Origin of the sequence: Plantibacter sp. RU18, assembly GCF_050613355.1 — a bacterium.
Lineage (GTDB): Bacteria > Actinomycetota > Actinomycetes > Actinomycetales > Microbacteriaceae > Plantibacter.
Genome location: NZ_CP159618.1, coordinates 1,526,941 through 1,582,631 on the forward strand (window position 1 = coordinate 1,526,941; position 55,691 = coordinate 1,582,631).

At 67.0% G+C, this 55,691-nt stretch carries 55 protein-coding genes and 2 pseudogenes (2 of these 57 only partly in view); 31 read left to right on the forward strand and 26 right to left on the reverse strand.

The annotated features are described in order from the left end of the window. Positions 1-838 carry the 5' portion of a helix-turn-helix transcriptional regulator gene (locus ABMA10_RS07505; RefSeq protein WP_347867081.1) on the reverse strand. The gene continues 8 nt to the left of window position 1, outside the view, so the window shows 838 of its 846 coding nt (coding positions 1-838); its start codon is at positions 836-838; its stop codon lies beyond the left edge, outside the window. Positions 839-939: 101 nt separating this feature from the next. On the opposite strand from ABMA10_RS07505, the gene ABMA10_RS07510 reads away from it, so the two are divergent. After that, positions 940-1,638, forward strand: coding sequence for an SDR family NAD(P)-dependent oxidoreductase (locus ABMA10_RS07510; RefSeq protein ID WP_347867080.1), 699 nt, complete (start codon positions 940-942; stop codon positions 1,636-1,638). A 405-nt stretch (positions 1,639-2,043) separates the two neighbouring features. Here the strand turns inward: ABMA10_RS07510 and ABMA10_RS07515 are convergent, their stop codons facing one another. Then, positions 2,044-2,946: a hypothetical protein gene (locus tag ABMA10_RS07515; RefSeq protein ID WP_431031388.1), complete on the reverse strand. Its 903-nt coding sequence runs from the start codon at positions 2,944-2,946 to the stop codon at positions 2,044-2,046. 179 nt (positions 2,947-3,125) lie between these two features. Here ABMA10_RS07515 and ABMA10_RS07520 point away from each other — a divergent pair, with 179 nt between their 5' ends. Continuing rightward, the gene (locus tag ABMA10_RS07520; RefSeq protein WP_347867078.1) at positions 3,126-3,419 is read left to right on the forward strand and encodes a hypothetical protein; all 294 of its coding nucleotides are present in this window, start codon (positions 3,126-3,128) and stop codon (positions 3,417-3,419) included. Positions 3,420-3,489: 70 nt separating this feature from the next. Here ABMA10_RS07520 and ABMA10_RS07525 read toward each other — a convergent pair whose 3' ends face one another. Together ABMA10_RS07525 and ABMA10_RS07530 are read right to left on the reverse strand one after the other, a co-directional pair. Next, positions 3,490-3,981, reverse strand: coding sequence for an NUDIX domain-containing protein (locus ABMA10_RS07525; protein WP_431031389.1), 492 nt, complete (start codon positions 3,979-3,981; stop codon positions 3,490-3,492). A gap of 190 nt (positions 3,982-4,171) precedes the next feature. After that, positions 4,172-4,942 carry a dienelactone hydrolase family protein gene (locus tag ABMA10_RS07530; protein WP_347867076.1) on the reverse strand — a complete coding sequence of 257 codons (771 nt, stop codon included), beginning with the start codon at positions 4,940-4,942 and terminating at the stop codon, positions 4,172-4,174. 161 nt (positions 4,943-5,103) lie between these two features. Here ABMA10_RS07530 and ABMA10_RS07535 point away from each other — a divergent pair, with 161 nt between their 5' ends. The 3 genes from ABMA10_RS07535 (at position 5,104) to ABMA10_RS07545 (ending at position 7,299) form a co-directional block, all read left to right on the forward strand. Continuing rightward, positions 5,104-5,598, forward strand: coding sequence for an NUDIX domain-containing protein (locus tag ABMA10_RS07535; RefSeq protein WP_431031390.1), 495 nt, complete (start codon positions 5,104-5,106; stop codon positions 5,596-5,598). Between the two features lie 321 nt (positions 5,599-5,919). Next, on the forward strand, positions 5,920-6,567 hold the full coding sequence (locus ABMA10_RS07540; RefSeq protein ID WP_347867074.1) for a LysE family translocator: 648 nt from the start codon (positions 5,920-5,922) through the stop codon (positions 6,565-6,567). Between the two features lie 288 nt (positions 6,568-6,855). Further along, complete coding sequence (locus ABMA10_RS07545) at positions 6,856-7,299, forward strand: HIT family protein (protein ID WP_347867090.1); 444 nt, start codon at positions 6,856-6,858, stop codon at positions 7,297-7,299. A gap of 194 nt (positions 7,300-7,493) precedes the next feature. Here ABMA10_RS07545 and ABMA10_RS07550 read toward each other — a convergent pair whose 3' ends face one another. The 5 genes from ABMA10_RS07550 to ABMA10_RS07570 form a co-directional block, all read right to left on the reverse strand. Further along, the gene (locus tag ABMA10_RS07550; protein ID WP_431031391.1) at positions 7,494-8,132 is read right to left on the reverse strand and encodes an ABC-2 transporter permease; all 639 of its coding nucleotides are present in this window, start codon (positions 8,130-8,132) and stop codon (positions 7,494-7,496) included. Further along, a complete protein-coding gene (locus ABMA10_RS07555; protein ID WP_347867072.1) occupies positions 8,129-8,977 on the reverse strand; it encodes an ABC transporter ATP-binding protein in 849 nt (282 codons plus the stop codon). The genes ABMA10_RS07550 and ABMA10_RS07555 overlap by 4 nt, the downstream gene beginning before the upstream one ends. Next, positions 8,970-9,353, reverse strand: coding sequence for a GntR family transcriptional regulator (locus ABMA10_RS07560; protein ID WP_431031392.1), 384 nt, complete (start codon positions 9,351-9,353; stop codon positions 8,970-8,972). The genes ABMA10_RS07555 and ABMA10_RS07560 overlap by 8 nt, the downstream gene beginning before the upstream one ends. A 95-nt stretch (positions 9,354-9,448) precedes the next feature. Next, a complete protein-coding gene (locus ABMA10_RS07565; RefSeq protein WP_431031393.1) occupies positions 9,449-10,381 on the reverse strand; it encodes a lysostaphin resistance A-like protein in 933 nt (310 codons plus the stop codon). 20 nt (positions 10,382-10,401) lie between these two features. Then, positions 10,402-11,043 carry a hypothetical protein gene (locus ABMA10_RS07570; RefSeq protein ID WP_431031519.1) on the reverse strand — a complete coding sequence of 214 codons (642 nt, stop codon included), beginning with the start codon at positions 11,041-11,043 and terminating at the stop codon, positions 10,402-10,404. Positions 11,044-11,139: 96 nt separating this feature from the next. On the opposite strand from ABMA10_RS07570, the gene ABMA10_RS07575 reads away from it, so the two are divergent. Beyond that, positions 11,140-11,760 carry a TetR family transcriptional regulator gene (locus ABMA10_RS07575; protein ID WP_431031394.1) on the forward strand — a complete coding sequence of 207 codons (621 nt, stop codon included), beginning with the start codon at positions 11,140-11,142 and terminating at the stop codon, positions 11,758-11,760. Next, positions 11,757-12,065: a hypothetical protein gene (locus ABMA10_RS07580; protein WP_347867069.1), complete on the forward strand. Its 309-nt coding sequence runs from the start codon at positions 11,757-11,759 to the stop codon at positions 12,063-12,065. Before ABMA10_RS07575 ends, ABMA10_RS07580 begins: the two co-directional genes overlap by 4 nt. A 402-nt stretch (positions 12,066-12,467) precedes the next feature. Here ABMA10_RS07580 and ABMA10_RS07585 read toward each other — a convergent pair whose 3' ends face one another. Beyond that, on the reverse strand, positions 12,468-12,611 hold the full coding sequence (locus ABMA10_RS07585; protein WP_414693609.1) for a sigma factor-like helix-turn-helix DNA-binding protein: 144 nt from the start codon (positions 12,609-12,611) through the stop codon (positions 12,468-12,470). Positions 12,612-12,767: 156 nt separating this feature from the next. Between ABMA10_RS07585 and ABMA10_RS07590 the strand changes: the two genes are divergently transcribed. From ABMA10_RS07590 to ABMA10_RS07610, 5 genes are all read left to right on the forward strand, one after another. Continuing rightward, on the forward strand, positions 12,768-14,057 hold the full coding sequence (locus ABMA10_RS07590) for an MFS transporter (protein ID WP_431031395.1): 1,290 nt from the start codon (positions 12,768-12,770) through the stop codon (positions 14,055-14,057). Between the two features lie 128 nt (positions 14,058-14,185). Continuing rightward, positions 14,186-14,743 (forward strand): DUF1992 domain-containing protein, encoded by a 558-nt coding sequence (locus ABMA10_RS07595; protein ID WP_414693610.1) that lies wholly within the window; start codon positions 14,186-14,188, stop codon positions 14,741-14,743. Positions 14,744-15,096: 353 nt separating this feature from the next. After that, positions 15,097-15,444: a hypothetical protein gene (locus ABMA10_RS07600; protein WP_347867067.1), complete on the forward strand. Its 348-nt coding sequence runs from the start codon at positions 15,097-15,099 to the stop codon at positions 15,442-15,444. 162 nt (positions 15,445-15,606) lie between these two features. Beyond that, entirely contained in the window at positions 15,607-16,443 is an 837-nt protein-coding gene (locus tag ABMA10_RS07605) for an NAD(P)H-binding protein (protein WP_347867066.1), read from the forward strand. A gap of 78 nt (positions 16,444-16,521) precedes the next feature. Beyond that, the gene (locus ABMA10_RS07610; protein WP_347867065.1) at positions 16,522-17,484 is read left to right on the forward strand and encodes a squalene cyclase; all 963 of its coding nucleotides are present in this window, start codon (positions 16,522-16,524) and stop codon (positions 17,482-17,484) included. A 56-nt stretch (positions 17,485-17,540) separates the two neighbouring features. Here ABMA10_RS07610 and ABMA10_RS07615 read toward each other — a convergent pair whose 3' ends face one another. Beyond that, entirely contained in the window at positions 17,541-19,010 is a 1,470-nt protein-coding gene (locus tag ABMA10_RS07615; protein ID WP_431031396.1) for an MFS transporter, read from the reverse strand. A 362-nt stretch (positions 19,011-19,372) separates the two neighbouring features. Beyond that, on the reverse strand, positions 19,373-20,596 hold the full coding sequence (locus ABMA10_RS07620; RefSeq protein WP_431031397.1) for a trans-sulfuration enzyme family protein: 1,224 nt from the start codon (positions 20,594-20,596) through the stop codon (positions 19,373-19,375). 116 nt (positions 20,597-20,712) lie between these two features. Between ABMA10_RS07620 and ABMA10_RS07625 the strand changes: the two genes are divergently transcribed. Continuing rightward, on the forward strand, positions 20,713-21,156 hold the full coding sequence (locus ABMA10_RS07625) for an Lrp/AsnC family transcriptional regulator (RefSeq protein WP_347867062.1): 444 nt from the start codon (positions 20,713-20,715) through the stop codon (positions 21,154-21,156). Positions 21,157-21,186: 30 nt separating this feature from the next. Here ABMA10_RS07625 and ABMA10_RS07630 read toward each other — a convergent pair whose 3' ends face one another. Continuing rightward, positions 21,187-22,602 (reverse strand): aldehyde dehydrogenase family protein, encoded by a 1,416-nt coding sequence (locus ABMA10_RS07630; protein ID WP_431031398.1) that lies wholly within the window; start codon positions 22,600-22,602, stop codon positions 21,187-21,189. After that, a complete protein-coding gene (locus tag ABMA10_RS07635; RefSeq protein WP_347867060.1) occupies positions 22,599-23,654 on the reverse strand; it encodes a homoserine dehydrogenase in 1,056 nt (351 codons plus the stop codon). Before ABMA10_RS07635 ends, ABMA10_RS07630 begins: the two co-directional genes overlap by 4 nt. A gap of 273 nt (positions 23,655-23,927) precedes the next feature. On the opposite strand from ABMA10_RS07635, the gene ABMA10_RS07640 reads away from it, so the two are divergent. From ABMA10_RS07640 to ABMA10_RS07650, 3 genes are read left to right on the forward strand one after another with little or no spacing between them, the layout of a single operon-like run. Next, complete coding sequence (locus ABMA10_RS07640; protein ID WP_414693608.1) at positions 23,928-25,451, forward strand: amino acid permease; 1,524 nt, start codon at positions 23,928-23,930, stop codon at positions 25,449-25,451. After that, complete coding sequence (gene alr / locus ABMA10_RS07645) at positions 25,448-26,617, forward strand: alanine racemase (RefSeq protein WP_347867059.1); 1,170 nt, start codon at positions 25,448-25,450, stop codon at positions 26,615-26,617. The genes ABMA10_RS07640 and alr overlap by 4 nt, the downstream gene beginning before the upstream one ends. 36 nt (positions 26,618-26,653) lie before the next feature. Next, positions 26,654-27,412, forward strand: coding sequence for an IclR family transcriptional regulator domain-containing protein (locus tag ABMA10_RS07650; RefSeq protein WP_347867058.1), 759 nt, complete (start codon positions 26,654-26,656; stop codon positions 27,410-27,412). Here ABMA10_RS07650 and ABMA10_RS07655 read toward each other — a convergent pair. Beyond that, positions 27,401-28,279: an IclR family transcriptional regulator gene (locus ABMA10_RS07655; protein WP_347867057.1), complete on the reverse strand. Its 879-nt coding sequence runs from the start codon at positions 28,277-28,279 to the stop codon at positions 27,401-27,403. The two genes, ABMA10_RS07650 and ABMA10_RS07655, sit on opposite strands and share 12 nt — an antisense overlap. Before the next feature lie 67 nt (positions 28,280-28,346). Here ABMA10_RS07655 and mmuM point away from each other — a divergent pair, with 67 nt between their 5' ends. Continuing rightward, on the forward strand, positions 28,347-29,243 hold the full coding sequence (gene mmuM, locus ABMA10_RS07660) for a homocysteine S-methyltransferase (RefSeq protein WP_347867056.1): 897 nt from the start codon (positions 28,347-28,349) through the stop codon (positions 29,241-29,243). Positions 29,244-29,246: 3 nt separating this feature from the next. On the opposite strand, the gene ABMA10_RS07665 is transcribed toward mmuM, so the two are convergent. After that, positions 29,247-30,404 (reverse strand): ROK family transcriptional regulator, encoded by a 1,158-nt coding sequence (locus ABMA10_RS07665; protein WP_347867055.1) that lies wholly within the window; start codon positions 30,402-30,404, stop codon positions 29,247-29,249. 139 nt (positions 30,405-30,543) lie between these two features. Between ABMA10_RS07665 and ABMA10_RS07670 the strand changes: the two genes are divergently transcribed. Continuing rightward, positions 30,544-33,063 (forward strand): glycoside hydrolase family 2 protein, encoded by a 2,520-nt coding sequence (locus ABMA10_RS07670; protein WP_347867054.1) that lies wholly within the window; start codon positions 30,544-30,546, stop codon positions 33,061-33,063. 161 nt (positions 33,064-33,224) lie between these two features. Here ABMA10_RS07670 and ABMA10_RS07675 read toward each other — a convergent pair whose 3' ends face one another. Together ABMA10_RS07675 and ABMA10_RS07680 are read right to left on the reverse strand one after the other, a co-directional pair. Further along, positions 33,225-34,493: a DUF222 domain-containing protein gene (locus ABMA10_RS07675; RefSeq protein WP_431031399.1), complete on the reverse strand. Its 1,269-nt coding sequence runs from the start codon at positions 34,491-34,493 to the stop codon at positions 33,225-33,227. Positions 34,494-34,664: 171 nt separating this feature from the next. Continuing rightward, on the reverse strand, positions 34,665-36,899 hold the full coding sequence (locus tag ABMA10_RS07680) for an alpha-galactosidase (RefSeq protein WP_347870169.1): 2,235 nt from the start codon (positions 36,897-36,899) through the stop codon (positions 34,665-34,667). Positions 36,900-37,065: 166 nt separating this feature from the next. On the opposite strand from ABMA10_RS07680, the gene ABMA10_RS07685 reads away from it, so the two are divergent. The 7 genes from ABMA10_RS07685 (at position 37,066) to ABMA10_RS07715 (ending at position 45,918) form a co-directional block, all read left to right on the forward strand. After that, on the forward strand, positions 37,066-38,775 hold the full coding sequence (locus tag ABMA10_RS07685; protein WP_347870170.1) for an ABC transporter substrate-binding protein: 1,710 nt from the start codon (positions 37,066-37,068) through the stop codon (positions 38,773-38,775). Between the two features lie 52 nt (positions 38,776-38,827). Further along, on the forward strand, positions 38,828-39,817 hold the full coding sequence (locus ABMA10_RS07690) for an ABC transporter permease (protein ID WP_347870171.1): 990 nt from the start codon (positions 38,828-38,830) through the stop codon (positions 39,815-39,817). A gap of 82 nt (positions 39,818-39,899) precedes the next feature. Then, positions 39,900-40,934, forward strand: coding sequence for an ABC transporter permease (locus tag ABMA10_RS07695; RefSeq protein ID WP_347870172.1), 1,035 nt, complete (start codon positions 39,900-39,902; stop codon positions 40,932-40,934). Continuing rightward, entirely contained in the window at positions 40,931-41,824 is an 894-nt protein-coding gene (locus tag ABMA10_RS07700) for an ABC transporter ATP-binding protein (protein WP_347870173.1), read from the forward strand. The genes ABMA10_RS07695 and ABMA10_RS07700 overlap by 4 nt, the downstream gene beginning before the upstream one ends. Continuing rightward, positions 41,821-42,717 carry an ABC transporter ATP-binding protein gene (locus tag ABMA10_RS07705; RefSeq protein ID WP_347870174.1) on the forward strand — a complete coding sequence of 299 codons (897 nt, stop codon included), beginning with the start codon at positions 41,821-41,823 and terminating at the stop codon, positions 42,715-42,717. The genes ABMA10_RS07700 and ABMA10_RS07705 overlap by 4 nt, the downstream gene beginning before the upstream one ends. Next, positions 42,710-43,876, forward strand: coding sequence for a hypothetical protein (locus ABMA10_RS07710; RefSeq protein ID WP_347870175.1), 1,167 nt, complete (start codon positions 42,710-42,712; stop codon positions 43,874-43,876). The genes ABMA10_RS07705 and ABMA10_RS07710 overlap by 8 nt, the downstream gene beginning before the upstream one ends. Beyond that, complete coding sequence (locus tag ABMA10_RS07715) at positions 43,873-45,918, forward strand: beta-galactosidase (RefSeq protein WP_347870176.1); 2,046 nt, start codon at positions 43,873-43,875, stop codon at positions 45,916-45,918. The genes ABMA10_RS07710 and ABMA10_RS07715 overlap by 4 nt, the downstream gene beginning before the upstream one ends. A 35-nt stretch (positions 45,919-45,953) precedes the next feature. Here the strand turns inward: ABMA10_RS07715 and ABMA10_RS07720 are convergent, their stop codons facing one another. Continuing rightward, entirely contained in the window at positions 45,954-46,733 is a 780-nt protein-coding gene (locus ABMA10_RS07720) for an SDR family oxidoreductase (protein ID WP_347870177.1), read from the reverse strand. Positions 46,734-46,742: 9 nt separating this feature from the next. Further along, positions 46,743-47,327, reverse strand: coding sequence for a TetR/AcrR family transcriptional regulator (locus tag ABMA10_RS07725; RefSeq protein WP_347870178.1), 585 nt, complete (start codon positions 47,325-47,327; stop codon positions 46,743-46,745). A gap of 68 nt (positions 47,328-47,395) precedes the next feature. Between ABMA10_RS07725 and ABMA10_RS07730 the strand changes: the two genes are divergently transcribed. Then, complete coding sequence (locus ABMA10_RS07730; RefSeq protein ID WP_431031400.1) at positions 47,396-48,301, forward strand: DMT family transporter; 906 nt, start codon at positions 47,396-47,398, stop codon at positions 48,299-48,301. A 4-nt stretch (positions 48,302-48,305) separates the two neighbouring features. Here the strand turns inward: ABMA10_RS07730 and ABMA10_RS07735 are convergent, their stop codons facing one another. The 3 genes from ABMA10_RS07735 to ABMA10_RS07745 form a co-directional block, all read right to left on the reverse strand. Further along, a complete protein-coding gene (locus tag ABMA10_RS07735) occupies positions 48,306-49,049 on the reverse strand; it encodes a fumarylacetoacetate hydrolase family protein (RefSeq protein ID WP_347870180.1) in 744 nt (247 codons plus the stop codon). Positions 49,050-49,090: 41 nt separating this feature from the next. Beyond that, positions 49,091-50,527, reverse strand: a complete 1,437-nt coding sequence (locus ABMA10_RS07740; protein WP_347870181.1) for an MFS transporter — start codon at positions 50,525-50,527, stop codon at positions 49,091-49,093. Positions 50,528-50,599: 72 nt separating this feature from the next. Continuing rightward, positions 50,600-51,403, reverse strand: coding sequence for an IclR family transcriptional regulator (locus tag ABMA10_RS07745; RefSeq protein ID WP_431031401.1), 804 nt, complete (start codon positions 51,401-51,403; stop codon positions 50,600-50,602). Positions 51,404-51,504: 101 nt separating this feature from the next. On the opposite strand from ABMA10_RS07745, the gene ABMA10_RS07750 reads away from it, so the two are divergent. Then, a complete protein-coding gene (locus ABMA10_RS07750) occupies positions 51,505-52,404 on the forward strand; it encodes an NAD(P)-dependent oxidoreductase (protein WP_347870183.1) in 900 nt (299 codons plus the stop codon). A 42-nt stretch (positions 52,405-52,446) separates the two neighbouring features. On the opposite strand, the gene ABMA10_RS07755 is transcribed toward ABMA10_RS07750, so the two are convergent. Together ABMA10_RS07755 and ABMA10_RS07760 are read right to left on the reverse strand one after the other, a co-directional pair. Beyond that, complete coding sequence (locus ABMA10_RS07755; protein ID WP_347870184.1) at positions 52,447-53,046, reverse strand: FMN-binding negative transcriptional regulator; 600 nt, start codon at positions 53,044-53,046, stop codon at positions 52,447-52,449. A 111-nt stretch (positions 53,047-53,157) separates the two neighbouring features. Continuing rightward, positions 53,158-53,640 (reverse strand): pyridoxamine 5'-phosphate oxidase family protein, encoded by a 483-nt coding sequence (locus tag ABMA10_RS07760; RefSeq protein WP_347870185.1) that lies wholly within the window; start codon positions 53,638-53,640, stop codon positions 53,158-53,160. A 244-nt stretch (positions 53,641-53,884) separates the two neighbouring features. On the opposite strand from ABMA10_RS07760, the gene ABMA10_RS07765 reads away from it, so the two are divergent. The 4 genes and pseudogenes from ABMA10_RS07765 to ABMA10_RS07780 all read left to right on the forward strand — a co-directional run bounded on the left by ABMA10_RS07765 (position 53,885) and on the right by ABMA10_RS07780 (position 55,601). Then, complete coding sequence (locus tag ABMA10_RS07765) at positions 53,885-54,196, forward strand: hypothetical protein (RefSeq protein WP_347870186.1); 312 nt, start codon at positions 53,885-53,887, stop codon at positions 54,194-54,196. 107 nt (positions 54,197-54,303) lie between these two features. Further along, a pseudogene (locus tag ABMA10_RS07770) lies at positions 54,304-54,603 on the forward strand (biopolymer transporter Tol); the annotation flags it as partial. Between the two features lie 109 nt (positions 54,604-54,712). Next, on the forward strand, positions 54,713-55,363 hold the full coding sequence (locus tag ABMA10_RS07775) for a hypothetical protein (protein ID WP_347870187.1): 651 nt from the start codon (positions 54,713-54,715) through the stop codon (positions 55,361-55,363). Next, positions 55,363-55,601, forward strand: a pseudogene (locus tag ABMA10_RS07780) (helix-turn-helix domain-containing protein). Before ABMA10_RS07775 ends, ABMA10_RS07780 begins: the two are co-directional and overlap by 1 nt. A gap of 21 nt (positions 55,602-55,622) precedes the next feature. Here the strand turns inward: ABMA10_RS07780 and ABMA10_RS07785 are convergent. Continuing rightward, on the reverse strand, positions 55,623-55,691 hold the 3' portion of the coding sequence (locus ABMA10_RS07785) for a FecCD family ABC transporter permease (RefSeq protein ID WP_347870188.1). It continues 996 nt past the right edge of the window; the window shows 69 of its 1,065 coding nt (coding positions 997-1,065); its start codon lies off the right edge, out of view — the gene reads right to left on this strand; its stop codon occupies positions 55,623-55,625.

The following is a 55,691-nucleotide window of genomic DNA, read 5'->3' on the forward strand; positions in this document are numbered from 1 at the left end:
ACGCGGAGTGCGTGAGTGTCTGGAGCCCGGCGACGCGAAGGAGGTCGAGCTTGGCCTCGTCCGCGCTGCCGGGGGTCACCGTGTAGACGACGATACGCAGGTCGCTGCCGGGGGCGGTCAAGACGTCGCAGTCGATGGTGATGGGGCCGACCTCCGTGCGTGTGACCGTCTTGCGGCTCGACCGGTGTTCGGCGACTTTCGCCTCTGCCCACCGGCTCTCGAACTCCTGTGATGCCTCCCGGAGGCGTTCGACGAGCTGCATGAGCGCTCCGTCGCGCGGATACCGGCCGACGGCGGCGCGGAGGTCGGCTGCCAGATCGCTCGCGAACTCCTCCTCGTGTCGGGCGTCGAACTCGGTGCCGCCGTGTCCTGAGGTGAAGTAGCGCCACACGAGGTTGCGGTCCAACCCGGTGAGCAAGGATGGGTCGCCGTTCAACGCCGCCCACATCGGGTTCCAGAGGAGGATGTCGTGGGTCGCCGAGAACACGGCGATGGGCACGTCGCCGAGGCGGTCGACGATACGCTGCACGCCCGGGCCGACATGCCGCGGGACGACGCCTGGGGGAGGCGGAGCTGCACCGGCCACCCGGTACAGGTGGTCGCGCTCGCTGTCGGTCAGGCGCAGTGCGACGGCGAGCGACCGCAACAGCTGCGGGGACGGGTGCTGTGCCCGGCCCTGCTCGAGCCTGACGATGTAGTCGACGCTGATTCCGGCCAGCGCAGCAAGCTCCTCGCGCCGGAGCCCTGGGGAGCGTCGTCCAGCGCCGGCAGGGAGGCCGACCTCGGCCGGGGAGACGCGGTCGCGCCAGGACCGCAGCACCTGGGCGAATTCATTCATGGCTCCATCATGCGCCTGTTCCATGCCGACTCGGTGGTACTCGCAGTCCCACCGTCAGCGGGGGCCTGGGAATTCTGACGGCACGAGCGCAGGATCGATCCATGACAACGACACCGATCACCCGGACCACCCTCATCACTGGAGCCAACAAGAGCCTCGGGCTCGAGACCGCCCGCCGACTCATCGACGCAGGCCACACGGTGTATGCCGGGATGCGCGACCTGACCACGGGGGACGCCGCCCGAGCTCTCGGCGCGATTCCCGTCCAACTCGACGTCACCGACCAGGCCAGTGTCGATGCAGCGCTCGCCTCGCTGCCGGAGCTCGACGTCCTGATCAACAACGCCGGCATCCTCGGCACCTCGTTCGGGGTCGACGACCTCACCGCGGAAACGATGGACCACGTCCTCGCCACCAATGTGCTCGGTGTCGTGCGCGTCACGCAGGCTGCGCTACCGCTGTTGCGCCGGTCCGCCCACCCCGTCATCGTCAACGTCGCCTCCGGTGTGGGCTGGCCTCGGTTCCTCACGACCGAGGGCACCGACGAGTTCCCCGTGCCGGCGATCCCATACGCTGCCTCGAAAGCGGCAGTCATCGCGCTGACGGTGCAGTACGCGAAGAACCTCCCGACGTTCCGAATCAACGTGAGTGACCCGGGTTACACCGCGACGGACTTCAACCGGCACGGCGGGCACCAGACCGTCACCGAAGGTACCGACGCGACCGTCGCCCTCGCGCTCGTCGAGACCGACGGGCCGATGGGGGAGTTCCACAACCGCCACGGGCGGATCGACTACTGACCCTGGCGCGCCTGTTCGGCCGGCCACACCCGGATGGTCTGCGCTGAAGCATCAACCTCCGCTCATCACGCCGACCGCATCAACGTGCCCGAAGCGGAGGCGCCAGCACGGCGACGATCGTAGTCGCCATTGAGGGGTACGCCGAGCCGCGAAAGGCGGCCGTACGAGCATCCCGCACGGCCGCCTCGAACGCGACGTCAACTAGTCGACGCGCCTATCTGACCTTGTCTCCCGAGATCGGCGAGTTCCAGCCTGGATGACGATCCACAGGATGACTGCGGCGAACGCCACAGCAGTGACTGCGGGAGCGACTGTTCCCATGATTGCCAGTGGTGTCAGCGCGAGGCAGAGCGCCCCGAGGACGATCAACCCTGTGCGATATATTCGGGCGCTCATACTCTCTCCTTACGGGCAGTGACTTGAGCCCTGATTCTCGATGAACGGATTCCAGCCACCGTACGGCGTGCCCGGGAAGCCGTATCCGACGATACCGACGCAATTGCCATTCGCATCAGCGCCTAGCGCCACCGCGGCAATCGCTCCGCCCACAATGGCACATCCTGCGCCAACCACGGGATTCAGGAGCGCGCAGCCTGCGGTGAGCGCGCCTGCGCCTGTCGGTCCGCCCGCAGCGATGGCCTTCGTTTCGGCGTGGTCAAAGTACACCGAGCACCATCCGGTGCCGCAACCGGTGGTTGGGTCGGCGACCACCGGGAACACCGCTCCTGTCGTGTCCACGTGTTGTGTCACGACGTTGTCGGCCACGGTGTAATGCGTTGCCAGCTCGACGTTGTTGGCATCACGCGCCCACGGCGCCATCAGATAGTTGATGGCTTGCCCATGGGCATCGGTCACGATGACACTGCCATCCTCAGCCACAGCCAATGTGGTTCCTGGGTCACCGATCGCGAAGTCATGTGAAGTAGGCGCACTGGCATCTCTGATCACCACGAAACTCGCACTTGTATTCTCAGCCCCGGTGCCCGTCACGATTCCGTAGGACGCCTCAGAGATCACTGAAGCATCAGCAACTGTGTCGTATACCGCGGTCGTTTCAGAAATGGGTGAGATGGCGACGGCGGCAACCGGCGTCTGCTCGCTCGGGACGACTTCCCGAAGATCACCTTGCGCGGGACGTTGCTCGTTCGGTGCCTGGCTCACTGCGGCGAGTAACGCCCGGTCTTGCACTGCCGCGAGCGGATCGAATTTCTCCTGCTCGGCTGCTTGAGCAAAGCCCCCTGCGCCAAGCACCATAACCGCAGACATTGCCACTCCGAACAATGCGGCCCGTTTTCTATTCAATTTCATCGAATCTCACATTCATCAGTTTCGTATGTATATTCACGAAGCATGCTCGACGCCCCCCAAATGCGGGTATCCGCTTGCCAGTTGGTCACGCTACCAATATCCCGAGCGTTACGACAGATTGACTCGTCGGCGTGGGGCGCGTATAGCGCGCGCGTCTCATCGTCAACGTCGCGTCCGGTGTGGGCTGGCCGCGATTCCTCAGCACCGAGGGCACCGACGAGTTCTCCGTGCCGGCGATCCCGTACGCAGCGTCGAAGGCGGCCGTCATCGCGCTGACGGTGCAGTACGCGAAGAACCTTCCGACGTTCCGGATCAACGTGAGCGACCCGGGTTACACCGCGACGGACTTCAACCGGCACGGCGGGCACCAGACCGTCACCGAGGGCACCGACGCGACCGTCACCCTCGCGCTCGTCGAGACCGACGGACCGACGGGGGAGTTCCACAACCGCCACGGGCGGATCGACTACTGACCCGTCCAGGTCGCTGGAGTGGCGGGAAGCGTTCCGTCGGCGACTGCGCGGGGCTCCTATCCGCCTCGTCCTATGCGGCTTGGAAAGCGCCGGCCTTCTGGAACGCGCGGAACAGGCGAATCACTTCGACCGTCGGTCGATGCGTCGGGGACGGTGGTCTGTCCAGCGGGCTCCATACGAACTCCACGACCTCCTCGTCCTCCGCACGAAGCTCGCCGCTCCAACGGCGCACGACGAAGCACATCGCGAATGCGTGGACGCGATCGCCGTTCGGATACTCCAAGGTATGAACGCCGGGGTCGGAGAGGGATGCGAACGGTTCGAGATCGCTCTCGCGGACGATGAGGCTGGTCTCTTCGCGCAACTCGGCCACCGCAGTACTCCGGAAGGTGGACTCAGGCTCACAACTCCCCGCGGGAATCTCCCAGAGGCCGCTGTCCACACGACGCTGGAACAGCGCCCGCTCGCCATCGAGGACAAGGATCTGAGCTCTCGGAAGTGCCAGCATCCGGTGGCCGACCAGCTGCCGCAGTTGCCAAAGATCGCTCCCCACGTATCCCATGCCTGGGAGCATACGGGCGCGATCGCGAGAACGCGCAGTGTGTCCGGGTGTCCGTGCTCGGTTCCTGAGGATCGTTTGGTGACGGCTCCTGCTTCGGTCGGTGACGGCAATGCCGGACAAATCAAAGCCCATTGAGCATCAGTGGGAACAGCAAAACGCGACGCCCATCAAGGATGCCGCGATTTGCCACTCAGGACCTCCCCGACGGCGCTGGCAGGCGCTCTACGCTTCGTGTGACGAAATCAAGGACCGTGTGCCACAACCTTGGTGCATGAGTGGCGTGATAGCCCACGCCGGGGACGGTTCGTTCGGCGTGCGCATCCTCGGTTCCTGCGCCCTGTTTCGGGCGAGCCCAGAACGCGTGCTGGGCTCCGCCATAGATGTGCGCGCGCCAGTCAAGGCCTGCTTGTTGCATGGTGTTCCCCAATTCAAGCAACTGGAAAGGAGTGCAGAGCGGGTCGTCAGAACCGGTGGAGAGCAAGTACGTCGCATCCTTATCTGCCCAGTCGTCGGCGTGAGCCAGAGGAAGGCCAGGGTGGATGACAGCTACAGCTTTGAAGTCAGCTCCGGCTCGGGCGAGTTCCAGCACGATGCGGGCACCCGCGCCATAGCCGACTGCCGCGATCCGATTGGGGTCTGCACCGGGCTCGGCGAGCAGCACGTTCATCGCCGCCCGTCCAAGTGAGAGCATGCGATCTGTGTCGGCCATCATCGGCACGATCCGTTCCAGCATCGCTTCGGGCTGCCCGAAGAAGGTGCGACCTCCGTGGTAATCCAGAGCGAACGTCAGATATCCATGCTCGGCAAGATCATCTACTCGACGACGTTGGTAATCGTCAAGGCCAACCCCGTCGTGGCTGAGCAGCACCACGGGCCAGGGACCAACGCCTTGCGGTGTAGCCAGATACCCCACCATCCTCGCGTTGTCGACGTTGTAGGCAATGTCTCGTTTCACAATCACCCTTCCGACGGTAGCTGCCTCGTCGAATTGGCCCGCCTAATTTCGCTGTAAGCCAATGACGTGTAGATCGTTGCGATAAGTTCCGCATCAGCACCCAGCGCTACCGCGGCAATCGGTCCGCCGACAATGGCGCAGCCTGCGCCAATCCTGAGGATCGTTTGGTGACGGCTCCTGCTTCGGTCGGTGCTGATTACAGTGAACGGATGCCTACGTCACCCTACGTTCAGTCCCTCAGGAGCCAGGTCGGCCATGGTCTGATTCTGCTCCCTGGCGTGACGGCGGTCATCCGCCGGGACGAACGGTTTCTCCTCGCCCGACAGCGCGATACCGAGCTGTGGAGTCTCATCGGTGGTGGTATCGAGCCAGGTGAGGAACCCGCGCATGCAGTGCAGCGTGAAGTGGAGGAAGAGCTCGGCCTCACCCCGATCGTCGGCCCGATCGTCGGCGCCTACGGAGGGGCAGACCTTCGGAGCGTGTATCCGAATGGAGACGAGGTGAGCTACGTGACGATCGCCTATGCGTGTGAGCTGCCGCACGCTGCCTTCGAGCTGGAGCAGGCGGAGCTGATCGAGGTTGCCTGGTACGACCTGTCCGTGATCAGTGCGCTGCCTCGCCATGGATGGATCGACCGGGTTCTTCGCGACGCCGCCCGGTGAGGAACCGTATGTGCGCGTCACCCGGATGGTCTGCGCTGAAGCATCAACCTCCGCTGATCACGCCGGCCGCATCAACGTGCCAGTAGCGGCGGCACCCATCAAGGATGCCGCGATTTGCCACTCAGGACCTCCCCGACGGCGCTGGCAGGCGCTCTACGCTTCGTGTGACGAAATCGAGGACCGTGTGCCACAACCTTGGTGCATGAGTGGCGTAGGCAGTGCCTCGTCAGATTCGAGCATGGATGAGGTTCCGAGGAATGGGAGACTTGCTGCAGCATCGAGGGGGATGCTCGTTGAACCCACCTCATGAAAGAAGCGCGCATGATCTCGTTGTCCTCCGCTGCCGGTATCGCGCTCATCGAGCTTGGGCTCGCCCTCACCCCGGGGCCGAACATGATGTACCTGGTCTCTCGCAGTATCAGCCAAGGATGGCGTGCGGGGATGATGTCACTGTCCGGTACGGCAGTCGGCTTCGTGGTGTACATGGTCATGGCGAACCTCGGATTGGCGGCAGTCTTTCTCGTCGTCCCATGGCTGTTCATCGCGCTGAAGGTTGCGGGGGCCGTCTACCTCCTCTGGCTCGCCTACAAGACGCTTCGCCCGGGCGGGAAGTCGCTGTTCGAAACCAATGAACTTCCGCGTGACTCGTTCGGCAAACTCTTCCGCATGGGGCTCCTGACGAACCTCCTCAACCCGAAAGTCGCGATTCTCTACCTGGCGCTCATCCCGCAGTTCATCGACCCCGCCGCGGGCAGCGTCGTGGCACAAGGCTTCCAGCTCGGTGCGATTCAGATCCTCGTCGGCGTCGCGGTGAACGGCGCGATCATTGTCGCTGCAGGCTCAGTCGCCACCTTTCTGCAGCGCAAGCCAACATGGATGCGATGGCAGAAATGGATTACCGGAACACTTCTCGGCGCGATCGGTGTGAAGCTCGCAATCGACGCTCCCGCCCCCGCCGTCGCTCCGTAACCACGACACGATCCGGCGAGCCGAAGCGGTGCCAGTCGCGATGGTTACGCTCAAATGTCGTTCGACGATGAGGTTCCCCTCCAAGGACCGTGCGGAAGCCATGGTTTGCGGCTCTGGCCGCTCGTCTGTTCACTACCCTTCGGCCTAAGAACGCCGAAAGTAACCGCTGTGGTTGCGGTGATGGACCCGCGTGCGAACGTGCATTGAACAGCTGGCTGAGCCTACTGTTGCAGTGTGTGGTGGTCGGAAGATGAGTGGGCGGCGCTGACGTCGGCGGACACGTGCGGCATGTGCACCGATGCGCATTTGCCGATCAATGACCACAGTGCGCTTGTGGCAACGACGGAAACGAGTCACGTCAGACTAGCCAGAAACCAGGAACATCCCGGGTACTGTCTCGTGATCCTCAGAGCACACATCACGGACATGGCTGAGCTCACCCCGGCTGCCCTCTGGGCGTTCTGGAGCGATGTGCAGCATGCAGCACGCGCAATCGATGAGGTCTTTCAGCCCAAAAAACTCGACTACCTCGTCATGGGGCATCGCATGCCGCACCTCCATTGCCATCTGCTCCCGCAGCATGCCACCGACGATCCTCGCCGCAACGTCAACATCGCTGACGGGCCGACCTATCTGTCGACGGAGGCATTCGGCAGGTCTTTGGCAGCGCTCGCGTCGGCGTGGGAGCCCGGTGTCGACGCTGGAGAGTCGAGCATCTCCTCACCCGGTTGAGACGGCACCGTCTTCTCGGCGCCCGCTGAACGAAACTTCAGAGGAACCGTGGGTTCTCTGTCCTCAGAGCAGCGCCGCGTCGTCGAGGTTCAAGGAGTACCAGCCCGAGATCGCACCGACCGGGACGGTGGTGACTTCCTTGCGCTACGAGCGGGACCCTTCGTATGAAGGAGCGCTGGTGTTTCCGTGAGGCGTCAGCGGAGCTCGCGTGTTGTGTAGAGCCGGACGGCGAGGAGCGTCCCGGTGATGATGCCGAGCGTGCCGATGGCGACGCAGGCGCCGACGCCGACCTCGAGTGGGATCGTATTGATGATGTCGCCGTCGATAACACTCGTGGCCTGGTTGATCCAGGCTGCTCCGGCGATGAGGAGAACGGGCGCGTAGACCACGAGGCGTCCGCGGGAGTATCCGATACGGAAGAGCACCGGCAGCTGCACGCCGACCGGTAGGCCGATGATCGCGAACGAGGCTGCGTAGCCGGTCATCAGGAGCTCGGGTGCGATCGTGGTTCCGCGGATTGCTGCGACGCTCAGCGTCGTGACGGTCGCGATGGTCATCGCAACGACGCCGTAAAGCAGGATGGACAGAGCCCGGCCGACGACGATGGCGCGGCGAGAGATGGGTAGGACCCCATAGAGGGTGTCGAGGCGGTCGCGCTCGTCGCCGAGGAATGGCGTCGACAGCATCAGCGAGGTGACAAAGGCCGAGGCGGCGATCGCCATTCCGGGGACGGGGAGCGCGATTCCGACGATGACGATGAATGCCAGCGGCAGCAGCGTCTGTCTGCGGGGGAACCAGGACATCAGGTCGAATCGGGTGAATGCGAAGGTCATGCTGTTGCCTCCTCGTGTGCGGCGGCGAGGTGGATGATGATGTCATCGATGGTGGCCTCATCGATCACAACCTCGGGTCCGAACTTTGCGGAGTCGTCGGTGCGGATCAGAGCGGACCACTGCTCGCCGAGGTGTTGGACGCCGAGGGTGCCGTCCGGCACCTCGCCGGTGCTTCGCGCCATCGCGAAGTCCTCTTTCGCGTCGGGCAGGGGACCGTGGTGGGCGATCCGGCCACCGATGAGCACGATGAGCTCATCGGCCAGGTTGTCGAGGTCGGTCGTGATGTGTGTCGAGAACAACACCGCGTGATGTGGGTCGACCATGAACTGGCGGATCACGTCGCCGATCTCGCGTCGGGACGCGGGGTCGAGGCCGCTGGAGGGCTCGTCGAGGATCAGCAGCTCTGGTCGCTGCGCGAGGGCGGAGGCGAGAGAGAGCTTCACGCCCTGGCCGCGGGAGAGCTCGCCGACTCGCTGGCCTTGGGGCACGTCGAGGCGGTCGAGGAGATCGGTGAACAGCTCGACATCCCAGTCCGTGTAGAACGGAGCGAGGCGGCGGCCGAGCGAATGCACCCGCCACTCGGCGGCGGCGGTGGGCTGGTCGAGCACGACGCCCGTCTTCGATAGCGCCGTGCTGGAACCTGCGGGATGCCCGAGCACCTCGATCTGGCCGGCGTCCGGGGTCAGGAGTCCGAGGAGGGAGCGGATCACGGTGGTCTTGCCGGCGCCGTTCGGCCCGACCAGCCCCACGACGGCGCCGCGGGGGATCGTGAACGAGACGTCCCCGATCTCGAACGCCGGTCGGGTGATGCGCAGATTCGAGATCCGCACCATGTCGTCAGTCATCAGTTCCGCTCCTCCATGCCTCATCGAGGCGTTGGTGTATGTGGTCAATGTCGATGCGGGCGTGGCGTGCGGCAACCACGAGCTCGAGCAGTGCTGCATCGACGCGCTTCGCCAACCCCCCGGCCGCGACAGCCGGGTCTACCTCACGCACGACGAAGCCGCGTCCGTGCTCGTTGCGGACCAGACCCTCCGCCACGAGGTCGTTGTAGGCGCGGGTGACGGTGATGACGCTCACCCGCAGATCAGCTGCCAACTGCCGCAGCGACGGCAGCGTGCTGCCCGTCGGCACGTCGCCCGACAGGATCGCCGAGCGCACCTGCGTCTTGATCTGGTCGTAGATCGGCACTGACGCGCTCGTCGATATGACCACCCGCATGTACTCCTCCATCTGTATATAGACACCATAACACCAGAACAGCGCGCCGGTCTGACATGGGGTGCGGCATGCGGGCAGAGAGTGCCACTCTCCTGTCAGCGATTGAGGGTGCGTGCGGGGCCGGTCTCCCGGGTGATCCACCAGACGACGGCGGTGATGAGAGCCAGTGCGGCACTGGGGATGAGGTTGGCGATCGAGCCGGAGATTTCGCCGCGACTGTCGAGTGCGCCGCCGATGTCGACGTGCAGCGTGGTGCCGAGGACGAGGGCCGTGACGTTGTAGACGATGTGGAGGACGACGGCGGTCTCGAGTCCTCCGGTGCGCCAGGTGACGATCGCAAGCGACCCGAAGAGGACGAGGTAGGAGGTGAGGATGTAGGGGTCGAGTGAGCCGTGGAACAGCGAGAAGAGGACGGTGGGGATGATGATGCCGATCACGGCGCCGAATCCTGCAGTGCGGGTCCATCCGCCGATCACCCGGAACATGAATCCGCGGAAGGCGTACTCCTCTCCCGCCGCCGCCAGGGGGATCAGCAGCATGCCGATCACGAAGGAGGTGACCAGATCCACGGTCGTCCACGGAACCTGCTCGGCGGGTGCCAGCAGGAAGCCGGCTGCGACGACGATGAGGAGCGCGGGGCCGAAGGCGAGGAGCGATCGACCGAAGACGCCGTATCGGAAGCGTCCGGCCACGGAGTGCAGCGAACGGAAAGGGACTCCGTACAGCAGGCGTTGCAACAGCATGCAGTAGGGGATGAGTACCGCGAGCGAGAGCGCGCCGGCGGCTTGCTGGAGCGGGGTGAAGCCGGTTCGTCCGAGGAGTTCGGTGTCGATGAGGCGGGCGCCGATCAGGAACACCTGCGCGAATGCGACTAGCCCGACGAACACGAGCGCGATCGCGAGGATGCCGCGGAGTATTCTGCGCTTCTCGCCTGCGCAGACGCGGTGGTATTCGACGGCCGTGGGAGTGCGCGGAGTCGGCACTGGATCGTCGACCTGGAGGAGCCAGTCGGACGTGGTGTTCGACATGGTTGTTGCCTTTCGTGGGGCTAGCTGGCGAGTTCGTCGATCCAGCTCGATCGCATCCGCAGGGCCCGCTCCATGCTGCCGATGACGGCCGCGAGCCCGATGAGCAGATTGACCTGGAGTGAGAGCTGCACAGGCGAGGTGAAGGTTCCGATCGAGTCTGCGATGGGCGGGATCTGGGAGATCGATTCGATGATCTGCGGCACTGTGACGCACAGGCCGGCGAGGACCAGCGCGGCCGAAACGATGCCGATGAGCCGGCTCAGGCTTGGATGCCTGCGGTGCAGTCGGGCGCGGCGCCCTTCGGCCGAGGTGGGATCGGGTGTCAGTTGGACCTCGCTGCCGTCTGTGCGGACGTAGTGGCAGCGTTTGAGGCCGAGGCCATTGATGGTGACGTCGATGCGCCCGCCCGGTACTGCGAAGCGCGCCGGCATCGTTGAATACGAATGAAGCGATTCGTCCACGTAGAGACGCGCCCGTATCGCCCCGTCCGTCATGTCGCCGGCGTGACGAACGTCAATCGTATAGGTGGACGTTGTCCCGTCGAGAGACGTGAGCGTGATCGAACGGAGGGACCTGCCGAGCATCTGCCACCAGCGGAAACGCCGCAGCGGCTCACCGGACCCGGAACGTACGCGCCGCCGTCGCCAGCTTGTATGCCGCATCTTTTCCACTCCTCATCCACAAACTAGTACAGCGTGATAGTGATTGAGAAGCTAAGCTAGCACACTGTGACAAAACTTCGTGACGAGGAGCATGCCATGAATGGTCAGTTGGCCACATCGAAGGAATCGGGCACGCGGGACAAGATCCTGATCGCGGCAGCGACGATGCTCGGCGAGAACCCGACCGCGCGATTGAGTGTTCGGGCCGTCGCTTCTCGCGCCCAGGTGAGCACGGGCTCGCTGCGACATTTCTTTCCCACGCAGCGCGCCCTCATCGACACCGTCGTCGCCGGGATATACGACGTCGACATTCCCCACGACCCGATCAACGATCACAGCCTGACGCCGATCGCGCGCCTCACGGAATGTCTACGGCTGATCCTCGCGCAGGTGGGTGTCGGTGATCGCGCCCGCACCCAGTGGGGTGCTCTCTATGAGGCGTACGTGGCCTCCGTGCCCTCCGATGACGAGGCGGCCACCTACCTCGCGCTCGAGCGGATGGGGCGCCATCGTATCGAGCGATGGTTGGCCACGCTCATCGAGGAGGGCGCAATTCCCGCGGGCGAGATCGAGCAGCGGGCACGATTCCTCGCAACCGTGATCAGCGGCCTCATGACCGAGCGTGCTCTGCCCGCCGAGGCGGTGCGGGTTGAGGGCGAAACGGAAACGCTCCGCCTCGCCGTACACGCCGTCACGACAGCGTGGAGCGCGGCGTGAGTACTCTCCTCTACGAAGCTGCACTGCAGGTGGTTCCACTGTTGCTCATCGCCCTGTTTCTTGATCGACGAATTGCGAATGATGAGACAACAGCGCGCGCCCAACGGTGGAACCGCTGGTCCAACAAATTCTCAGTACTGCTGAACGGGATCGCGTTCGTGTTGTCACTGTTCATCGTCGCGGGAGTGATGTCGGCAAGCTCGCTCACCATGGCCATCGTCATCTCTGCCGTCGCAGGGTCTATCGGGCTGCTCTGCGGACAGATCTGGCGGCGAATCGATGAAGGTGCGCAGCCTTCACCGTGATGACCCGAGACCGACGTGCGACGGGCTACCGGGGTGCACGGGTTCTGAAGCCGATGAGGATTGCTGAGACGACATGGCGCTAGCTGGCCGACCACGGAATGTAGCCTTCGAGGTCATCGATCACGATGGACGGCGACGGCGATTGAGCACGACTGTTCAGGACGATCTTCCAGTCGCCCTCGATTTATTGCAGTGCGATCGGCGTGCTCACCAGGGCGGCGTTCCGCCATAAGCCCGACGAACACGAGCACGATCGCGAGGATGCCGCGGAGAATTCTGCGCTTCTCGGCTGCGTAGACGCGGTGGTATTCGACGGCGGTAGGAGCGCGCGGCTGCGCCTCATCCGAGTTTGCGCTTTCGCGGCATGCATGTAGCAGCGCCAGGGCCTACCGCCAGACGACGCTACCGAATCGATGCGGCAAGTGATGCATGGAGTTCATGCAGTACCTTCGCCAATCGGGATCGGGCCGTGGACGGGTTCAATCCAAGAATCTCTGCCGCTTCGGATGACTTGAACCCGTCCCAATACTGTCCAAAACGCGGCAAAAGAAACGCAGTAGCTCAATGCAACTCGCTCGAATCGGCACTCGACTGTCACCACGAAGACCACGAGAGGTGTCACCAGGACATCGGTGACAGTCCGGGCATTCTTGCTGGTGACACTCCGTCCGCACAATTGAGGCACCTCAGTACACTGAGCGCATGAGCGACGGTGCGGAACGACCCGGCGTGTTGCCCGAGGTGCTTCGCCTTCCGTCTTTCGCGCTGTTCTGGAGCGCTACTACTATCCGTGCCTTCGGGAGTGCGATCGCCGGGGTCGCCTTCCAGGTTCTGATCGTCAGCGTGCTGAACGCCAGCCCAGTCGAGATCAGCATTCTGAGTGCGCTCGGGGTCGTCCCTTATCTGTTCTTCGGTCTGATCATCGGCGCGCTCATGGACCGATGGCGGCGCCAGCGGACGCTCGTGATCACCAGCGTCGGACGCGTAGTCGTCCTCGGGGCGATTCCCGCGCTGCTTTTGACCGGTACGCTCAGCTTCTCGTCGTTCGCGGTCGTCATCCTTTTGCTCGGCGTGTTGACCCTGTTCGCGGACTCCGCGGCCCAGCCGTTTCTCCCCCATATCGTTCCGCGAAGTTCGCTCGTGATGGCTAACTCTCGGCTGGCACAGAGCGAGACCGTCGCCGGCACGGCCGGACCGGCGCTCGGCGGAGTACTGCTCAGCCTGCTCGGTGCGCCGATCCTCTTCGCCTTCGAGGCGGTAGTCAACGCGGTGGCCGCAATTCTGCAGTCCCGTATTGTCGTTCAGGAAGCACGACCGCAGCGACGCCCCGAAGGACGCCACATCGGACACGACATTGTCGAAGGCATGCGGTACACGTATGGGCACCGCACGCTTCGCCCGCTCGCGCTCTCCGTGCACATCTGGTTCCTCGGGAACAGCATCGCAGCGACCGTGTTCGCCGTGTTCGTCCTGCGAGATCTCGCTCTCCCTCCCTGGGCGTTCGGCCTTACGCTGGCTTTCGGTGGCGTAGGCGGTTTCCTCGGTGCCATGCTGGCCCCCCGTATCGGTGCCAAGCTCGGCGCGGGACGGGCGATCCTCCTCGGCCGGACCCTCGTCATCGTGCCGTGGCTCGTGCTTTCGGTGATGCCTCTCGACGCGTCAAGCAGTCTCCCCGTGCTCGTCTCCGTGATCTCCGTTGCTCAGTTCCTTTACGGACTGTCGATGGGTATTGAGGACGCGAACGACACCGGCTACCGACAGGCCGTCGCGCCCGACCATATGCAGGGCCGGATGAACTCGACCATCCGCACAGTGAACCGAGTCGTGTTCTTCTTCGGGGCGCTGCTAACAGGATTTCTTGCAACGGTTCTTGGCTACCAGCCGACCATCGGAGTCGCCACGATCGCGTTTGCCGCCGCGGCCCTCGTCGTCGCGCTGTCTCCGCTCCTCAACGCTCGTCACGAGGACGTCGCAGATGTCTCCATCGAATGACTCGGCGGTCGGCGATGAACGGCTAACGGCCAGAATCACGTAGAGCTCCGTCGGTCCGGGTGATGCGTGCAGTGGCCCGTAACCCGCATATCCACTCGATGTATCCTGAGTCGACGGAGGTCAACTCGATGTCGGATTCGATGGACGATGCTGCTCTATCCGCAGCCAAGCGCGCAATGGACGACTACCGTTCGCAAGGAGCCAACGACGAGCACCACTCGTCAACCGGCCTGACCGCTGAGAACAAGGACGCTTTCATTGAAACGGCGATCCAGCTCGCGATTCGACGGGGCGAATTCGACAATCTCCCTGGCGCAGGGAAACCGTTGGAAGGACTGGGCACTCACCACGACCCAGACTGGTGGATACGTCGGAAGATTGAAACCGAAAATCTCACTGGACTCGGCCCACCTGCGATCATGCTCCGTGTCGAAGACGATGAGCTGGATGATCAACTCGATCGTTTGAACCGCGAAGTAGATGTGCGAGGAAAACTCGCCGATTTCAATAGACGCGTGATTGAGGCTCGACGTCAACTACACGGTGGCCCTCCTGTGGTCACCCCGCTGCGCGACATCGACGCCGACGTCGCTGCCTGGTCCGAGCGACGCACGAGCAAGAGAACGCCCTCTCGAGTCGACCTACTGAGCCCAATCAGGTCTAAGCGCCGCTGGTTCCATCGCTGAACCCAGCCGGCAGTGCCCCCTTTCTGCGAGGTCCGGACGGTATGTGACTGAGATCGCTCCGCACCATCGGGGACCGTTCGATGTGTGGGGTCGCGGGCCAGGACCCAGCGGGTGGCCAGGAGCGCACGACGAGGAAGTATGTCGTCCAGAACCCGGCGAGAACCAGGACCGTGATGATCCATCGCGCTAGCGAAGGCCGCTTGCCTGCCGAGTTGGTGAGCTGAGAGGTCAGTCACCGATGTCCTGATACAGAACTGTCACCGATGTCCTGATGCAGAACTGTCACCGATGTCCTGCGACATGACACCTCGGGTGGACTTGCTTGGATCAACATTCGAACGTATGTTCGACACATGACGCGTCCGCGACCGATCCGACTCGACCACGACACGTGGCTCGTGATGCGGAACGACCCGGTCATCCCGAAGGCCGTCATCGAACGACGACGGGACAAGGGTGGCGCCGACGTGTACTTCGTGATCGCCTGGGACATCGATCCTCTGAAACGGGTGCTGATGAGTGTGCAGCCGAGCCTCGAACGCGCCGACGCACTCGTCCGCTACGACGTGCCCCGCACGTCCGACCGCGACGGTCCACCCAACGGGATCAACGCCGACGGCTCGCACATCGTGCGGACGCCGCGCGGCCAGCAGTCACAGGTGCCTGAGATCCATGACTCGACCGCGCCCGGTCTAGAGTGAACTGAATGCTCATTCGTCGTGTTGCCTAACCAGCATCCTCTGTCGCAGCAGTAGTCCGCTACGTCGTCCAGGGATGGCGATTCTGTGCGCCTTCGAACGGGAACCCACCTTCGGGTTCCCGCTCGATTCGACCCGCACAAAATCTCTCACCTGGAGTACGTAATGACTGTTTTTCTTGTAACCGGAGTCACCGGCAACCTCGGAAGCGCTGCGCTCCGCAGCCTGCTGGGCCGCGTGCCCACCCCAGACGTACGCGTCCTCGTGCGCACTGACCGAGCCGCATCGCAATTCGCGGCCCAAGGCCTGACCGCCTTCGTTGCGGACTATTCGGATTCAGCTTCCTTGGACGCTGCCTTCACCGGAGCGGAACGTGTGATCTTCGTTTCGAGCCCGGTTCTCGACCCTTCGGTACGGTCCGAGCAGCATCGCACCGTTGTCGAGTCGGCCGTGACCGCCGGAGTGCGTCACGTGGTCTACACGAGCGGCATGGGAGCGCGGCACGATCCCGGCCACTCCGCGGCCGAGGACGCGCTCGCGGAAAGCGGTATGAATCATGCGATCCTGCGGAACGCGCTCTACACGGACGCTTTCGTCGACCGTGCAATCACCCAGGCCAGGGCTGGCGCAACGATCACGTCGGCGAGCAGCGGACAGAGCCTGACAACCGCATCGATCGCCGACCTGGGCGAAGCTGCCGCAACTGCCTCTTTCACCATGCCGAAGAAGACACTGTGGGAGCTTCGCGGCCCCCGGTGGGACTTCAGTGACATGGCAGCGGCACTGGCAGTGGTTCTCGGAAGGCCGATCAGCCATGAGGAAGTCAGCGATGCGGACACCGGACCGTTCGCTGTCCTCTTTCCGCTCATTCGGCGCGGCGTATTCGCCTCCGAGAGCCCAGATCTCGCTGAGCTCCTCAGCCGCGCACCCGCGAACATCGGAGATGTTGCGAACGAGATGGCGGGTCTGCGCGACCACGAAGCCGAGGTCGCCCAGCGCTGAGCGCGTGACGGATCCGAGGGCGCCGTCCGAACAGATCCGGGTATACCGGTGAGGAGTCTGCAGGTGTAGCGTTCCGGCATGGCGATCGACGCGAACCTGCTCGACTGGTTGCTCGAGTCCGACCCGGCACTCCGATGGCAGGTCGAGCGCGACCTCGTCCGCGCGCCGGCCGAGGTGTGGGAGGCGACGCGTGCGCGGGTCGCGACCGAGGGGTTCGGCGCGGCACTCCTCGCGCGTCAGGACGCCGACGGACAGTGGGCGGGCGGTGCCTTCTTCCCGGCGGGTTTCTTCGGCAGCGCTGAGGCGGAAGAGCCCGGTCAACCCTGGGTCGCGACGACCTGGGTGCTCAAGGACCTGCGCGAGTGGGGCGTCGACGCGTCGACGCTCGATGGGACGGCAGAACTCCTCGCCGCGAACAGTCGCTGGGAGTACGAGGACCTGCCGTACTGGGGCGGCGAGGTCGACGTCTGCATCAACTCCTACACACTCGCGAGCGGCGCCTGGCTCGGCGTCGACGTGACGGCGCTCGCCGACTGGTTCGTCACCCACCGTCTGGCGGACGGCGGCTGGAACTGCGAGGCCGAGGAGGGTGATTCGGTCCGGTCCTCGTTCCACTCCACGCTCAACGCAGTCCGTGGCCTCCTCGCCTACGAGCAGATCACCGGCGACACGAGCACCCGCGATGCGCGGCACGGCGGGGAGGAGTACCTGCTGTCACGGCACTTGCTGCATCGACTGACGACGGGCCGACCGGTCGGCCCGTTCGTCGGGCAGTTCGTCTACCCCAACCGCCACCGCTACAGTGCGCTCGCCGCGCTCGACCACTTCCGCGACGCCTCGCTGCACGAGGGGACGCCTCCCGATCCGCGTCTCGCGGATGCCATCGAGCTCGTCCGCGCAGCCCGCCGAACGGACGGCACCTGGCAGCAGGGCGCTCGCATGCCCGGCCGCGTCTGGTTCGACGTCGATGCAGCCGAGGGCGAGCCGTCACGGTGGCTGACGCTCATCGGCACACGCGTGCTGGACTGGTCCGGACGCTGAGATGCCCGGGACCGCACGACGATCGTCGAACGGTCCCGGGCACGTCGTCGAGCAGGCTAGCCGACCGGCGTCGGTGACTCCGGCGCCGGGAGCTTGCCCGGCAGGATGTCGAGCGGCATCGTCCGCGTGTCGATCAGCGGGTTCTCGTCCTGCCCCTCGACGAGCTTGACAGCCTCGGCCTTCGTCTCCACCGTCGGCACGGAACCGAGGAGCGGGCGACGGGCGGATTCCTTCATCGTGATCACGGCGACACCGGCGACCGCTGCGAAGAACATGATGTAGAACGCCGGCATGTACGTGTTGCCGGTGAGCTGGATGAGGAACTCACTGAACAGCGGGGTCGTGCCGCCGAAGAGCGACACCGCCAGGTTGAACGCGATCGCCATGGCCCCGAAACGCGAGGCGGTGGGGAAGAACGCGGGCAGCGATGCGGCGGACGGACCGGCCCACAGCGCGACCGGACCCGCGATCATGACGAGCGCGATCATGATCGACCAGACCTGACCGATCTGCATCACCGCGAATGCCGGCACCATGAGGACGAGAGTGGCGACGACAGCCGTCAGGTAGACGGGTTTCCGGCCGACCTTGTCGGAGAGGTGGCCGACGAGGGGCAGGCACGCGGACATCACGAGCAGCACTGGGATGGTCGAGACGGCGGCGGTGAGGTTGGAGACGCCCACGTCCTTCTCCAGATAGGTCGGCAGATAACTCGTGAGGGCGTAGCCAGCGGTTTGGGTCGCCGCGACGATCGCCATCGCGATGAGGACCTGGCGCCAGTAGTGACGGAAGATGCCGATGATGCCCTGGCGGGCCATCGGGTCGTCGCTCACCGAGGCGGTCTCGCCGGCGTTCTCGGTGACCTCGTATGCCGGGGTCTCCGGGATCTTCAGCCGGAACCACACGGCGACCGCACCGAGGGGGAGCGCGATGAGGAACGGGATGCGCCAGCCGAACTCGACCATGGCGTCCGAGCCGGCGAGCGACTCGACGATGAGCGTCGTGATCGCGACGGTACCGGCACCCGCGGCGAAGCCGACATAGGAGCCGACGTCAAGCCAGGACGCCCAGAAGCCACGGCGACGGTCCGGCGAGAACTCGGCCACGTAGGTCGCCGCGCCGGCGTACTCACCACCGGTCGAGAAGCCCTGGATCATCTTGAGCAGGTACAGCGGGGCGATGGCCCAGAGCCCGATCTGCGCAGCTGTCGGCAGCACACCGATGAGCGCGGTGGTTGCGGCCATCATCGACATCGTCAGGAACAGGATCTTCTTGCGGCCGATCTTGTCACCGAGCGGGCCGAGGATCGCGCCTCCCAGCGGGCGCACGAGGAAGGACACCGCGAAGCCGAACAGGGTCACGAGGATACCGGCCTCAGGCGGGAGCCCCTTCGTGAAGACGACCGTCATTGTGACGGCGAGGTAGCCGTAGATGCCGAAGTCGAACCACTCCATGAAGTTGCCGACGACGGTTCCGGAGATCGCGGTGCGGATCTTCGAGCGCTTGACGACCAGGACGTCGTCCACGCGGAGCCTTCTGGTCTTGCGCTGCGTCTTCTTGGCGGGCTTGGTGCGGGGTGAGGCGGGGGAGGAGGATGACGCAATGTTGTCGCTGGAGTTCACAAGTACTACTCGTTTCCTGACAGTCGGGTTGAATCATTCGGCACTCGCGTGATCGCTCAGTGCCCGAGAAATACCGGAGGTTCGCCATGCTGCACTGGCACGGAGCTCGGGGGAGCTTCACGTCGGGTGGCGGCCCGTTCCTGATGGTTCGGGACCTCGTCGGCTTGGGACGGGGATAGACGATACCAGGTGTTCAGAGGGCCGACCCCCCAAGCAGTCCTGCGTGAAATGTGTTATGAGTGGGTGTTGGAGTCCTGGTCGTGGGCTCATTCCGTCTGTGACTGAATTGGTCCGAAGGTCTCGTCGAGGGCTGCTGCGAGGTCTCGGATGAGGTCGTCCGTGTCTTCGATGCCGACCGACAACCGCAGGTGTCCGAGGGTGCGGAACTGCTCGGGATAGCTCGCGACCCGTCCGCCCTCGACACCCGTGTGGACGATGAGGGAGTCGTCGTGCCCGAGGGAGAAGCCGGACGTGATCAGGGCCAGGTTCGCGACGAAACGGTTCTGGATGTCCGGATCGCCGTCGACCGCGAAGGCGATCATCGCGCCGAACCCGCGTCCACCGAACTGGCGTGTCGCGAGGGCGTGGTCCGGGTGCGACGGGAGACCCGGATAGGCGACGAACGCGACTCGGGGATCCTGATCGAGGTACTCCGCGATTCGTTGCGCGGAGGCCAGGTGCTGTCGGAGGCGGAGCGGCAGAGTGACCGAACCGCGCTGGATCTGCCAGGCGTTGAACGGCGAGATGACGCCTCCGACGTCGACCATCGCATCAGCCTTGATGGGCTCGATGAGCGCGTGGCTGCCGATCACCGCGCCACCCATCGCATCGCCATGCCCGTTGATGTACTTCGTCAACGAGTGCACGACGAGGTCCGCGCCGTCGTCGAGCGGCCGATAGAAGGGCGGCGGCGTGTAGGTGGAGTCCACCATGAGGATGGCTCCGGCGGCGTGCGCGATCGCGGCGATCGCCGCCACGTCGGCGACCTTGTTCGTCGGGTTCGCGATCGCCTCGATGCAGACGAGTGCGGTCTCGGGTCGCATCGCGGCTCGCACGGCGGCGTGGTCGGTGATGTCGACGAAGGTTGCCTCGATGCCGTATCGACGTGGCAGGAGTTCGGTCCAGAGACGCCAGGTGGCCTCGTACGTGACGTCGCTGACGACGACGTGGTCGCCGACGCGCACGTGGGTGAAGAACACCGCGTGCAGAGCCGCGACTCCGCTGGCAAGGGCGACGGCGTCCTCGCCGTTGTCGAGTGCGGCGAGTTTGTCCTGCAGCGCAGACTGGTTCACGCCGGTGTTCCGGGTGTACAGCCCGCCGGTGGTGGCCGACCAGCTGATGTCGCTCGGGTCGGCGGGGAGTTCGTAGGAGTTCGCCATCACGAGTGGGGTGCGCAGGGCTTTGGTGCTGTCGAGCTGGTTGCCCCCGTGGACGGCGAGGCTCAACTCGGAGAGGGTTCTGGGGTCGTGTCTGTCGGGCCGATTGGTCATCGGGTGTCCTTCCGCGGTTCGATGCTGTTCGGGCGGTTCCCACATCAACGGTGATGGCCTACGCTAACGTGCATCAGAAGCATTTACAATTGTCTTTTATGCACAAGGCGGTCGCTATGGCTGGGGTTCATCTGGACGAGATCGACCGCGAGATCCTTGCGGCACTCACGAGCGACGCCCGCGTGCCGCTCGTGACGCTGGCGGCACGCGTGCACCTGTCGAGGAACGCGGTGAAGCAGCGCATCGATCGCATGGAGCGCGACCAGGTGATCGCCGGGTACACGCTCGTCCGAGGGATGCCGACCGGAACCACGGTCACGGCCATCGTCCTGGTCTACCGCGCCGATCGCATGCGGGGGGCCGGCGTCGTCGCCGAGCTGTCCCGGATCGCCGAGGTCGTCCGCTGCGACATCCTCTCGGGCGAGTTCGACCTGATCGTGACCGTCACCGCCGCGTCGATGGGGCGCCTCGGTGAGATCTGGGAGCAGATCGCGGCGCTTCCCGGCGTGGACAACACGGTCACCTCCGTCTCGCTCGCCCGGGTGATCGACCGGCACTGAGCCTGATCGCCGCTGGCGTGGTTCCGAGGGTCAACCGTTCACGCAAACCACCTTCGGCTGCGTCATCTCCTCGTAGGCGAACCGCACGCCCTCGCGGCCCATGCTCCCGTACTTCGCCCCGCCGAACGGCATGCTGTCGATCCGGTAGTCCGACGAGTCGTTGATCATCACACCACCGCATTCGAGGCGCTCCGAGACCCGCATGGCCCTCGCGAGGTCCGCGGTGAACGTCGCCGTGTGCAGTGCGTACTCGGTCTCGTTCGCCTGCTCCACGGCTTCGTCCTCCGTGTCGAACGGAGCCAGGACGACCACCGGCGCGAAGGCCTCGTCCGACCAGGGCTCGCATGAACGCGCGACTGACTCGAGGACCGTCGGCCAGTACAGGGAGCCCTCGCGGCGGTGACCGGTGAGTGCCCGCCCGCCGGCTGCGATGGCGTCGTCGACGAGTGCCTCGACGCGTTCGGCGGCCTCCGCACTGATCATCGGCCCGACGTCCGTCGACTCCTCGAACGGGTCTCCGGCGACGAGGAGTGCCGTCCGGGCCGCGAAACGATCGCGGAACCGCTCGTACGCGTTCCGCTCGATGAGGATCCGCTGCGTGCCGACGCAGTTCTGCCCGGCAGCCCAGAACGCTCCAGAGACGCACGCCTCGACCGCCGCGTCGATGTCCGCGTCGGCGAAGACGATCACGGGTGAGTTCCCGCCGAGCTCCATCGCGAGCCGCTTCACCCCGGCGGCGCGCGCGATCGCCTCGCCCGTCGTGAACCCGCCCGTGAAGGACACCATGCGGATCTCCCGCACCTCGACGAGCGCACGGGCGAGATCACGATCGCCGTGCACGACGGTGACGATCTCCTCTGGCAGGCCGGCGTCGATCAGCAAGTCGATCAGGAACCGTGCCGTGAGCGGCGTCAACTGGGACGGTTTCAGCACGACGGCGTTGCCGGCGGCGAGCGCCGGGCCGATCTTGTGCGCGACGAGGTTCAGCGCGTCGTTGTAGGGCGTGATCGCCAGGATGATCCCGAGCGGCTCGCGGGTGAACCAGCCGCGGCGGTTCTCCGAGCCTTCGAAGGCGTCGAACGCGATCATCTCTCCCGGGGTCGAACGTGCTGCCTCGGCGGACAGCGACAAGGTCATCGTCGCCCGGCGGACCTCCTTCCGTGCCTGGCCGATGGTCTTGCCGGCTTCACGGACGATGAGTCGGGCCGCCTGTTCGGAGCGCTCGTCCAGGAGTCGCGACGCGCGGTCGAGGATCTCGTGTCGGGAGAAGCGGGACAGCGCCCTGGAGGAGCTGAACCCCGAGCGCGCGCGTGCCATGATCCGCTCGACGTCGCTCGCGGTGCTCTGCTCGACGGTGCCGATCCTGGACTGGTCGTAGGGGTTCCGGACGACGAGCGGGGGCGCCGGCGGGGCCGCCAGGGGCAGTGAGATCACCGTGGCGCTCACCGTGCGACCTCGGTCCGGGTACGTGCGTCGGCGTCGATCGCGATGATGTCGCTGAGGAGGGCGTAGGCGGTCTCCATCCGACCGGCGCCTGGGCCGCTCACGGTCACGGTGCCGAGGAGGTCGGTGTCGAAGGCCACAGCGTTCGTCGCCCCCGAGACGCTCGCGAGCGGGTGGTCGGCGGGAAGGGCCATTGGAGCGACGGTCGCCGTGATGCGCCCCGTCTCGTCAGTGCTCGCCGAACCGACGAGCTTCCAGCGTTCGCCGTTCGCTGCCGCCGTCTCGATGTCCTTCGCGGTGATGGCGGAGATGCCGGTCCGCTGCACGTCAGCGGTGGTGATGTCGCCGTCGAGGACCTCGTTCGCCAGGATGGCGACCTTGAGCTGCACGTCCCAGCCCTCGATGTCCGCGGTCGGGTCCGCCTCCGCGTACCCGAGCTGCTGCGCTTCGGCGACCGCTGCGGCGAGGCTCGACCCGGCCTCCATCCGGCCGAGCACGAAGTTGCTCGTGCCGTTGAGCACTCCCTGCACGCCGGTGATGCGCAGTCCGCGCATGGTCTCCTTCGCCAGGCGCAGGACCGGCGTGCCGCTCATCACCGAGCCCTCGAACTCGAAGCGGACTCCGTTCGCGCCCGCCAGCTCGACCAGTCCGGCGCCGGCCAGCGCGACGGGGCCCTTGTTCGTCGTGGTGACGTGCTTCCCCGACTCGAGCGCGGCCCGGACGTGTGAGATCGCCGGCTCGCCATCGACCGGGTTCGTGAATGTGGCTTCGACCACGATGTCCGCTGTCGTGTTGCGGATCACGTAGTCGTTGTGCAGGCTCGCGTACCCGCCGTCCCAGTCGGCGAAAGTGCTGTCGTCGGTCATGGACAGGACAGCGGCGATGTCGATGCCGTCGGCCTGCATGAGCGATCCGAGGCGGAGGTCGGTGATGGCGACGACGCGCAGGGTGAAGCCGAGCTCGTCGGCCAGGGTGTCCGCGCGGTCCGCGATGATCTCGGCGAGCGCGCGATTGACGCCGCCGAATCCGATCAGGGCCAGGTCGTAGTGGTTCATGGGGCTCCTCGGTGGTGAGTGGATTGCGAACAGCTTGCGGCGCTGGTACTGCCGTCGTCGTCTGCCGGATCGTCCGTCGAGTTGGGCATTCCGTCCGTCGTGATGTCGATGCGGCGGTTCGACGCTCCTGTCGTGGATGTGCGCGATTGTCGCTTGTGCTGTCGGTGTGGCCCGAGTACTCTCCGGAATCAGCAACGTGCCCGATACACACATCGGAGTGGTTATCACGCACGATCATCGTCATCTCATCCTGAGCAAGAATGCGAGACCCCCATGCGCCGTTCCTCCGAGCAGACCGATCTGCCAAACGTCCTCCCGCACACCACGTCGACCCAGGTGCCGCTGCGCAAGCTGCAACGCTCGATGGACGCCCGCCACCTCGTGATGATCGCCCTCGGCGGCGTCATCGGCTCCGGCCTGTTCCTGAGCTCCGGCTATACGATCAGTCAGGCCGGCCCCCTCGGAGCGATCATCGCCTACCTGGTCGGTGCGCTCGTCGTCTACCTCGTCATGACCTGCCTGGGCGAACTCGCCATCGCCTACCCCGTGTCCGGCGCCTTCCACATCTACGCCTCGCGCTCGATCAATCCGGCGACCGGCTTCACGACCGCGTGGTTGTACTGGCTCTGCTGGGTCGTCGCCCTCGGCTCGGAGTTCACCGCGGCCGGCATCCTGATGCAACGCTGGTTCCCCGACGTCCAGGTCTGGATCTGGTGCCTCGTCTTCGCCGGCATCCTGTTCCTCATGAACGCGATCTCGGCGCGCGTCTTCGGCGAGACGGAGTTCTGGTTCTCGATCATCAAGGTGGTCGCGATCATCGCGCTGATCGTCCTCGGCGCTGCGGCGATCTTCGGCTTCACGCCGCTCTCCAGCGAGCACCCCGGCGCAGTCCTGTTCAGCAACTTCACCACCCCGGACGGGCTCTTCCCAGGAGGGGTGAGCGGCGTGCTCGTGACCTCGCTTGCGGTCTTCTACGCGTTCAGCGGGTCGGAACTCATCGGTGTCGCCGCGGGGGAGACGAAGGACCCCGCGAAGAACATCCCGAAGGCCCTCCGTTCGACCGTCATCCGTCTCCTCATCCTGTTCGTCGGCTCGATCGCCGTGATCGCCGCGATCCTGCCCTACGACCAGGCCGGCCTGACCACGAGCCCGTTCGTGGACGTGTTCCAGTACGTCGGTGTTCCGTACGCCGCCGACATCATGAACTTCGTCATCATCACCGCGCTCCTCTCCGCGGGCAACAGCGGCCTGTTCTCCTGTGCGCGCATGCTCTTCTCGCTCGCCGAGGAGGGTCACGCCCCTCGCGCGTTCATGCGGCTGACCCGACGCGGCATCCCGATCGTCGCGCTGAGCGTGAGCATGCTCATCGGTCTCGTGTCGCTGCTGTCGAGTGTCATCGCCGCGGAGACGGTGTATCTGGCGCTGGTGTCGGTCGCCGGGTTCGCCGTCGTCGCGGTCTGGATGTCGATCGTCGCATCGCAGTTCTTCCACCGTCGTGCCTTCGTGCGGGCGGGCGGCGACATCAGGACCTTGGCCTACAGGACCCCCTGGTACCCCTTCGTCCCGATCCTCGCGTTCGTGCTCCTGCTCGCGTCGGTCGTCGCCATCGCGTTCGACCCGAACCAGATCGCTGCGCTGTACTTCGGTGTCCCGTTCGTGATCGCGTGCTATGTGTTCTTCTGGTGGCGCTACGGGCGTCGCGGTGCAGCGCCGCACACGCCGCCGTCCTCGGAGGAGGCGCCTGTCGACGAGACCGATCCGCGTGATCCGCGATCCGCAACGGTCTCAGGGCGGTGACCGCGGCGCCAGCCTGGATCGAGATCGACGCGGCTGCGATCGCACACAACCTGGGCCTCGTGCGGCAGCAGCTGGCGCCTTCCACCGAGCTGTGTGCAGTGGTGAAGGCCGACGCCTACGGGCACGGCATCGACCTCGTCCTCCCCGCGATCCGCGACGATCTGCTCACCTGCATCGCCATCACCTCGAACGCCGAAGCGCACGCGGCTCGAGCTCAGGGCTATACCGGGCGCATCATGCGTCTTCGTCCGGCCCTCGCGGACGAGATCGAGGACGGCGTCTCCGCGGCGATCGAGGAGTGGGTCGGCGGGCTCGGCCACGCTCGGCTGGTCGATCGAATCGCCCGTGAGCGCCGGCGGGCCATCCTCGTCCACGTCTCGATCAACTCCACCGGGCTGAGCCGCGACGGCATCGACTGGGGCGGAGGGGAGGCCGTCGCCGAGCTCCGCGGGATCGCCGGACTCGACGGTCTGCGCACCGTGGGTGTCTGCTCGCACTTCCCCTGCGACGACCCGCTCGACGTCGAGCGCGGGATCGCCGCGTTCGCGCAGCAGTCGCGGATCGCCGTCGACGTGCTCGGTGGGGTCGGCCCGATCCAACGGCACTGCGCGACGACCCACGTCGCCCTCAGCGACACACGGAGCCACTTCGACCTCGTGCGGATCGGTGCTGCGCTCTACGGCGACACGGATCTGCTCGACGGGACGCTGCGGCCGGCGATGCGGCTCCTTTCGCGGGTCGCCGCGATCAACCGGTACCCGGCAGGGAACACGGCCGGGTACGACCGGCGTCATCGGATGACCAGCGCATCCACCCTCGCGGTCGTCCCGGTCGGGTACGCCGACGGATACCACCGGGTCCTCGGCGGACAGGCAGAGGTCCTCATCTGCGGACGGCGGGCGCCAGTGGTCGACCTCCTGGCCATGAACACGTGCCTCGTCGATGTCACCCACCTCCCGGAGGTCCGACTCGGAGACGAAGTGGTCCTCTACGGGGACCAGGGCGATGAGCGCATCTCCTCGCAGGAGATCGAGCGGGTGAGCGGCCAGATCGCCGCAGACCTCTACACCGCATGGGGCCGACTCGTCCCGCGGACCGTGAGAGATGACGGCGGGCGCGGACGTGAGCGCGTCGCGGCACCTGTGCTGGCCTCGACAGTAGGCTGACGGTGCCGGAGACGCCGGGCTTGAAGGGAGTCGTCCATGAGCGCACCCTCGTCCCTCTCCCAGGGCCTGGCATTGCTGCGGGCCGCGGTCGATCGGGAGCGGTCGGGCCGGATCGGCCACAACGCCGCGCGGCTGGCGGACGTCACGGGGATCGAACGCAGCCGCGTTTCCCGGCTGACCCAGGAGCTGCGGAGCATCGACTACCTGCAGCGCGACGACACCGCTGAGCTGACCGCCGGACCCGCCTACTTCGGTCCTGCACGAGCGCTGGACGTGCCGTGGCTGCAGGCGGCTCGACGTGAGCTCCGAGCGTTGGCGACGAGTCTGGGGGTCACGGCGGCGGTGAGCGTGGCCGATGGTCCTCGGGCGCTCCTGCTCAGGTTCGAGTCGGGGACGAACGCTGTCGACGCTTCGATGCGTCCCGGCATGGTCACGCCGATCTGGTGCACAGGCGCAGGACGAGCGCTGCTCTGGGATCACGACGCGGCCCAGCTCCAGGACCTCCTCGAGACGGTGCAGTTCATCGGTGTCGGCGGGCCGACTGCCGCGAGAACGGTCGTCGAGCTCGAAGGGTTGCTCGGTCGCGATCGGGCGGTCGGAGTGATCCGTGCCGCCGACGAATACGTCGCCGGGTTGGTCGAATACGCGCTGCCGATCCGGCGCGGTGGATCGCTGATCGCGTCGGTCTCCGTGGCAGGGTCCACTGCGGACTCGGAGCTTCGTCGGCACGCCGACGGCCGACTGCGTGCGGTCGCAGAGCGTCTCAGTGGGTTGGCCGAGACCTCACCCGCCTGAGCGCGATGCCTCGCCTGAGCGCGGCCCCGGAGTCGCGGGGGTTGGTGCAGCGGCACGATACCGCGCGGTGACGCCTGGTGCGCCGAGCGCGGCGGACAGCCCGGTGGATGCGGCCATGCAGGCCGCTGCGAGGTCGAGGGTGCGTGCTTCGAGCGCCTGTCGGGTCCCCACGACCTGCAGCCCAGCGACGACCTCGCCGCGGAAGTCGAAGACCGGCGTGGCCACCGCGAACAGTCCGGGTTCGGCCTCCTCGCTGATGACGGCGTAGCCGCGCAGGCGTGCCGCCTCGAGTCGATCGACGAACTCGTCCACCGAGCGTGGAGCGTTCGGCCCGGTACTCTCGAACCTCGTCCGCGCGAAGACGTCGCGGATCTCATCGGTCCCCGCGTCCCACAGGACGGCCTGGCCGGCGTCGCTGCAGAACGCGGGGTAGCTTCGGTCGATCCAGGATCCGATCAGTCCCGACCCGGCTGGCACGCTCTCGGCGATGGTCCTCGTGCTGTCACCCTGGAGTACTCCGAGGAAGCAGGCTTCGCCCACCTCGGCGGACAGCGCTTCGAGGACACCGAGGCCGATCGATCTGAGTCGTCGCTCGGTCAGCTCCTGGGCGGCCGCGTACCACCCCCAGGTGAGCGAGTACCGGCGATCGGGGCCTCGAACCACCAGCTGTTGGTCCGCCAGTGCGGCCAGGATGCGTGACACCTGGGAACGGTCGCGTCCGAGCGCACGGGCGACATCACCGACGGATGCACCAGGACCAGATACCCGGCCGTCGGCCTGCGCCGAGAGCGTCGCGAGGCACGTGATCACCTCGAAACCACGGCCCATGCTGCTGAGGCCGTCACCACCGTCATCCGCAGTCGACATACGGAGACACTATCGTCCGCTCCGGCACTGCTCCAGGTGCGTGCCTGGCGCAAGGGACAATGGGGGCATGGATCTCACACGCGACGTCTGGACGCTCGACGGTGGGCTGGGAACCCTGCTCGAAGCGCGTGGACACGACCTGTCGGATGCGCTGTGGAGCGCGCGTCTGCTCGTCAGCGACCCTGGCGCGATCCAAGCCGCCCACGAGGAGTTCTTCGCGGCCGGTGCGCAGATCGCCATCAGTGCCTCGTATCAGGTGGGGTTCGAGGCGTTCCAGCGGATCGGAATCCCCTCGTCCGAGACGGAGCGGATGCTGAGGTCGAGCATCGATCTGGTCAGGGCCGCGAGCGGGGCGCCGGCGGGGACCGCTGATCGCCTCACCGACACACGGCTCGTCGCAGCCTCGATCGGTCCGTACGGAGCGACCCTCGGCGACGGGTCGGAGTACCACGGCTCGTCGGGTCTCAGCCCTGCCGAACTCCGACGCTGGCACGAGCGACGCCTCTCCGTGCTGGTCGACGCTGCCCCCGACCTCCTGGCGCTGGAGACCATCCCGACGTTCGATGAAGCGACCGCCCTGGTCGACCTGGTCCGCGGCTCCGGTGTTCCGGCGTGGTTGTCGTTCACCGTCGACTCCGGTCGTCTGCGGTCGGGGGAACCGATGGAGGACGGCTTCCGGCTGGTGAACGACGCTGACGAGTTCCAGGCCGTCGGCATCAACTGCTCGCACCCGCGGGAGGTGCTGCCGGCGATCGCCGCCGCTCGTGCGGTGACCGATCGTGCGATCGTCGTCTATCCGAACTCCGGTGAGGTCTGGGATGCCGCGGCTCGCGTGTGGCGCGGAACCTCCGGGACGAGTGCAGTGGACGCGTGGCTTGAGGCCGGGGCGACGCTCGTCGGCGGATGCTGTCGGGTCACGCCGGCGGACACAGCCATCATCCGATACGCCGTCGACGCTGCGTGATCCTCAGAAATGCAGCACGGAGCGGATCGCGACGACCGCCCCGGCGCGCGCCCATTCGGTGAATTCGAACGGTTGGACGTCGAGTGGGACGGGCTGCTCGCTCGGCATCCGGACGGTCTCGATGGAGCGGTCGATGCTCTCCCGGGAGAGCTCCACGACGGCGAGCCCTTCGCCCGTGAGGACGATCTTTTCCGGGTCGAGACCGTTGAGGATCGTCCCGATGATGACGCCGAGTGCTCGCCCGGCGTCGTCGAAGGCGCGCTGGGCTCCGGCGTCTCCTGACCGGGCCAGCTCCACGGCGCCGGTGTAGTCGAGACCCGGCCGCCCGATCGCGTCCAGGATCGAGTCGCTCGGCAGGTAGGCGCTTGCACAACCGTGATGGCCGAGGCCGCAGGAGGGGCCGTTCGAGTCGACGATGAGGTGGTCGAGGCGGCCCGCGCGACCGTTGTGGCCGGTGACGACGACGCCGTCCACGACGAGTCCTGAACCGATGCCGGCGCCGACCGTCACCACGGCGAGGGAGTCGCAACCAGCTCCGGCGCCGAACCAGTGCTCCGCCGCAGTCAGCGCACGCACGTCGTTGTCGGCCGTCACTGGGATGCCCAGTCGCTCGCTCAGGAGGTCGGCGAGCGGGACGTCGTGCCACTGCAGGAAGAACGAGACGACGACGATCTGGCGCCCGTCGATTCGTGCGAGATCACCCGCGAGACAGACTCCTGCGGCGTGGATGTCGTCGTACTGCTCCGAGAACCGAGCGTGGATCGCGACGATCTGGTCGACGGTGTCCGCGACGGAGCGGGACACGAGCGGTTCCTCGACCGAGGCGACGATCTGCGCGCCGAGGTCCGTCACCACGGCGAAGACCGCGTCGCCGGTGAGCTTGATGCCGAGGAAGTGGTGCGCGTCGCGGCGGACGACGAGCAACTCGCTCGGCCTGCCCATCGCGGCGCGGAGCGCGACCTCGCCCTCCGCGATCATGGAGTGCTCCATGAGGACCCGGGTCGCGCGGGTCAGGCTCGCGCGGGAGACGTTCAGGCGCCGGGCGATCTCGGCGCGGGGGAGCGGGCCGTGGATGAGGAGTTCACGCAGGGCGCCGCGTTCGGCGTCGGCGAGGTACGGCCAGGCCTGGGAGCCTGTCGCGATGACGCGCGTGTCGTACACGGGGCCTCGCTTTCTCAACGCTGTCGACATCGGGAGCCTATCGCTCTGGCCGCACTTGACGGACTTTGTAAACTTAGGTAATAAAGTAGCAGACGACCGCAGGGCCGTCGCCCGTTCGCCACTCGACGCAAGGACGCTCATGGCACTCACCCCACTGCACTCCGACTGGACCCTCACCGCGGTGGCAGGCCCGATCCCGGACTCGATCGTCGGGCAGGTGGTCGCGGCGACCGTGCCGGGCTGTGCACACCTCGACCTCCTCGCCGCCGGCCTCATCGCCGAACCGTTCGACGGGGACAACGAGGCGACGCAGCAGTGGATCGGCAACACGGTCTGGCGCTACGAGACCACCTTCGACTGGCGGGACGACGGCTCGGACCGACACGACCTCGTCGCTCTCGGACTCGACACGGTCGCGACCATCGAGCTGAACGGATCACTCGTCGCCCGCACCGAGAACCAGCACCGCAGCTACCGGTTCGACATCGCCCCGCTCCTCCGGGTCGGCCGGAACGCGCTGGTGATCACTTTCGCCGCTCCGGTCGACGAGGCGGAAGCCCGTTCCGAGCAGCATGGGCCGCGACCGCACGTGAACCACCACCCCTACAACTCGCTGCGGAAGGCCGCATTCAACTTCGGCTGGGACTGGGGCATCGACGTCGCGACCAGTGGCATCTGGAAGTCGATCGGCATCGAGAGCTGGTCGGGTGCGCGCATCGACTCCGTGCGGCCGCTCGTCGACCTCAGGGCGTCGGCCGACGGCGCAGGAAGCGCCGACAGCACCGGAAGCCCCGACGGCCGGAGCGGCTACGACGGGCTGCTCGACGCCCGGATCGCGGTCGAATGGGCGGGCGCTGCGGCAGTGGCTCCCGTACACGCTCGGGTGACCGTCGGCGAGGTCGCACAGACCGTCTCGCTGGAGCCGGGCATCGGCGAGGTGCGCGTCGCGCTGTCCGTCCCGCAGGTGCAGCTGTGGTGGCCGACCGGACACGGCGAGCAACCGCTCTACGACATCGAGGTCGTGCTGCAGAGCGAGGAGGTGACGCCCGAGCCGTGGCGCTCCCGCATCGGGTTCCGGACCGTGACGGTGAACAGCGAGCCGGACGCCGTGGGAGCACCGTTCGACGTCGTCGTCAACGGTGAGCTCATCCAGATCCGCGGAGCGAACTGGATCCCGGACCACGCATTCGTGACCGAGGTCGACCGAGACCGATATCGCCGCCGCGTCCGGGATGCGGTGGACGCGAACATGAACCTGCTGCGCGTCTGGGGCGGCGGCATCTACGAATCGGACGACTTCTACGACGCCTGCGACGAGGCGGGCATCCTCGTCTGGCAGGACTTCCTGTTCGCCTGCGCCGCCTACGCGGAGGAGGACTGGCTCAGCGTCGAGGTCGAAGCCGAGGCGCGCGAGGCGATCACGCGGCTCAGTCCCCACCCCTCCCTCGTCATCTGGAACGGCAACAACGAGAACATCTGGGGGTTCGTCGAGTGGGGCTGGCGGCAGGATCTCGCCGGGCGAACCTGGGGCAACGGGTACTACCGCGAACTCTTCCCGGCGCTCGTGGCAGAGCTCGATCCGAGCCGCTGCTACTCGCCGGCCAGCCCGTACTCCTTCACCGAGTACCTGCATCCGAACGACCCGGCGAACGGCACGATGCACATCTGGGATGTGTGGAACAGCCTCGACTACAGCGAGTACCGCAGGCATGAGCCACGCTTCGCCTCGGAGTTCGGCTTCCAGGGTCCGCCAGCCTGGTCGACACTCGTCGGTGCCGTCCACGATGAACCGCTCGACGCCTATGGTCACCAGATGCTCGTGCACCAGAAGGCGGACGAAGGCAACCTCAAGCTCGAGCGCGGGATGTTCGGGCACCTGCCGGAGCCGCGGACGATCGAGGAGTGGCACTGGTCGACGCAGCTGAACCAGGCCGCGGCGATCCGCTTCGGAATCGAGCACTTCCGTTCGCTCGTTCCGCGCAACACGGGCGTGATCGTGTGGCAGTTGAACGACAGTTGGCCGGTCGTCTCGTGGGCCGCCGTCGACTTCGCCGAGCATCGGAAGCCCCTGTGGTTCGCCCTGCGGGCGGTGTACGAGCCCCGCCTCGCGACGTTCCAGCCGCGGCCGGAGGGATTGGCGCTCGTCGTGCTCAACGACACGGCCGAGGCCTGGTCCGGAGAGGTGCTGTTTCGGCGGACGACGTTCGACGGCACGGTGCTCGCCACCGCCGCCGTGCAGGCATTGATCGAGCCGCGGGGCGGGACGACCATCATCGTGCCGGTGGGCGTCGCCGCCGTCGTCGACGCGGCTCGCGAGATCCTCACCGCCACACTCGCCGGCTTCGCGACCGCGATCCACGACCCCACGGAGGTCGTCGAGCAGGCACTCGACCCGCAGCCGCTCACCGCCGTTGCCGAGGCGACGGACGACGAACCGACGACGTACCGCGTGAGAGTGACAGCGACGGCGTACGTGCGGGACATCACGCTGCTGGTCGACCGGGTCGACGACGCGGCGAGCGTCGACCGGGGTCTCGTGACGCTGCTCGCGGGCGAGCGTGCGACGTTCCTGGTGCGCGCGCGGCCGGGCCTCGATCCGTCGGCCTTCCTCGCCAGCGACGTCCTCCGCCACGCGAACGGCCTCCACGCCGGGCGCTGAGCCCCTCGACAAGCTCGGGGAGCGGGGTCGGGTCGGCGGGCGAGGTCGGGTCGGTCCGCTCGTGTTCGCGCTCCGTTCCCTGAGCCTGTCGAAGGGCGCCCGGGCAGCCTCCCGTGCGGCCCCTCGACAAGCTCGGTGAGCGGGGTCGGTCCGGGGGTGGTTCAGAAGGGGGCGGGTTCTGGTGTGGTGCGGTGGTGTTTGCCGTCGGGTGTGGTCCAGTCCAGGACACCGCTACCGTGGTGGTCAAGTCTCCAGCCGGGGAGGTGTTTCATCCGGTGGTGATGTCGACACAGACACGCAAGGTTCCCGACAGCTGTTGTCCCGCCGTGCTCCCACGCGATCGAGTGGTCGAGGTCACACGCTCGGGCCCGGCGCCCACAGCCCGGTGCCCGACAGGTGGCGTCTCGCAAGCGCACCGCGCGTTGCAGATCCGCCGGCACCCGATACTGCTCCCGCCCGACGGACAGCACCGCACCAGTTTCCGGGTGGGTGAGCACCCGGGTCATCGACGGTGCGCTGACCGCGAGCCGTGCTGCAGTGGCCGGGTCGATCGGCCCATACCCGTCAAGAGTCGCCGGGGCGTCGGTGACACCCAGGATCGACAGCGCCGGCACCGTGATCTGCACCGTCGCACGAATGCGCTCCGACACTTCCACCGGATGCGGGAGCACCGCCGTGGGGGTCTGCTCTGCTGGGGTGACACCGCTGATGGCCAGGGACGCGAGCGCATCCGCCCGCAACTGCGCACAACTGCGGGCATCGCCGCCCGAACGTGCCTCGGCCACGAGTGCGTCGAGTCGTTCCGCGATGCCATGCGCAACCGGTGCGGTGGTGAACAGGTGCACCCACGCCATGCCGTCCGGCGCCGCTTCGATCTCCACCCGACGATCCTGCTCCGACCGCAGAGCACGCACGGTGATAGATTCCGGGTGCAAGCGCTCACGCAGCACCCGGGCATGCTGCTTCACCCGCGCCGCGGTTGAGCGTTCCGCGACGGGCAACACTGTGCTCAGGAACACGGCCCGGCCGGGCGCCGGGACCTCACGCAACTGATCCGTGATCGCGTGCGCATGCCGCACCGAGATCCGCCCCTGCTCAAGCGCCACCAACACCTGCGGGGCCTCATTCACGAGGCGTTCCGCGTCGCCTGTCGCACGCTGCACCGTCTGCTCCGACATCCGGACCGCCATCGCGAGCGTCGCGCACGTCGAACGCCGCACCAACGCCTGCCGCTCCGACGACGTCCGCCCATGCACCGCGACCGTGTCGGCCATCGCGTCCGCGAACGCCGCCGACCGCGCCAACAACCGGGCCTCCCGAGCATCCAATGCCGCCCGCTCCCGCGCGATCACGACGAACTCGTCCGAGAACCCCGCCAACTCCGCAGCGAACACCTCGCTCGGATGCGGGAGGAAGAGCTGCTCGGTCATGACACCAGTCCATCATGGACCACTGACATTCAAGATGCTCACCCGTGGGCACCTCGACAAGCTCGACGAACGGCATGGACGCGGCAATTGAACGTGAGCACCTCGACACGCTCGGCGAAGGGATCCTCCGGCAGGGGTCGAGGTGCCCTTCGACAGGCTCAGGGGCCAGGGTCAGGCGCGCGTCACGTGGAGCACGAGTGCCTGTGCCGGCCACAGCGGCGGGATCTGCAGGCCGATCGTGTCGAGGACGCTCGCCGGGAGGACCACCTCGCCTGCCGAGATCCAGCCGGGCGTGGCGAAGCCGTGCCGAGACGCACCGATCTCATCACGGACGCGTACGCGGTAGGTGGCGTCCGGGTCGAGACCGTGGAGTCGGACGCGCTCCGGCAGCGAGTCCTCGAGCGTCGCCACACTCGCGATCGTGAAGACGGCCTCCGAGCGGTCCTGTGCGACTGCCCCGACGACGCGCAGCGCCGGATCGTGCACGTCCGCGTGCACCGCGGTCCCCGTGTGGATCACGTGCCGCAGCTCCTTGTAGAGCGCGGCCCAGCGTGTGATGACGGCGCGCTCATCGGGTGTGCACTCCGCGATGTTCCACTCGAAGCCCGCCGATCCCATGAGACTCGTCGCCAGGCGGTACGACAGCGCGGTGGTCCGACCCGATGAGTGCGCCGTGGTCGGCCCGACGTGTCCGCCGACGACTTCGGGTGCGAGCAGAAGCTGCGTCCAGCGCTGGATGTCCTGCCGCTCGACCGGGTCGTTCGAGTCGCTCGCCCACACCCGGTCGGCGACGGCGAGGATCCCGAGGTCGCTCCGGGCGCCGCCGGAGGAGCACGACTCGATCTCGAGGCCGGGGTGTCTGCCCTTCAGTTCGGCCATCAAGCGGTACAGGGCCCGTGTCTGCAGATGTGTGCCCGGCCGGCCGTCGTGCAGCGATTCGATGAGGTCGCGGTTGTGGTCCCATTTGATGAAGTCGATGCCGATCTCGGACACCAGGGCGTCCAGCCTGCCGAGGATGTACGTGTAGGTGTCCGCTCGGGCGATGTCGAGGACGTGCTGGCTCCGCCAGGACAGGTGGTCCGGCGTCGGAACGTGGCCCGGCGCGTGCAGCAGCCAGTCGGGATGGCGGCGAGCGAGCTCGGAGTCGAGGTTGACCATCTCCGGTTCGAACCAGAGCCCGAACTGCATTCCGAGTCCATGCACCCGATCGGCCAGTGGGGCGAGGCCGTCGGGCCAGACCGTCCGGTCGACGGTCCAGTCGCCGAGTCCTCGCGTGTCGTCGCGTCGGCCGAGGAACCAACCGTCGTCGAGCACGAACCGCTCGACGCCGACCTGTGCCGCGAGCGCGGCGAGCTCGTGCAGGAACGCTGGGTCGTGGTTGAAGTACACCGCCTCCCAGGTGTTCAGCACGAGGGGACGAGGAGTCCGCGGGTGCTGCGGTCGCGCCCGTTCGAAGCGGTGGAAGCGCTCCGAGAGCCCGTCGAGCCCCCTGTTGGACCAGGCGAAGTACGCTGTCGGGGTCGTATATGCCTCACCGGGCATGAGGGTGATCTCGCCGGCCCGGAGCAATTCTCCAGCGCCGATCAGGTCGACGGAGTCGGGCAGCCGATCGTTGCGGTACGTGCAGTCTGCGCTCCATCCGAGGTGCACGGCCCAGAGCTCACCGGCGCGATCGCGGGGTGCGTCGATCGATGCGATGTAGGCCATCGGGGCATCGTGGCCACCGCGCCCTCGACGGGTCTGCCGAGCCGTCGAACCACGCGGCATGAGCGTGGTGCTCGGCACCTTCTCCCGGGTCCACCGCCCGGCGAACGTCGTCAGGTGGTCGACGGCCTTCGGCGTCGGGAGTGTGGCCTCCAACCAGTCGACGGAGACCTCGCCGCCTGCATCGCCTCGGCCGGTGTCGGTCCGCTCGACTGTGTGGACGACGGTGACGAGGCCGCCGGCCTCGATGGCGATGACCGAGGTGAGTCTGAGTCCGTTCGACGCGTCTTCGGCGACGACCGACAGCGCTGATGCGTCAGCCGAGGGGGTGCACCGGACACTCGACCAGCGCAGGTGGATCGGGACGCCGTCGCGCCGGAGTGAGAGGCCGGGACGGCCGGCCCACATGTCGCCTTCGGCGGGGAGGATCGACACCTGCCAGGCGGCGTCGAGCGTCCCAGGTCGGGTCTGTCGGCTGAGCGCCGCGGCGAGGTCGCGCAGACCGTCGGCATCGACCGGCCCGAGGTCAGCGCCCCAGTGCAGGACGGTCGGCAGCACGGTGTCCGGCGGCTCGGTCGACGCTTCGGCGGCGGTCTCGATCACGAGCGAGACACCGTCCCGGCTGAGGTGGATGAGCGGTGTTGTTGGGAGGCGGGCTGCGGCGTCGTCGCCGCGGAGCTGCGTGTCCACGAGGTCGGTCATGGGGCCCTTTCGAAACGGGATCAGATCGGAACGAGTTCCTTCGATGTGCTTGACGCACATAATTTACCTAAGTAACAATGGGGCCGTCGGGTGGAAAAATCCACCCCCATTCACGAAGTCGGCGTCGACTGTCCACAGCGGTCCGCGCTCTGGGAAAGGATCAACGATGTTCCTCAGCACCACGGGCTCCCGGCCCCGCCGTCGCACCTGGGCGGTGGGCGCCGCAGCGGCCGCCGCCGCAACAGCACTCCTGCTCTCCGGCTGCTCGCCATCGAGCGGTTCCAGTGGATCGTCCGCCTCCGCGGCCGACACCCTCGTCGCCTACACCGGCCAGTCCGGCGACTACCAGATCAACTTCAACCCCTACTCGCCGTCCAGCATCGGCGGCATCGGCACGATCTACGAGTCGCTCTTCTTCGTCACCAACGTCAACACCGAGGCGTACAAGCCGTTGCTCGGCACCGAGTACTCCTGGAGCGACGACGGCACGCAGCTCTCCGTCACCCTGCGTGACGACGTGAAGTGGTCGGACGGCGAGGCCTTCTCCGCGAAGGACGTCGCATTCACCTTCAACCAGCTGCTCGACACCCCGTCGATCAACAACGGCGGCTTCGACGGCGCCGTCGAAGCGACCGATGACACGCACATCGTCTTCACCTGGGACTACGCGGCCTTCGTGAGCGGCCCGACGCTGCTCGGCCGCACGCCGATCGTCCCCGAGCACATCTGGAAGGACGTCGACCCGACGACCAACGTCATGGAGAAGCCCGTCGGAACCGGCCCGTACACGCTCGGCAACTTCAAGGCGCAGGCGTTCACGCTCGTCTCGAACCCCGACTACTGGGATGGCGAACCCGCGGTGAAGGCCGTCCGCTACCTGTCGCTCTCCGGCAACACGGCAGGCGCGGACGCACTGGCCGCGGGGTCGATCGACTGGCAGACCGGCCCGGTCCCGGACCTCGAGAACGTCTCGACCACCTACCCCGGCTACGACGCGATCACGATCCCGCAGAACCAGATGGCGTTGCTCACCTGCTCCAGCGCGGCGCTCGGCTGCGTCGGACCGCAGACGGACCCGGCCGTCCGCCAGGCGATCTACTACGCGCTCAACCGTGACCAGGTGAACTCCCTCGCGTTCCAGAACACCGCGAGCGAGATGTCGCCGACCTTCGCGCTGACGACCACCCAGAAGGACCTCATCTCGCCGGCCGTCGCCGAGCCGATCGCCCCGAGCACCCCCGACGAGGCCAAGGCCTCAGCGCTCCTCGAGGGTGCCGGATGGGCGAAGGACTCCGACGGCGTCTACGCGAAGGACGGCGAGAAGCTGTCGCTGACCGTCGAGGTCGTCACCGGCTGGACCGACTACATCACCGCGATCGACACGATGGCCCAGCAGCTGAAGGCCGTCGGCATCGACCTGAAGGTCTCGCAATCCTCATGGAACGAGTGGACGGACAAGAAGGGCAAGGGCAACTACCAGCTCGCGATCGACTCGCTCGGTCAGGGTGCGGCGTCCGACCCGTTCTACCTCTACGACAAGTACTTCAACACGGCGTTCACCGCTGCGGTCGGCGAGGTGGCTCCGCAGAACGTGGCCCGCTTCAGCGACCCGGAGGTCGACGCGGCGCTCGCAGTGCTGAAGTCCACGAACCCCACCGACACCGCTGCACGCCAGGCGCAGTTCGACATCATCCAGGCGAAGATCGTCGCCGACATGCCGTACATCCCGATCATGACGGGTGGTACGACGAGCGAGTTCCACAGTGAGAAGTTCACCGGCTGGCCGACCCTCGACGACCTGTACGCGTTCCCCGCGATCTGGGCGTCTCCCGACAACGCGGAGATCTTCAAGTCGCTGAAGCCGACGGGGAAGTAGCGATGACCGTCACCGAGAAGGAGCGAACCGGTCTGCGTAGGGGAGGGACGTCGTGAACTACTTCGTCCGCAAGCTGGGGTTCTACGCCATCGCCCTGTGGGCGGCGTTGACCATCAACTTCCTGATCCCGAGGTTGTTGCCGGGGAACCCCGTCGACATCCTGCTGGCCAAACTGCAGCAGCGGGGTGGCATCGTCACCCCCGACACACGCAAGGCCTACGAGCTCCTTCTCGGTGGCAATTCCTCGGAACCGCTGCCACTGCAGTACTGGAACTACCTCGTCAACGTGTTCCGCGGTGACCTCGGGGTGTCGGTCAGCTACTTCCCGACGCCCGTGACGGAGGTCATCAGCACCTCGATGCCGTGGACGATCGCGCTCATCGGCATCGCCACCATCCTGGCGACGATCATCGGCGTCTCCCTCGGTGCGATCGTCGGCTGGAAGCCGGGCACCTGGCTGGACTCGCTCGTGCCGGCGACGACGCTGCTCGCCGCCGTGCCGTACTTCTGGCTCGCGCTCATCCTCGTCTACATCTTCGCGACGACTCTGAAGCTGTTCCCCTCGCAGGGCGGCTACGACGTGATCCTCGATCCGGGCCTCTCATGGGAGTTCATCTCCTCGGCCATCCAGTACGGCTTCCTCCCGGCGTTGACGATCGTGATCGCCTCGCTCGGTGGCTGGCTCCTCGGCATGCGCAACATGATGGTCTCGACGCTCTCCGAGGACTACATCCTCACCGCCCAGGCGAAGGGCCTCAGCCAGGGTCGGATCCTCCGGAACTACGCGGCGCGGAACGCGGTCCTGCCGTCGGTCGCCGGGTTCGCGATCGCCTTGGGGTTCGTGGTCTCGGGGTCGATCGTCACCGAGCAGGTGTTCTCCTACCCGGGCATCGGCTCGAAGCTGCTCTCCGCGGTGACGAACAACGACTACGCGCTGATGCAGGGCATCTTCCTCTACATCACGCTCGCCGTCCTCGGTGCGAACCTCATCGTCGACCTCTTCTACGGGATCATCGACCCCCGCACCCGGGTGAACGCCTGATGGGCCGGGCAGGCACGATGCGCGTGGCAGTAGTGACATCACCAGGCAGTGTGCAGCAGCCGTTCACGGAAGGACTCCGACGATGACGAACCTCGCACCCCGTACCGAGCCGAACGTCGCCGACGCGACGATGGCGCTCGCCACCGCAGCGGCGGAGAAGGGCAAGAAGCCGCGCTCCGCCTGGCGGATGATGCTCCCGACCATGACACCGTGGCTCGCGGTCGGTCTCTTCCTCGTCGGCGGCATCACGCTCTTCGGTCTGATCGGCCCCCTGCTCGTGCAGGATCCGACCACCATCCGCGACATCGGTCTCCAGCCGCCGAGCGCCGGCCACATCATGGGCACGACGCAGACGGGTCAGGACGTGTTCGCGCAACTCGCGTACGCAACGGCCGGCTCGCTGCAGATCGGTCTCATCGTCGGGGTGCTCGCGACGATCCTGTCGGCGTTCTTCGGCATCCTCGGTGCCTACATCGGCGGCTTCGCGGACGAGGCGTTCTCGCTCTTCTCGAACGTGTTCCTCGTGATCCCGGGCCTGCCGCTCGTGATCGTCATCTCGGGGTTCGTGCCACAGGAGCAGCGCGGGTTGTGGACCATCGCGGTCGTCCTGGCGATCACGGGGTGGGCCGCGTCCAGCCGGGTGCTCCGAGCGCAGACGCTGTCGATCCGCAACCGCGACTACGTCGCGGCGTCCCGGGTCGCCGGCGAACGGGCGGGGCGGGTCATCGCGGTCGAGATCCTCCCGAACCTGCTGCCCGTGCTCGCCTCGCAGTTCGTGTTCGCCGTGATCGCAGCGATCCTCGGTGAAGCCGGCCTGTCGTTCCTGGGCCTCGGCGCTTCGAACTCGTCGACGCTCGGAACGATGTTGTTCTATGCGCAGAACGGATTCGCCCTGCCGCTCGGCGCCTGGTGGTGGTTCGGTCCGCCCGGCCTCATCATCGCCCTGTTCGGCATGGGGCTGTCGCTCATCAACTTCTCCATCGACGAGATCATCAACCCGAAGCTGAAGAACGTCCGGCTGCACCGCAAGCGGGCGAACGCCGCCGCGAAGCTCGAGCGGGCGACGGCGAAGCGAGAACGCGCCGCTGGTGAGCGCGGAAGGAAGGTATCGGCATGACGCTCCTGGAAGCACCCTCATCTCGGCGGTCCACCCGCCCTGCCGTCGTCACGATCGCGGACCTCTCGGTCGTCTACGAGGTCGAACACCCGGTGACCGCGGTCAAGCACGCGAGTCTCTCGCTCGCCCCTGGGGAGATCCTCGGGCTCGCTGGTGAGTCGGGTTGCGGCAAGACCACGCTCGCCTACGCCATCAACCGGCTGCACAAGCCGCCGGCCCGCATCTCCTCCGGGAGCATCACGTTCCACGACCGCGACGGCAGCGACGTCGACCTCCTCGCACTCGAGGACGAGGAGCTGCGCGCGTTCCGCTGGACGAAGCTGTCGATGGTGTTCCAGGGTGCGATGAACGCGTTGAACCCCGTCACGAACGTGCGCGCGCAGCTGTGTGACGTGCTGCTGACGCACCGTCCCGAACTGACGCGGAAGGAACGTGTCAGGCGGGCGGGTGATGTCCTCGAACGGGTCGGCGTCGATCGCGCCAGGCTGAGCTCGTATCCGCACGAGCTGTCCGGTGGCATGCGTCAACGCGTCATGATCGCCATGGCCATGTTGCTGGAACCGCAGGTGATGATCATGGACGAGCCGACCACGGCCCTCGACGTCGTCGTGCAGCGCGACATCCTGCGCGAGATCGTCCGTCTGCGCGACGAACTCGATTTCGCCGTCGTGTTCATCACCCATGACCTGCCGCTCCTCCTGGAGATCAGCGACCGTATCGCGATCATGCTCGAGGGCGAGATCGTCGAACTCGGCACCGCCGATCAGATCTACCGGGAACCTGAGCACCCATACACCCGCCGGCTGCTCCAGTCGTTCCCGAGCCTCAGCGGCTCGCGCGGCGCGTTCATCCGGACCGGCATCGACGAAGCGCAGGAGGACGCGTCATGACGACGATCCGCGTCACCGACCTCACCAAGGACTTCACCATCAAGAAGGGGCTGAAGCGGACGGCGTTCCGCGCGGTGGACCGGGTGTCCTTCGACCTCGTCCCCGGTCGCACCGTCGCCCTGGTGGGGGAGTCGGGCTCTGGGAAGTCGACCATCGCGCGCATGCTCGCGCGCCTGGAACGTCCGTCGTCCGGGCAGATCGAGGTGACCCTCGACAACGGTGCGAGAGTGCCGCGCTCGCTCTACCGCCGTCACGTGCAGATGGTGTTCCAGGACCCGTTCGCCTCGCTGAACCCGTTCCACACGATCGAGCACCACATCGCGCGACCCATCCGGATCCATCGCCGGGCGTCCGGTGCGGCAGCCGTGCATGAGCAGGTGCTGACGATGCTCGAGCGTGTGAACCTGACGCCTGCCGAGGACATGGCGGCGCGTCGTCCGCACGAACTCTCCGGCGGTCAGCGTCAGCGTGTCGCCATCGCGCGCGCGCTCGCTCCGGGCGCGCAAGTACTCATCGCGGATGAGCCGGTGTCGATGCTCGACGTGTCGATCCGGCTCGGCGTGCTGAACCTGATGGGCCGTCTGCAGCGCGAGGACGACCTGGCCGTCCTGTACATCACGCACGACCTCGCGACAGCGCGGCACTTCTCCGACGAGATCCTGGTGCTGTACCACGGCCGTGTCGTCGAGCGCGGCCCGGCGGATGACGTCATCCTGAACCCGCAGCACGACTACACGAAGCTGCTGGCGCTCGCCGCACCCGACCCGGAGAAGATCGGCAAGGTCGTCTCCTCCGAAGCGGCACCCGACCGGGCTTCGCTCGACAACTCCGTCTGCTACAACCACCACACGCAGTCGTGGGAGTCCGCGGATCGTGAGCCGGCACGTGTCTGAGCGCGCCGGCAGCGGCACTGGAGCCCTGCTGCGCTGGGGGAACGACGCGATCGGATTGGTGTTCGCAACCGGGGAGGGGGAGCCCGTTGCGCTCGTCGGCATCGGATCGGGCGGCGAAGGGCACGACGTGCCGGTCCTCGCTCCCGAACTGCGACAACCGCTCGTGGAGCTGTCGGGCTTCGGTCACGGCCGCTTCCCGGGAAGCTTCCGATACGTCGACACCGTCATCGGCGCCCGACTCCGGTACCGCGCGCACACCGTCGAGGGCGGGACGCTTCGGATCGACCAGCATGACGAGGAGACGGGCCTCGCGGTGACGAGTGTCTTCGAGCTGCGCGACGGTGTCAGCGCCTTCCGTACGTGGACCGAGGTGACCGCCGACGAGGGGACGATCGTGCTCGACGCCGTCTCGACGTTCGCGACCGGGGCCTTCCTGACGGCGGCCCCCGACGTCGATGGGTTCGAGTTGGCCTCGGCCGCCAACGACTGGGTGGCCGAGAGCCGCTGGACGACCCGGCCGCTGCGGGAGCTGGGTCTCGCGCGGATCGACCGCGACGTCCAGCACCAACCACCGCGCAGCCGTCTGCACGTCGCGAACCGCGGCTCGTGGTCGACAGCTGCCGCTCCCGCCTCGATGCTGCCGGAGCAGGCGGGGAACTGGGCGTACCCCCTCTCGGGTTCCGGACGCGAGGCGATGGTGTTCGCGCTCGTCAACGGGGTGCTCGGCCGGATGTACCTCTCGGGCTACCTCAACCGCATGACGCCCGACGAGGTCTCCATCGTCCGCGAGGCCGTCGCCGCGCAGAGGGCCGTCGTCGCCGACATCGAGGCGTCGCTCCCGTTCTGGCCACTCGGTCTACCAGGCTGGGAGGACCGCTGGGTCTCCCTCGGCCTTCGGCACGCTGGTGGAGCCCGGATCAGTCTCTGGCGGAGGCCCGGCGCTCCGAGCGTGGTCGTGCTTCCCCTTCCGGCCTACCGTGGCCGAGAGCTGACCGTCCAGCCGTTCTTCCCAGCGGACTCCGACGGCTGGTCGTGGCAGTGGGACGCGCCGACGGGTGAGCTCACCGTGACCGTCGCGGTCCAAGCGCCGACGGCCCGAGTGCTCAGCCTCACCCCTGGACCCGATGCATCGTCGACAGCGAAGGACACCCCTGCATGACCAGGAATACCGAACCGACCGGGACCAGCGTGCGGACGACCGCTCCGTGGCCGACCGAGGCGTTGTCGTTCGGCGGCGACTACAGCCCGGAGCAGTGGCCGTGGGAGACCGTGCTCGAGGACATGGAACTGATGCGGGAGGCGGCGGTGAACCTCGTGACGCTCGGCGTCTTCTCGTGGAGCGTCCACGAGCCACGCGAGGGCGTGTTCGACTTCAGTTGGCTCGACCGGATCCTCGATCTGCTCCACGAACACGGCATCGCGGTGGACCTCGCGACACCCACGGCCGCGGTCCCCATGTGGCTGCACCGCCTCCACCCCGAGATCCTGCCGCAGGACGAACACGGCCATCCGCTCGCTCCCGGAGGGCGGCTCGGCTTCTGCCCGTCCTCCCTGGTCTTCCGCCGCTACGCACTCCGCGTGGTCGATCGACTCGCCGCGCATGTCGTCGACCACCCGGCCGTGCGGATGTGGCACGTCAGCAACGAGCTCGGTGGCGGCAACGCACGATGCCACTGTCCGGTGTCCAACGATCGTTTCCGTGAGTGGGTCGAGGCAAAATATGTCACGGTCGACGCGCTCAATGCGGCTTGGGGGATGACGTTCTGGGGGAACAGTTACTCCTCGTTCGAGGAGGTCACCACCCCGGGTGGTGTCACCGCGCACAACCCGGGTCAGCTGCTCGACTACGAGCGGTTCTCCTCAGACGAGTTGCTCGAGCAGTACCGGGCCGAGCGTGCGGTGCTCCAGCAGTACACTCCGGATCTCCCGATCACGACCAACTTCATGGTCGGACTCGGCCCCGATGTGGTCGACTACACGCGGTGGGCGGGGGAGATGGACATCGTCGCGAACGACCACTACACCTACGGCCCGGATCCGTTGCGGCACCAGGACCTCGCCTTCAGCGGCGACCGCATGCGCGGGATGTCGGGCGGCGGGCCCTGGATGCTCATGGAGCACGCGACCGGCGGATCGAGCTGGCATTCGATCAATCAGCCGAAAGAGCCGGGAGAGCTCGCCCGACATGCCCTCGCCCACGTCGCCCGCGGCTCCGACAGCGTGATGTACTTCCAGTGGCGTGCCTCGAAATCGGGCACCGAGCAGTTCCACTCGGCGATGCTCCCGCACGCCGGCCGCGACACCCGCGCGTTCCGGAGCGTCACCTCGCTCGGGCGCGATGTCCGGGAGCTCGCTGAGGTCCGGGGTTCCGTCGTGACACCGGCGGAGGTCGCGATCCTGCACGACAACGAAGCCGGGTGGGCGGTGCGCAGCGGCCTCAAACCCATCAATCGGATGAGCGCCTCCCAGACCGCCCGCGCGGTGCACAACGCCTTCTTCGAGCGCGCCATCACCACGGATGTCGTCGCGCCCTGGACGGACCTCTCGCCCTACCGGATCGTCATCGTCTCCGGGCTCTTCCTCGTCTCCGACGAGAACGCCCGCGCTGTGGAGGCGTTCACGGAGGCCGGCGGGACGGTGCTCGTGACCTGGTTCTCAGGAGTGGTGGACGAGGTCAACACCGTTCGCCCCGGCGGCTTCACGGGAGCGTTCCGATCGTTGCTCGGTGTCGTCGTGGAGGAGTTCGCTCCCCTCGCCGAGGGTCGCACCATAGCCCTCGACAACGGGTGGACCGCCAGCCGATGGACCGAAGTGCTGCAGGACCCGGCTGCCGACGCCGACGTCGAGGTCGTCGCCGGCTACTCGGACGGGGTCGCTGCAGGACTCCCCGCCGTCACACGCCGCCGACTCGGTCGTGGAACCGCCTGGTACCTCTCCGCCGACCTCGACCCGGAAAGCCTGGGGCTGCTCATCGACCGTCTGTTGGCGGAGACGCCGGTCGAGCCGGTCGCCATCGTCTCACCCGGTGTCGAAGCGGTGCGACGGTCCTCCGTCGACAGGTCCTACCTGTTCCTCATCAACCACCGTGACGAAGCGGGGTGGGCGGAAGCGTCCGGTACCGATCTGCTGACGGGTGTCGTGCACGAGGACCGCGTTCCATTGGCACCGGGTGCGGTCGTCGTGCTCACCGAACGCGGCTGACCGTCGGCGTCCGAGTCCGGGCGAGCGGCCCGCTCCTAACCGACGCGGAAACCGCCGTTGCTGGAGAGGAGCTGGCCGTTGATCCATGAGCCTGCGGGCGAGCAGAGGAAGCGCACGAGGTCCGCTGTGTCCGCCGGCGTGCCGAGGCGGCCGGCTGCGGTGTCGGCGATGCCCCAGGCACGGACGTCGTCGTCCATCCATCCGGTGTCGATCGGGCCGGGATTGACGACGTTGGCCCGGACGCCACGGTCGGCGAGCTCCACCGACGCCGCGATGACGATGCGGTCCAGTGCGCCCTTGCTCGCGCCGTAGGGGGTGTTGTTGGCGGTGTGATCGCTCGTGAGCGCGACGATCCGGCCACCGACCGCGCCGGGCGTCGTCAGCTGTGGCAACTGTTCGGCGAAGGCTTTGATGAGCAACCACGTCGCGCGGGCGTTCACGGCGAAGTGGCGATCCCAGGCGTCGACGCTCGTCGTGAGGATCGAGCTGTCCACCGACTCGCAATGCGACATCACGAGCGCGGTGACGGGGCCGAGGCGGCGAGCCTGCTCGAGCAGCTCCTGCGGGAAGGTCGGATCGGAGAGGTCGCCGAGGACGACGTCGACCGAGACGCCGAGCGCGCGGCACTCCTCGGCGATCGCTTCCGGGTCGCCTGGCGTCCGTTCGAAGCCGAGCCGGTCGTCATACGGCTGCCAGGCGTTGAGGACGAGGTCCCAGCCGTCGGCGGCGAGACCCAGCGCGAGTCCTGCTCCGATCGAGCGGCGACGGCCGACCCCGGTGACGACGGCGAGCCGGTTCGTATGCGTCAGGTCCATCCTGCGACCCTACGCGAGGAGTCGTCTCGCGACCGACCTCGCGGCCTCGAACGGCTCGCGGAAGGTGCGCATGCCGACGGTGACGATGGCGCCCTCGTAGAGGAGCATCATCTCGCGGGCCCGGTCGCCCGGGTCGGGCAGCCCCGCTTCGGCGATGAGGGTGTCGAACTGTTCCAGCAACCATTGCTTCTGCCGGGTGACCTCCGGCAGCACGAGCCCGGCGGTCGCATGGTCGGGGATCTCGGCGCGCGCGTTCACGGCGCTGCACCCCTTCGGGCTGTTGTCGTCGGACCAGGCGATCGCCGCGTCGAAGATCGCCAGGACCCGATCGACGCCTGGTTCCGGATGCTCGGCGAGGTGGGCGTCCACCCAGTCGCGCCACCGCGCGTCGCGGTGCTGCAGGTAGGAGAGGACGAGCGCCTCCTTGCTCCCGAACCGGTCGTAGAGGGTCTTCTTCGTGACGCCGGCGGCCTCCGCGATGGTGTCGACGCCGACGGCGTGGATCCCGTTCTCGTAGAAGAGGACGGAGGCTGCGTCGAGCACGCGGCGGGCGCCGGGGGTGAGGGCAGAAAGCTCCGGGACGACGGTGGTCATGCAGAGACTATACCAGTCTGTATACTTCCAGGATGAGTAAACAGATCGGTATACTTTCGGCACCTTCGATGGGCGGCGAAGCCGTCAGGAGACGGCTCCGCGTGGTCATCGTCCCGATCGCCGCCATCGCGTTCGTGCTCTCCTGGAGCTCCGGCTTCATCGTCGGGAAGATCGGCGTGGCGGAGGAGCCGATGCTCACCGTGCTAATCTGGCGCTTCATCCCACTCGCGACCGGCCTCGTCCTCGTGCTCGTCCTCAGCGGCCGGTGGCGGGGGATCACCCGCGCGCAATTGCGTTCGCAACTCGTGATCGGCCTCTTCGGGCAGTTCGGATATGTCGTGTTCGTCTACGCCTCGGTCGCGTCCGGCGTGTCGACTGGCACGACCGCGCTCATCGACGCCGTGCAACCGCTCGTCATCGCGGCGCTCGCCGGACCGCTCCTCCACGTGCGGGTGCCCGGAGCCCAGTGGCTGGGTCTCGGGGTCGGCTCGGTGGGCGTGTTCCTCGTCGTCCAGTCGCAGTTCGGATCGTCGGGGGCGTCGCCGGTGTCGTACCTGTTCCCGCTGCTCGCGATGCTGAGCCTCATCACCGCGACGATCCTCGAGCGACGGACGCCGCATCCGAGCTCCGTGCTCGTCACGCTCACGATCCACGCCGTGGCGACGACCGTCCTGTTGGCGGTGCTCGCGCTCCTGACCGGCGCGATCGTCCCGCCGGGCGACCCGGCCTTCTGGTGGACCTCGCTGTTCCTCGCGCTCGTCCCGACCCTCGCCGCGTACGGCCTCTACTGGTGGCTGCTCCGTCGCGTCGGTGTCACGGTGGTGAACGCCCTGCTCTTCCTCGTCGCGCCGACGACCGCGCTCGCCGGTGCTCTGCTCTTCGGTGAACCGTTCACCTGGCTCACCACTGCGGGCTTCGCGCTCAGCGCTGCCGGTGTCGCTGCCGTTCTCCTGAGCGACGCACGGGGCCGCTGACGGTTCAGACGGCCGCGACCGGGTTGCTCAGGGTGCCGAGACCCGCGAGCGTGATGTCGACCCGGTCGCCGGGCTCGACTGCGACGAAGGTGTTCGGTGCGCCCGTCATGACCACGTCTCCCGGGTGCAGCGTCACCCACGCCGACACGTACACGAGCGTGGCGGCGACCGACGACGGCAGGTTGAAGGAGCCGCTCGACGCCCGCTCAACGCCGTTGACGACGACCGACGTGGCGACGTCGTCGGGGTCGGCGACCTGCGTCTCGATCCACGGGCCGAGGGGCGTGTAGTTCGTGCCGCCCTTGCCCTCGAAGTTCTTCTCGTCCACGGCGTTGCGGTCGACGTTCGTCACGTCGTTCACGATCGTGTAGCCGAGCACCACGTCGAGTGCGTTCTCGAGCGTGAGCCCCTCCGCGACGGCACCGATGACGACCGCGAGCTCCCCCTCGATGTTCACCGTCCCGACACCGCCACGCGCCACGATCGACTCGCCAGGGCCGGTCACCGAGTGCGGTGACTTGAGCCATGCCTGGATCGGGAGCGCGTGGTGGTTGTTGGTCAGGTTGTGCGCGATGCCGACGAGGACGCGCGGTTCGACCGGAGCGAGCAGCTGCGCACCCGCCATCGGCACGGTCTCGCCCGTGCGCACGGGTTCGGCGACGAACGGATCGACGACGAGTGCCCAGTCGTCGCTGTCCGCGATCGCGTGTTGCGGGCCGGTCGGGGTGGAGATCCTGGCGATGCGCATGGGTGCCTTTCGTGGCGAGGGGTGACGGGTGGTGGGGCGGGTCAGGTGCGAGCCCGCGCCAGGAACTTCTTGCGCGAGACGATCGGCGTCGGCCGCGTGGACAGGTCGAACTCCGTGTCCTCTGGTGCGTCGTACAGGAGTGTCAGGTCGCGACCTCGCGTCTCCGGCACGATGAACGTGGTCCCGAAGGTGATCGCGGCGAGGATGAAGATGTAGATGGCCAACGGGATCCACGAACCACCGCTGACGGCGATGAGCCACGCTCCGAGCACAGGGGCGAGACCGCCGGCGAGGACTGCGCTGATCTCGCGGGAGACGGCGACACCGATGTAGCGGTGACGGTTCGCGAAGAGCTCGGGGAGCAGCGCGCACTGGGCGCCGAGCATCGTGTTGACGCCGAGGCCGATCGCGACCGCGATCACGATGATCACGAGGGTCGGGTTGCCGAGCGAGAGCAGCCACCAACCGGGGAACGCGAGTACCAGGAGCACTCCGGCACCGAACCGGTAGACGGGCAGGCGGCCGAATCGGTCGGAGAGGTGGCCGGCGAGCGGGACGCTGATGATGCCGACGACGGAGGCCACGGCGACGGCGAGTGGGCCGATCCAGGCGCCGATGCCGACGGTGCCGACGACGAAGCTCACGGCGAGGGTGTTGAACAGGTACGAGCCGCCGTTCTCGGCCATCCGCAGGCCGATGCCGCGCAGGACGTTCGGGAACGAGGTGCTGAAGACCTCCTTGAGCGGGCTGTTCGCGACCTGCTCCTGCTTCTCCAGCTGCACGAAGGTGGGGCTCTCGCGGAGTCGGAGACGGATGAAGACGGCGACACCGATGAGCAGGACCGAGGCGAGGAACGGGATGCGCCAGACGCCCGAGAGCAGGACCTCGGTCGGCAGGGTGCCGAGGTAGACGAAGACGCCGGCCGCCAGCAGGGTCCCGGCCTGGATGCCGACGAACGGCAGCGCTGCGAAGAAGCCGCGACGGCGACGAGGTGCGTACTCGGCCATCAGCACGGTCGCGCCGGCCTGTTCCGCACCGGCACCGAATCCCTGGAGGAGGCGCATGAGGACGAGGAGCACCGGGGCCCAGATGCCGACCTGCTCGTACGTCGGGAGCACGCCGATCAGGGTGCTGGCACCACCCATGAGTGCGATGGTGACGAGCAGGACCCACTTGCGACCGATGCGGTCACCGAGGGTGCCGAAGAAGATGCCGCCGATGGGACGGGCGATGAAGCCGACGCCGAAGGTGGCGAACGATGCGACGAGGCCCATCGCGGGGTCGAGGTCGGTGAAGAAGATCTTGCTGAAGATGAGCGCGGACGCCAGCCCGTACAGCGCGAAGTCGTAGTACTCGAGCGCACTGCCGACGCTGGACGCCAGGGTTGCCCGGCGCAGGTTCGCTGCGTACTCCGGGTCGGACGAGCCGCGTGTCGCGGCCGGCGCCCCGGTGGTGTCGTCGGATGGAGAACTCGTCATCGGTGTGGCCTCTCATGCAGTCGGGCCGCGTTGCCCGACGGCAGCCAACATAACACCATGATGAACGAAGTTCTACTGGCTGAACGTAGGTGACGGTACGAGCACTGGCCGTTCGAGCTCGGCTGCAGCCTGTGTGAGGGCCGCGAGGACGGATTCCTGCTCGCGCTCGCTGTCCGCCGGGTGCACGAGCGAGACGCCGATCGCGAACGACGGCTGACCGGAGCTGGCCGCCGGGACGAGCTTCGCGAGCCCCAGCACGCTCACGTGCAGGCTGCCCTCGTCGATCGCGTAGCCGCGTCGCTTCGTCTCCGAGAGTCGTTCCTGCAGGGCGTGGAGGTCGGTGACGCTCCGGTCCGTGAAGGTGACGAGGGCCGTCGGATCGCGGTAGAGGTCCTCGACCTGCTCGGGTTCGAGTTCTGCGAGCAGCGCCGCGCCTACTGCGGTCGCCGACGCGGGGTAGCGGTCACCGACGCTCGCGGACAGCGGGAAGCGCTCACGCCCCTCGAACACGGCGAGGTAGAGCACCCGGGAGCCGTCGAGCATCGCGATCTGCACGAGCTGCCGACTGAGGACGGGGGACTCCTCGCAGATCCGGTAGAACTCGCGGATCTGATCGAAGCCGGCGAGGTAGGCGCTGCCGATGTCGACGGTGCGGCGTCCGAGGAGGTATCCGCCCTCGGTCCGGCGGACGAGCCCGCCCTGTTCGAGTGCAGCGCAGAGGGCCGAGGTCGACGACTTCGCGATCCCGAGCTCACGTGCAATGTCGGTCAGGGTGCGCACCTGGCCGGGGGTCAGGGCGAGGAGGTCCAGGATGCGGACCGCTCGGAGGACGGCTGGTGCTTGCGCTCCGCCGCGCTCGGTGTCTGCGTCTGTCATGGTCGCTCCTTCATCGGTCTCCAGCCGACGGTATCGCGTCGAAGGGTGGGCGAGGCGATGCAACGCCATGATGGTGAACGCCGTTCTGTATAGTGATCGCCATGTCACTGGAGTCGAAGTCGTCCCGGTCCGAACGTGTGGGCGTCATCGGCCTCGGCAACATGGGGCTTCCCATGGTGCTGAACCTCCTCGCCGCAGGTCGCGAAGTCCATGTGACCGGGCGCAGTGAGGCCCGCGCTGCTGGCGCGATCGATGCAGGAGCCGTCTGGGAGGTGTCGCCCCACGACCTCGTCGAGCGGTGCGGCGTGATCCTGTTGATGGTGCCGGACCTCCCGCAGGTGGAGGAGCTGCTGTTCGCGGCGGACGGCCTGGCGTCGTCCTCGCTCGACGCGCTCGTCATCGTCAGTTCCTCCGTGTCGCCGAGTGGCATCCGATCGCTCGATGCGCGCCTGCGAGCTGCCACGGACGACCGACTGCAGCTCGTCGACGCACCGGTGAGTGGCGGCACCGAGGGGGCATCCGCCGGCACCCTGTCGATCATGGTGGGCGGCACGGATGAGCAGGCGCAGCGCGCGAGCGCGGTGCTCTCGGCATGCGGGACGCCGGTTCATCTGGGGCCGCTCGGCGCAGGCGACGTCGCGAAGGCGTGCAACCAGCTGATCGTCGCCGCCACGATGACCGCCATCAGCGAGGCCTCAGTCATCGCGGAACGGTCCGGGCTCGACCTCGACGCGTTGCTCACGCTCCTGCAGGGTGGGTATGCGGGCAGCCGGGTGCTCGAATCCAAGCGCGAGCGGTTGGTGGCACGCGACTACTCACCGAGCGGCGTCGCCCGGTTCATGGTGAAGGACCTGGCGTTCGCTGCCGCAGCTGCTGCAGACACGTCGACCCCTGCGCCGCTGCTCGACACCGTCCGCGAGGTGTTCGACGGGGTCGTCGAAGCAGGCCTCGGTGACGAGGACCTCGCCGTCGTGCACCGGTTCGTCGACACATCCCGCTGAGCCAACGGTCGCGTTGCGGCTCAGTGGCCGCTCAGCAGCGACTCAGTGGTGCTGCCGACGCATCTCGTCGGCGAGCGCGGGGTTGCGTTCCGCGAGGTGCGCGGTGATGTCCTCGACCACGGCGGGCGCCTTGTTCTGACTCAGCTTGGCGCGCGCGTCGAACCGGGTGACCTTCATCCGCAGACCGACCGTCCCCTTCGCTGCGCGACGGGTCCCGGCCTCGTCTGCGGCGAGGCTCCGGCCGCCGGGATAGTGCTGCTCGAAGTGGTCGGTGAGCTTGCTCAGCATCTCGTAGTTCTCATCCTCACTCAGGATCTCCGGTGTGCCGTAGAGGTGAGCCGTCACGTGGTTCCAGGTCGGCACGACCTCGCCTGCCGGATACCAACTCGGTGACACGTAGTCGTGCGGTCCCTGGATGATGACGAGGACCTCGTGTGCTCCCAGTTCGTGGAGCTTCTCATCCGGGCGTCCGAAGTGGCTGACGATCGACAGCTCGTCGCGGTCCTCCTCCAGCAGTGCGGGATAGTGCGATGCGATGAGGCCCGTGGTGGCGGGGGAGACGAACGTCGCCCACGGATTGTGACGGATGAGGCGCTTGACCTCGTCGACGTCCGTCATGAGGTAGTGCGGTGTCTTGCGCATGGTGGTGTCCTCCGTCGTCGAGCGTATCGGACGGCCTTGAGGCGCAGCCGAGCCGCCCGGAGACGACCGCTGGACGGTGCGATCTCGGGCGACTCGGGGGGGGATCCGGGACTAGAGCTCGAGCTTGGCGTTGTCGCCCTCGTAGGTCTCGCCGGTGACCTTGGACTTGACCAGGGCGATGGCCGTTGCGATCTTGCCCCCGGGGCTGTCCCAGTACTCGGCGCTCTCAGCGGAGAACTTCAGGAGACCGACGCGGGGGTCGGAGGGGCCGTCGGGGAACCAGGCTTCGACGGCGCCGTTCCACAGCTCCTCCAGCTTGGCTGCATCCTCGACGAGGGCCGCGGTGCCGGCGAGGGAGACCCAGGAACTGTCCGAGCTGAGTGTGACGCCAGCGTTGTCGTTCGAGCGCAGCTGCTGCACGGCCGAAGCGTCTTTGCCGACGATGAACCAGAGGTCGCCGTCGAATTCGCGCTCCTGCACGGTGAGTGGGTGGGCGACGAGCTTGCCGTCGGCGTCCACGGTGGTGAGCATCGCGAAGCGGAAGTCCGCGAGCAGATCGGTGAGCGTCTTGTAGGGGTCGGTGTCTCCGGCCATGAGTCTCTCCTTCGTCGTCTCGACCGGTCCGTCCGTCTCGGGTGACCGGTCTGCGTGGCCAGCAGCCTACGACTCGAACTTCTCGCGAAGCAGAGTCGCGCCGACCGTTGACGGATGGCCTGTCATCTGCAACAGCTCGGTGCGCGGACGCGTACCCTGTCACATTCCGGGAGCGAACGCCATGCTCCCCTCGCTCGCAGGTGCCGTGGTTAGCCTGGACGCTTCACGACCGCAGGGAGAGAACATGAACACCTCATCGCTCATCAACCAGATCAACGAGGCGCTCGCAGCGCTCGGCGGCGGACCGTTCCTCACCACCAAGACGGCTGAGGAAGCGACGAAGACGACGGTCACCGGCACGCTCGGCGACAGCGAGATCCACATCGAGTTCATCGAAGAGGGCAACGGCACCGAGGCTGAGAAGGACCACACGGTCGTCGTCGTCGACGGCGCCTCGGGCGAGCGGCTCGGCGAGGGTCGCGGCGACTCCACGTTCGCCGACGCGATCTCGTCGTTCGGCTGGGCCGGCGTGCTCGACGCCGTCAAGAACGGCTGACAACCCGGACGGCCCGAGGCCCGGTCGCGCCAACCCGGACGGGTGCGCGGCCGGGCCGCAGTCGGTCGGAGGGGCAGCCGGCTGGTGCCTGCAGGACAGAGGATCACATGACGAACAGCCCGGGTGGCGACGAGCGCTGGCTCGTGATCGACGGCCGACGATGGCGTCGCACGGACCCGAGCCTGCCGGCGGACGTCGTCGACGCACTGAAGTCGCACCTGGGTCGTGGTCGTTCATCGGTCGGTCAGGCGAAACGCGTCGGGGACGACGAAGCGGTCGCGGCTGCGCGTCGTCGGGTAGGCCTCGCGAAGCAGGGCCTCGGAGAACGTGGCCCGTACTGGTGGGATGAACCCGAGACCGCCCGGCTGGCTCGCGCCGAGGAGGCGCTCCGAGCGCTCGAGGCGCTGCCGCCCGCCCGACTGAGCGGCGAGCGTTCGCGACGGGCGGGTTGCATTCTGAACGCTCACGACATATCGTTTATCGATACCAACGAAAAACGATATGGATGTGATGATGATGACCGGACCAACCGACCGACCGATCCCCGACGTGGCCGAACTCGCCGCACGCCGGGCGGCCAAGGCCGAACGCGCGCAGCGCCGCGACCTGGCCACCGTCCTCACGACCATCGGTATCGCCGCCGTGGTCGTCGTGGTGACCCTCGTCTTCCGACTCCTCGAGATCTTCGGCTCCGACGGCATCCGCGTGCCGGTGCAGTTCGTCGGGCTCACCGCTGCGATCCCGGACGGGGTCGCAGGAGCCGAGGTCCAGGTCTCCGACGGTGTCGTCGTGGTCTCGGACCTCCCGGTCGCCACCTTCGCGAGTGTGGTGCTCGCCGCGGTCCTGCCGGCTGCCGCGAGTCTCATCGTCATCGTCTGCGCGGCTCTGGTCTTCCGCCGACTCTGGCGCGGTGAGACCTTCGCGCCAGGCACGGCCCGGCTCGTCACCATCGCCTCCTTCGCGATCCTCGGCGGGTGGTTCGCCGCCTCGCTGTTCGGCACCATGGCGTCGAACGGGGCACTCGCGCTGCTGACGGACGACGGCGACTTCAGTGTCACCTTCGAGGTCACCTGGCTGCCGGTGCTCGCCGCGCTGGCGCTCGCCGGTCTCGCGATCGCGTTCCGCGCCGGTGAGCGGTTGCGGGCCGACACGGACGGACTCGTCTGATGGTGCCGGAGACGGGAGAGGACGGAGCGAGCGGCGTGCACTGCAACCTCGACCGTCTGCTCCTGGCGCGCGGCCTCACCCTCGCCCGCCTCAGCGAACCGTCGGCGTCAGCGTCGTGAACCTCTCGGTCCTCAAGAACGACCGGGCCAAGGCGATCCGATTCTCGACGCTCACTGCGATCTGCCGCGTGCTCGACTGCGAAGTCGGGGAGCTCCTGGAGCTCGACGCACCCCACTGACGCAACCCACTGAGCCGCACCTCAGCGAGCTGTGATCCGACGCTCCCGCAGCAGTAGCCGGGTCAGGTACAAGCCACCGATGACGACCGT

Excerpts from the sequence above, each read along its gene's own strand:
- ABMA10_RS07510 (WP_347867080.1), top strand. The coding sequence starts at position 940 with ATGACAACGACACCGATCACCCGGACCACCCTCATCACTGGAGCCAAC.
- ABMA10_RS07515 (WP_431031388.1), bottom strand. The coding sequence starts at position 2,946 with ATGAAATTGAATAGAAAACGGGCCGCATTGTTCGGAGTGGCAATGTCT.
- ABMA10_RS07525 (WP_431031389.1), bottom strand. The coding sequence starts at position 3,981 with ATGGGATACGTGGGGAGCGATCTTTGGCAACTGCGGCAGCTGGTCGGC.
- ABMA10_RS07540 (WP_347867074.1), top strand. The coding sequence starts at position 5,920 with ATGATCTCGTTGTCCTCCGCTGCCGGTATCGCGCTCATCGAGCTTGGG.
- ABMA10_RS07545 (WP_347867090.1), top strand. The coding sequence starts at position 6,856 with ATGTGCACCGATGCGCATTTGCCGATCAATGACCACAGTGCGCTTGTG.
- ABMA10_RS07550 (WP_431031391.1), bottom strand. The coding sequence starts at position 8,132 with ATGACCTTCGCATTCACCCGATTCGACCTGATGTCCTGGTTCCCCCGC.
- ABMA10_RS07555 (WP_347867072.1), bottom strand. The coding sequence starts at position 8,977 with ATGACTGACGACATGGTGCGGATCTCGAATCTGCGCATCACCCGACCG.
- ABMA10_RS07560 (WP_431031392.1), bottom strand. The coding sequence starts at position 9,353 with ATGCGGGTGGTCATATCGACGAGCGCGTCAGTGCCGATCTACGACCAG.
- ABMA10_RS07565 (WP_431031393.1), bottom strand. The coding sequence starts at position 10,381 with ATGTCGAACACCACGTCCGACTGGCTCCTCCAGGTCGACGATCCAGTG.
- ABMA10_RS07570 (WP_431031519.1), bottom strand. The coding sequence starts at position 11,043 with ATGCGGCATACAAGCTGGCGACGGCGGCGCGTACGTTCCGGGTCCGGT.
- ABMA10_RS07575 (WP_431031394.1), top strand. The coding sequence starts at position 11,140 with ATGAATGGTCAGTTGGCCACATCGAAGGAATCGGGCACGCGGGACAAG.
- ABMA10_RS07590 (WP_431031395.1), top strand. The coding sequence starts at position 12,768 with ATGAGCGACGGTGCGGAACGACCCGGCGTGTTGCCCGAGGTGCTTCGC.
- ABMA10_RS07595 (WP_414693610.1), top strand. The coding sequence starts at position 14,186 with ATGTCGGATTCGATGGACGATGCTGCTCTATCCGCAGCCAAGCGCGCA.
- ABMA10_RS07600 (WP_347867067.1), top strand. The coding sequence starts at position 15,097 with ATGACGCGTCCGCGACCGATCCGACTCGACCACGACACGTGGCTCGTG.
- ABMA10_RS07605 (WP_347867066.1), top strand. The coding sequence starts at position 15,607 with ATGACTGTTTTTCTTGTAACCGGAGTCACCGGCAACCTCGGAAGCGCT.
- ABMA10_RS07610 (WP_347867065.1), top strand. The coding sequence starts at position 16,522 with ATGGCGATCGACGCGAACCTGCTCGACTGGTTGCTCGAGTCCGACCCG.
- ABMA10_RS07620 (WP_431031397.1), bottom strand. The coding sequence starts at position 20,596 with ATGACCAATCGGCCCGACAGACACGACCCCAGAACCCTCTCCGAGTTG.
- ABMA10_RS07625 (WP_347867062.1), top strand. The coding sequence starts at position 20,713 with ATGGCTGGGGTTCATCTGGACGAGATCGACCGCGAGATCCTTGCGGCA.
- ABMA10_RS07635 (WP_347867060.1), bottom strand. The coding sequence starts at position 23,654 with ATGAACCACTACGACCTGGCCCTGATCGGATTCGGCGGCGTCAATCGC.
- ABMA10_RS07640 (WP_414693608.1), top strand. The coding sequence starts at position 23,928 with ATGCGCCGTTCCTCCGAGCAGACCGATCTGCCAAACGTCCTCCCGCAC.
- ABMA10_RS07650 (WP_347867058.1), top strand. The coding sequence starts at position 26,654 with ATGAGCGCACCCTCGTCCCTCTCCCAGGGCCTGGCATTGCTGCGGGCC.
- ABMA10_RS07655 (WP_347867057.1), bottom strand. The coding sequence starts at position 28,279 with ATGTCGACTGCGGATGACGGTGGTGACGGCCTCAGCAGCATGGGCCGT.
- mmuM (WP_347867056.1), top strand. The coding sequence starts at position 28,347 with ATGGATCTCACACGCGACGTCTGGACGCTCGACGGTGGGCTGGGAACC.
- ABMA10_RS07670 (WP_347867054.1), top strand. The coding sequence starts at position 30,544 with ATGGCACTCACCCCACTGCACTCCGACTGGACCCTCACCGCGGTGGCA.
- ABMA10_RS07675 (WP_431031399.1), bottom strand. The coding sequence starts at position 34,493 with ATGACCGAGCAGCTCTTCCTCCCGCATCCGAGCGAGGTGTTCGCTGCG.
- ABMA10_RS07680 (WP_347870169.1), bottom strand. The coding sequence starts at position 36,899 with ATGACCGACCTCGTGGACACGCAGCTCCGCGGCGACGACGCCGCAGCC.
- ABMA10_RS07685 (WP_347870170.1), top strand. The coding sequence starts at position 37,066 with ATGTTCCTCAGCACCACGGGCTCCCGGCCCCGCCGTCGCACCTGGGCG.
- ABMA10_RS07695 (WP_347870172.1), top strand. The coding sequence starts at position 39,900 with ATGACGAACCTCGCACCCCGTACCGAGCCGAACGTCGCCGACGCGACG.
- ABMA10_RS07700 (WP_347870173.1), top strand. The coding sequence starts at position 40,931 with ATGACGCTCCTGGAAGCACCCTCATCTCGGCGGTCCACCCGCCCTGCC.
- ABMA10_RS07705 (WP_347870174.1), top strand. The coding sequence starts at position 41,821 with ATGACGACGATCCGCGTCACCGACCTCACCAAGGACTTCACCATCAAG.
- ABMA10_RS07715 (WP_347870176.1), top strand. The coding sequence starts at position 43,873 with ATGACCAGGAATACCGAACCGACCGGGACCAGCGTGCGGACGACCGCT.
- ABMA10_RS07720 (WP_347870177.1), bottom strand. The coding sequence starts at position 46,733 with ATGGACCTGACGCATACGAACCGGCTCGCCGTCGTCACCGGGGTCGGC.
- ABMA10_RS07725 (WP_347870178.1), bottom strand. The coding sequence starts at position 47,327 with ATGACCACCGTCGTCCCGGAGCTTTCTGCCCTCACCCCCGGCGCCCGC.
- ABMA10_RS07730 (WP_431031400.1), top strand. The coding sequence starts at position 47,396 with ATGGGCGGCGAAGCCGTCAGGAGACGGCTCCGCGTGGTCATCGTCCCG.
- ABMA10_RS07735 (WP_347870180.1), bottom strand. The coding sequence starts at position 49,049 with ATGCGCATCGCCAGGATCTCCACCCCGACCGGCCCGCAACACGCGATC.
- ABMA10_RS07740 (WP_347870181.1), bottom strand. The coding sequence starts at position 50,527 with ATGACGAGTTCTCCATCCGACGACACCACCGGGGCGCCGGCCGCGACA.
- ABMA10_RS07745 (WP_431031401.1), bottom strand. The coding sequence starts at position 51,403 with ATGACAGACGCAGACACCGAGCGCGGCGGAGCGCAAGCACCAGCCGTC.
- ABMA10_RS07750 (WP_347870183.1), top strand. The coding sequence starts at position 51,505 with ATGTCACTGGAGTCGAAGTCGTCCCGGTCCGAACGTGTGGGCGTCATC.
- ABMA10_RS07755 (WP_347870184.1), bottom strand. The coding sequence starts at position 53,046 with ATGCGCAAGACACCGCACTACCTCATGACGGACGTCGACGAGGTCAAG.
- ABMA10_RS07760 (WP_347870185.1), bottom strand. The coding sequence starts at position 53,640 with ATGGCCGGAGACACCGACCCCTACAAGACGCTCACCGATCTGCTCGCG.
- ABMA10_RS07765 (WP_347870186.1), top strand. The coding sequence starts at position 53,885 with ATGAACACCTCATCGCTCATCAACCAGATCAACGAGGCGCTCGCAGCG.
- ABMA10_RS07775 (WP_347870187.1), top strand. The coding sequence starts at position 54,713 with ATGACCGGACCAACCGACCGACCGATCCCCGACGTGGCCGAACTCGCC.